This is a genomic window from Micromonospora sp. CNZ303 (genome assembly GCF_004345505.1).
The window spans coordinates 115,344-171,637 of the sequence record NZ_SLVT01000012.1 but is presented as its reverse complement, the minus strand read 5'-3'; the positions used below and the strand labels follow the sequence as shown (position 1 = coordinate 171,637).

The following is a 56,294-nucleotide window of genomic DNA, read 5'->3' as shown; positions in this document are numbered from 1 at the left end:
CCACCACACGTGCCCCGTCGCCGCAAACACCGCCAACGCCCCCAGGTTCGTGCCCACGTTCACGACCTTCGCCATCGCCGAGCCGTGCACGAAGTCCGCCCCCACCAGCGCCGTGAACGCCACCACCAGGAACGTCCCCGTACCCGGACCCACCAGCCCGTCGTACAGGGCGATACCCACCCCGGCCACCGCGACCGCCACACCCACCCGCACCCGCGTACGCCGATGCGGCTGCGCCACCACCCCCAACCGCGGACGCAACACCACGAACGCCGCCACCGACACCAACACCACCAGCACCACCGGCCGGTACGCCGACGCCGGCACCGCCCCCGCCAACGCCGCACCCACCCCGGCGCAACACATCGCCAACCCCGCCGCCGGCCCCGCCACCGCCCAGTCGATCTTCGTACGCCGCGCGTACGTCACCGCCGCCGTCGTCGTACCCGCGATCGCCGTCAACTTGTTCGTGGCCAACGCCGACGCCACCGGCATCCCCGGCGCCGCCACCATCAACACCGGCAACAACAGCAGTCCACCACCGCCCACCACGGCGTCGATCCAACCAGCCATCGCGGCAGCGGCGAGCAGGGTCGTCAACGACAGGGGATCCACATCCACGGGCCGCCATTCTGCCCACCACCACCCACCCCACGACGCCGCCTGTGTCCAGCCTCACCAGAACCCCAGATCACCGACCCCGCACCCGACGCAGCCACAGACCCACCGCCGACAACGCCACGAACAACAGCACCGAGCACAACAACACCTTCAACACCCGGCAACCCTCCCACGGCCACGTAGGGTGCAAGCGTGCGCCTGGCCACCTTCAACCTGCTGCACGGCCGCTCCCTCGCCGACGGACTCGTCGACCCCGACCGGCTCACCGCCGCCGTCACCGCCCTCGACGCCGACGTCCTCGCCCTACAGGAAGTCGACCGCGACCAGAGCCGCAGCGGCAAACTCGACCTCACCGCCATCGCCGCCCGCGCCCTCGACGCCGGCGAACACCGATTCGCCGCCGCCGTCGTCGGCACCCCCGGCGAACAGTTCCGCCCCCTCACCCACGACGACGACGGACACGGCGAACCCTGCTACGGCGTAGGCCTCGTCACCCGCCACCACGTCCACACCTGGCAGGTCACCCGACTGCGCCCCGCCCCCGTACGCTCACCCGTCTACGTCCCCGGCCCCCGCGGCGGACTCATCCTCCTGCGCGACGAACCCCGCGTCGTCCTCGCCGCCGTCCTCGACACCCCACACGGACGGCTCACCGTCGCCGCCACCCACCTGTCCTTCGTCCCCGGCTGGAACGCCCACCAACTCCGCCAGACCGTCCGCGCCCTACGCACCCTGCCCGCCCCACGCATCCTCCTCGGCGACCTCAACCTGCCCGCCGGCCCCGCCCGACTCCTCACCGGCTGGCGCCCCCTCGGCCGCCGCCCCACCTACCCCGCCGGGCAGCCCCGCGTCCAACTCGACCACATCCTCGCCGACCGCCACGGCCTCGACCAGCTGCCACCCGTCACCGCCGTACACACCCCCCTGTCCACCATCTCCGACCACCGCCCCCTCCTGGTCGACCTCGGCTGACCGCACACCCGGCGGGGGAGACCACACCCCTCACCAGCGGTCGCGTCACCGTCACCCCACCCAGCGTTGACACCAACCCGCCGCATCGGCGAAGGTCTCTGGCGTGACGGCACCCACCCCAGGCCCGACGAGCCACCACGACCCCACCACCGAACACCACCGGTACGTCATCATCGGAGCCGGACCAGCCGGCATCCAACTCAGCTACTACCTTCAACAGGCCGGCTGCGACTACGTCACCCTCGAACGCGCCCCCGCACCCGCCGAATTCTTCCGCCACTTCCCCCGCCACCGCCGGCTCATCTCCCTCAACAAGGTCCACACCACCAGCACCGACCCCGAGATCCGCCTGCGCTGGGACTGGAACTCCCTGCTGCACGAACCCGCCGACCTGCCCTTCGCCAAGTACAGCAGCGAATACTTCCCCCACGCCGACGACATGGTGCGCTACCTCACCGACTTCCAGCGCTACCACCAACTCGCCGTACGCTTCGACACCCCCGCCAACCGCATCGAACGCCTCGACGACGGATTCCTCGTCCACACCCCCGACCGCGTCCTGCACTGCCACTGCCTCATCGTCGCCACCGGCTGGGGCCGCCCCAACATCCCCGACATCCGCGGCATCGAACACGCCACCGGCTACGAGGACATGCACACCGACCCCGCCCACTACGCCGGCCACCGCGTCCTCATCCTCGGCAAGGGCAACTCCGCGTTCGAAACCGCCTCCGCGATCCTCGGCCACGCCGCCATGATCCACCTCGCCAGCCCCCGCCCACTACGCCTGGCCTGGAACACCAAACACCCCGGAGACGTCCGCGGCCACCACGGCGCCGTCCTCGACAGCTACCAGTTCAAGACCCTGCACTCCGTACTCGACTGCGTCATCGACGAGATCCGCCCCGTCGACAACCGCTACCAGGTGCACCTCACCTACACCCACGCCGACGGCGAAACCGCCGTCATGGACTACGAAACCGTCCTGCGCTGCACCGGCTTCACCATGGACACCAGCCCCTTCGACCCGACCTGCCGACCCGACATGGTCCCCAGCGGCCGCATGCCCACCACCACCGGCGACTGGCAGTCCACCAACATCGACGGCCTCTACTTCGCCGGCACCCTCGCCCAGGACCGCGACCTCAAGAAAGCCTCCTCCGCCTTCATCGACGGATTCCGCTACAACCTGCGCACCCTCACCGCCCTGCTACGCGAACGCTACGACGGCGTACCCCTGCCACACACCCTCGTCGACCCCGACCCCGACACCCTCACCACCCTCGTCCTCGACCGGGTCAACTGGAGCTCCGCCCTCTGGACCCAGTTCGAATTCCTCTGCGACGCCCTCGTCGTCGACCCCCACGGCCAGCTACGCCACTACACCGACCTGCCCGAAGACCACGTCCGCGCCCGCTTCCACGACCACCCGCACTACTACACCGTCAGCCTCCGCTGGGGCCGCGACGACTACGGCGACGTCTTCGCCATCGAACGCCACCCCCAACCCGACCGCGCCGCCGAAAGCGCCTTCATCCACCCCGTCATCCGCCGCTACCACGGCGACACCCTCGTCGACGAACTCCACCTGCTCGAAGACCTGCTCGCCGAATGGCGCCGCCCCGACCGCCACGTCACACCCCTGCGCAACTACTTCACCCGCGAACTGCACCGCAACCGCTGACCCGGAGCACACCCGCACACCCCACCACCGGGCCAACCTCGACCACCACCCACCTACGCCGGCTGCCGCGCGTCCACCGCCGTCTCCGCGACCAGGAAATCCACCACGTCCGTGAGCCGACCCCGACGAGCCGCCGCCTCCCGCTGCCGCACCGCACCACTGCCCACCGCCAGCAACCGCCCCAACCACCCCCGCACCAACTCCTCGTCCCCACCCGCCCGCAACACCGGCGCCAACCAGGCGACCACCTCACCCAACACCTCCCGCGCCGGACGCAACCGACCCGAACCCACCTCCAGCAACGAACCCTCCAACCCGTCCCGCGCCGCCCGCCAGTACGCCGCCCGCAACCACTCCCCGGGCAACTCCGGACCGTGATCACCCCGGTCCACCGCCTCCAACCCCCGCACCACCAACGCCCGCACCAACGCCGCCACCAACGCCGACTCCCGCGCCGACACCGGCACGTCCGACACCCGCACCTCCAACGTCGGATGCGTCACCGACGGCCGGATGTCCCAGAACAACGTCCCCGGATCCACCACCGCCCCCGCCGCCGACAACATCTCCACCACCCGCTCGTAGTGAGCCACCGACGTGAACCGCGGCGGCGGCCCCGCCACCGGCCACCGCGACCAGATCATCGACCGCCAACCCGCATAACCCGAATCCCGCCCCTCCCAGTACGGCGAATTCGCCGTCAACGCGATCAACAACGGCAGATACGCCCGCAGATGATTGCTCACCAGCAATGCCCGCTCCCGATCCGGCAACTCCACGTGCACGTGCAACGCACAGATCGCCAACTCGTCGTGCAACCCCCGGAACGTCGCCGTACCCCGATCCTGCCGCGGCCCCCGCGTCACCGGCGGCGACGTCGCACCCGGCAACACCGGCGTACCGGCCGCCACGATCCGCAACCCCTCGACCGCCGCGCACTCCGCCACCACCCGACGCGCCTGCACCAACTGCTCCAACAACCCCCGCACCGACGCCGTCGGATCCGTCCTGGTCTCCACATGCAACGTCGTGATCTCACCCGACACCCGCGAACCCAACCGCGCCACCGCCCGATCCACCACCGCCCCCGCACCCGGCACCACACCCCGACTCACCGGATCCACCAGCAGAAACTCCTCCTCCACCCCCAACCGCGGACCCGACACCACACCATCCCCGCCGACCAGCACCGGCACCACGGCCTCCACTCACGACACCCGGGCGAACGCCCGACACCGACAGGCCGACAGGGTAGCCCGAACCAGTGACCAACGGGACACCCACAGTCAATACGCCGACGCCACAGCCACCCACCGGGACACACCACACCCGACCCCCTGTGGCAAGCTGACCCCAGACGCGACTGGCGGCCAGAGGATGGGCACCAAACCATCGGGGAGCTCCACGCGCGGAGGTCGACCGCCTGGGCCCCGCCGGCAGAGGAGCACCATGCCCACCGCCCGACTCCTGCCCGGCACCCCCGTCGCCCACCACATCCTCACCGACGTCGCCGCCGGCGTCACCGCCCTACGCGCCGCAGGCACCACCCCCGGCCTCGCCACCATCCTCGTCGGCGACGACGACGCCAGCGCCGGCTACATCCGCATCAAGCAACGCCAGGCCAACGAACTCGGCTTCGCCTCACCCCACGTACACCTGCCCGCCACCGCCACCCAGGCCGACCTGCACCACGCCATCGCCGACTTCAACACCGCACCCGACGTGCACGGCCTGCTCATCCAGCACCCCATCCCCGCACACCTCGACTACGACCGCGCCCTGCAGACCATGGACCCCGACCTCGACGTCGACGGCATGCACCCCCTCAACATGGGACGCCTCGCCCTCGGCCTGCCCGGACCCCTGCCCTGCACACCCGCCGGCATCGAAGCCCTGCTCGCCTTCCACGACATCCCCGTCGCCGGCCGCGACGTCGTCATCCTCGGCCGCGGCGCCACCCTCGGCCGCCCCCTCGCCCTGCTGCTCACCCAGAAACGACCCACCGCCAACGCCGCCGTCACCGTCGTGCACACCGGCGTACCCGACTGGGCCACCCACACCCGCCGCGCCGACATCCTCATCGCCGCCGCCGGCGTCCCCGGCATCATCCAACCCGAACACGTCCGCCCCGGCGCCGTCGTCATCGGCGGCGGCGTCCGCTACGAAGGCCGACGACTCCTGCCCGACGTCGCCGAAACCTGCGCCGACGTCGCCGGCGCCATCACCCCCCGCGTCGGCGGAGTCGGCCCCACCACCGTCGCCATGCTCTTCCGCAACGCCCTCGACGCCGCCCGCCGCGCCACCGGCCACGCCTGAGCACCCCGGTCCGGGCGTCGACACCTCGACGCCCGGACCACCGCCGGCCACAGACCCCCGGCAGAGCAGGCTGATCATCTTGCCGGGGGTGCCGCCGGAGGCGTTGGCCGTCGCCGGCACCGGCCGGCCCGGGCTTCCCACTGGCCGCGTACCGCCGGGCCCCGCCTCACGACCGCCCGTCGCGCTCCGCCGCCACCAACCCCGCCAACGCCCGATTGGTACGGTTGGACCGCACCGCGTCGCGCTGCTGCCCGGCCGTCACCTCGATGTACGTCTGCGACGACGCCAACGACGCGTGACCCAGCAACCGCATGATCTCCGCCGCGCTCGCCCCGTCCTCCGCCAACCGGGTCGCGAAGGTGTGCCGCAACGCGTGCAACCGCGCCCCACGCGGCACCCGGTCGGTGATGCCCGCCCGCCGGTAGCAGGACTCCACCAGATACTGCAGCCCGCCCCGGCGCAGCGGCTCACCCTGACGGTCCACCAGCAGCGGCGCGTCCGGCCGGACCGTACGCGACCCGAACCGGCGCACCCGGCTGTCCAGATAGCCCACCAGCACCCCGTCCAGCTCCGGCTCGATCGGCACCACCCTCGGCCGCCCACCCTTGCCGGCCACGTCGACCCGCCGCTCGCCCGCACGGCCCGTCAACGACCCCACCCGCAGCGCCAGCAGCTCCGACAGCCGCAACCCCGCGCAGAGCGCCAACGCCAGCACCGCCAGGTCGCGCTCCGGCCACGGGTCGCGCTGCCGGCCCTCCTGCCGCGCCACCGAGGCGAGCAGCTGCTCGGGGGTGTCAGCGCCGCGCAGCGGCTTGGGCTGGGGGAGAGGCGCCCGGGGACGACCGACCGCCGGCATCGGGTTGCCGGCGACCACCCCGTCGGCGACCAGGAAGGAGAAGAAGCTGTTCCAGGTGGACCAGGCCCGGTGCACCGACGCGGCCGCGCGGGGAGCGGCGAACCGGGCGAATGCCGCGCGCATGACGCGGGCGGTGAGGGCGGCGACGGGCAGCGCGTCGAGGGGGAGGGGAGGGGTGGCCTCCTCGGCCGCCAGTTCGGCGACGGCGCGCAGGTCCCGCCGGTACGCCTCCAGCGTGTGGGGGGAGGGCTTGCGGGTCGCGCGGGCCGTCAGGAACTCCTCGATGAGGCGCTGTACCGATTCGTCCTGTTTGTCATGCATAAGGGATATTATGCAGCATTTTCGGGTTCGGCGGCAACGGCGGGAGCGGGGAGGGGATGCGGCAGTACGTACTGACAGGCGTGCGGGGGCGGGCAAGACGACACTCGCCGACGCGCTGCGCCGACGCGGGTGGGGACGGCGTCACCGAGGCGGCCACCGACGTCATCGCGGCCCAACAGGGGCGGGGCAGCGCCGAACCGTGGCGGACGGCCGCTTTGTCGACGCCGTCGCGCGGCCCGGCGGGAGCGCCGCGAGGCGCCCGGGGCGTACGGGTCGGTGCAGGTCCACGACCGGTCGCCGCTGTGCACGTTGGCCCTCGCGCGGCATCGGGGGCGCCCGCCGGGGCACGTGCTCACCGAGGAGGTGCGACGGGCGCGGGTGGCGCCGGTGCAGGCGCACCTGCGGCGCCTCGCCGACCAGCCGTCCGAGCGGGCTGAGGGAGGGCCCGATCCGCCTTACTTGACATAATGTACATTATCGAATCACCGGCCACAGTGGGCCTGCCTGTGGTTTTATGGCGTCGCGCCTTCGCCGTCGTCCCGGTGACTCGTCAGGCATGCTCTCGTCACGGCGGCGCGGAACGCCGCGCTGAACTGGTCCGGCGCCTCCAGCCAGGGATGGTGGCCCGCGTCCGGGATGAGCACGACCTCGCACCCGAGGCGTGCTCCGAGTCGTCGCAGGGCCTCGGCGGGACGGCTGTCGTCTGCCCCACCGATGATCACGGTGCCGGCGGAAAGGCGCTCGCGGAGCTCATCCACGTGCGATTCGAGCGGATCCGCCTTCTTCGCGGCGTTGAGCTGGCGGTTCATCGCGTAGTTGACGGGTCGCAGCACGCGGGCCGATGCCTGCGCCCAGTCCCATGCCCGAGCCCGGTCGGCGTGGTCGGTGAACCACGCCAGGGTGAGGTACTCGATCTCTTCGGCGTCGGTGCGCGATGCGATCGCTTCGAGTTCGTCGAGCCTGTCCTGCTGCGCGTCGGTGCGTCGTGCCCGCTGCGCCGCCCGGTCGGCGTCCCGCCAGGGGTCCAGGAAGGGCCCGGCGATCTGTATCGATCCCGCCACGCGCTCGGGATGCGCCAGCGTGAAGTAGCCGGCCATGTTGGTCCCGAACGAGTGCCCCACCAGGACGGCCCGGTCGTGTCCCCACGCGTCGAGCAACAGTGCCAGGTCCCGGACGTGGCGGGCGATCGTGTGCTCCCCCTCCCAGGCCGATCCGCCTGTGCCTCGCTGGTCGTAGCGGTGGACCAGGCACAGGTCTTCGACCAGGGCGGCGACCGGGCCGAGATAGTCCGGCAGTCCCGGTCCCCCGTGCAGGACGACCAGGGGGATGTCGGCGTGCTCCGGCGAGCCGGTGGTCCAGGTGCGCAGTTGGGCACCATCGTCCATCTCGATCATCGCGGTGGGCATGGACGCGAGCGTACGCATGAGCGGCCGGATCCTGGCCCACCGGACAGGCCTCTCCCCCGCTGCGCCGCATGCGAGGGCGTTCGCGGTCGGCGCGGTTGGGGGCCCGGTCCGGCGCAGCGCGGGAGCGCCCGCCGGACCGGTGCCCGCTGGCGGCCTCGGTCAGGTGCCGACGTAGGCCGCGAGGTGCTCGCCGGTGAGGGTGGACCGCTTGGCGACGAGGTCGGCGGGGGTGCCCTCGAAGACGATCCGGCCGCCGTCGTGCCCGGCGCCGGGGCCGAGGTCGATGATCCAGTCGGCGTGTGCCATGACCGCCTGGTGATGCTCGATGACGATGACCGACTTGCCGGATTCGACGAGCCGGTCGAGCAGGGCGAGCAGCTGTTCGACGTCAGCGAGGTGCAGGCCGGTGGTCGGCTCGTCGAGGACGTATACGCCGCCCTTCTCGGCCATGTGGGTGGCGAGCTTGAGGCGCTGCCGTTCGCCGCCGGAGAGGGTGGTGAGGGGTTGGCCGAGGCTGAGGTAGCCCAGTCCGACGTCGGCGAGGCGGTTCAGGATGGCGTGGGCGGCGGGGATGCGCGCCTCGCCGGTGCCGAAGAACTCCTCGGCCTCGGCGACGGGCATGGCGAGCACCTCGGCGATGTTCCGGCCGCCCAGCGTGTATTCCAGGACGGCCGCCTGGAACCGCTTGCCGCCGCATTCCTCGCAGGTGGTCTCGACGGTCGCCATGACGCCCAGGTCGGTGTAGATGACGCCGGCGCCGTTGCAGGTGGGGCAGGCGCCTTCGGAGTTGGCGCTGAACAGTGCGGGTTTGACGCCGTTGGCCTTCGCGAACGCCTTGCGGATGGGGTCGAGCAGGCCGGTGTAGGTCGCCGGGTTGCTGCGTCGGGAGCCGCGGATCGCGCCCTGGTCGATGACGACGACGCCGTCGCGGCCGGCGATGGAGCCGTGGATCAGTGAGCTCTTGCCGGAGCCGGCGACGCCGGTGACGGCGCAGAGGACGCCGAGTGGGATGTCGACGTCGACGTCGCGCAGGTTGTGCGCGGTCGCGCCACGGACCTCGAGGGTGGCGGTGGGCGTGCGTACCGTCTTCTTGACGGTGGCGCGGTCGTCGAGGTGGCGGCCGGTGACGGTGTCGCTGCCCCGCAGTCCTTCGACGGTGCCTTCGTAGCAGATCGTGCCGCCGTGTGTGCCGGCGCCGGGGCCGAGGTCGACGACGTGGTCGGCGATCATGATGGTCTCGGGTTTGTGTTCGACGACGAGCACGGTGTTGCCCTTGTCGCGCAGTTGCCGCAGCAGGTGGTTCATCCGCTCGATGTCGTGCGGGTGCAGGCCGATGGTGGGCTCGTCGAAGACGTAGGTGACGTCGGTGAGGGACGAGCCGAGGTGGCGGATCATCTTGGTGCGTTGTGCCTCTCCCCCGGACAGGGTGCCCGATGGGCGATCGAGTGAGAGGTAGCCCAGGCCGATCTGCGTGAACGAGTCGAGGAGGTGTTGCAGCCCCTTGAGCAGGGGGGCCACCGAGGGTCCGTCGAGGTCGCGGACCCATTCGGCCAGGTCGCTGATCTGCATGGCGCAGACGTCGGCGATGCTCCTGCCGTTGATCTTCGATGCGCGGGCTTCGGGGCTGAGTCGGGTTCCGTCGCAGCTCGGGCAGGTCTGGAAGGTCACGGCCCGCTCGACGAAGGCCCGGATGTGGGGCTGGAGGGCGTCGACGTCCTTGGCGAGGAAGGATTTCTGGATCTGCGGGATGATGCCGACGTACGTCAGGTTGATGCCGTCGATCTTGATTTTGGTGGGTTCCCGGTGGAGCAGGTCGTGCAGTTCCTTCTTGGTGAACTTGCTGATCGGCTTGTCGGGGTCGAAGTAGCCGCAGCCGCGGAAGATGCGCCCGTACCAGCCGTCCATGCTGTAGCCGGGGATGGTGAGGGCGCCCTCGTTGAGTGACTTGCCGGCGTCGTAGAGGGCGGTCAGGTCGATGTCGTTGACGGTGCCCATGCCCTCGCAGCGGGGGCACATGCCGCCGAGGCGGTGGAAGGTCGCCTTCTCGGCCTTGGTCTTGGTGCCGCGCTCGACGGTGATCGCACCGCTGGCGCGCACGGTGGGGATGTTGAAGGAGTAGGCGTTGGGCGAGCCGATGTGGGGTTGGCCGAGGCGGCTGAACAGGATGCGCAGCATGGCGTTGGCGTCGGTGGCGGTGCCGACGGTGGAGCGGGGGTTGGCGCCCATCCGTTCCTGGTCGACGATGATCGCCGTGGTCAGGCCGTCGAGCAGGTCGACGTCCGGTCGGGTGAGCGACGGCATGAAGCCCTGGAGGAAGGCGCTGTAGGTTTCGTTGATCATCCGCTGTGACTCGGCGGCGATGGTGCCGAACACCAGTGAGCTCTTGCCCGAGCCGGAGACGCCGGTGAAGACCGTGAGGCGGCGTTTCGGGATGTCGACGCTGACGTCCTTGAGGTTGTTCACGCGGGCGCCCTGCACGCGGATCAGGTCGTGGCTGTCGGCGATGTGGGTGGGTGCCTGGGTGTCCGTCCCCGTGGCGGTGCTCATCGTGTCTCCATCTGCTGCGCGGGGGCCGCCGTCGCGGTCCCCGCGTCGAGGGTTGCCTGGGTGGTCTCTGGGTGCGCCGGAGGGTTCAGTGCAGCTCGTTGATGCGGATCAGGTTGCCCGTGGGGTCGCGGAAGGCGCAGTCGCGGACGCCGTAGGGCTGGGCGGTGGGTTCCTGGACGACGTCGGCGCCGGCGGCCTGAAGCCGCTCGAAGAGGCCGTCGAGGTCGTCGGTGGCCAGGGTGATGGCGCCGTAGCTGCCCTTGGCGATGAGTTCGAGGATGGTGCGGCGTTCGTCGTCGGTGATGCCGGGTTCGGCGGCCGGCGGGTGTAGGACGATGGACGTGCCGGGCTGGTTGGCGGGGCCGACGGTGAGCCAGCGCATGCCGTCGTATCCGACGTCGTTGCGGATCTCGAAGCCGAGGGTGTCCCGGTAGAAGGTCAGGGCGGCGTCGGCGTCGGTGTGCGGGAGGAAGGCGTAGTGAATGGTGATGTCCATGCCGGTCACGCTAGTTGTGGCTGGGTGGCGCGTGCTTCTCGATTCCTGATCGGTCTGGTCACCTGTTTGGCGATGCACGCGGGCATCTCCGCCGTCGCGTGAGCCGTCCGGGCGCGGTAGGTGCTCGGCGGCACGCCGACGAGTTCGGTGAAGCGGGTGCTGAAGGTGCCCAGCGAGGAGCAGCCGACGGCGAAACAGACTTCGGTGACGCTGAGGTCGCCACGGCGCAGCAGCGCCATGGCGCGTTCGATACGTCGGGTCATGAGGTAGGCGTACGGCGACTCGCCGTACGCCTGGCGGAACTGGCGGCTGAGGTGTCCGGCTGACATGTTCGCGCCCCGGGCCAGCGCCTCGACGTCGAGCGGCTGTGCGTACTCGCGGTCGATGCGGTCGCGGACGCGGCGCAGCCGGGCGAGGTCGCGTAGGTGCTGGTCGGCGGCGTCTCTGCTGGTCACCTGCGAGATCGTGCCACGTGGCGTCGGGGTTGCCCAGCAGGGCCGGCGGCCTGTCGCCGCCAGTGTGCCGGGTCATATCGTGTCGAGTGTGCGGTGCAGGCGTCGGGCCTCGGTGACGAGGCGGCTGGATCCGCCCCGGCCGGCGACGTCGGCGAGGCCGGGAACGTCGATGCGGGCGCCGGTCGTGCCGGCCGTCCCGGCCGCGAGGCTCAGCAGGTCCGGCAGGCCGCGCGGGGGCTGTGGCGCGGCGAGTGCCGACGGCAGTGCGGCGGCGATGAGTCGCCACACGGTCAGGGGTGCTCCGGCCTGGGCGGCGTCGCGGAGTGGTTCGAGTGCCCTGGACAGTTTCACCAGGTGCCCGGCGACGAGCCGGCCGAGGTGTCCGCCCGTGGCGGTGGCGTCGAGTTGCCCGGCTGCGGCGAGGGCGAGCAGGGCGTCCAGGGCGGCGATGCGGTCGGTGCCGTGGCGGGCCGCGAGGCCGTAGGACAGGGCGAGGTCGAGGGCTGGTCCGCCGGGGCCGGTGGTTTCGGCGAGCAGCGGCAGCGTGGTCGTGCCGTCGCGTTGGTCCATGTCGGCGGTGGCGGCCACGATCGGCAGGGCGTACGCGGCGACCACTGCCCGGTGCCCGGGCAGGGTCGACGGCAGCAGGTTCGCCCAGGCGGAGTGCTCGACACCGATCGGTGCGGGGTCGACGGTCAGCAGTCCGTACGGGTCGTCGTGTCCGTCGGGTGGGCGCAGCTCGACGACGATGCGCTTGGGCGGTAGCTGGTCGTGCTCCCAGTCGTAGCCGTTGCGGCGGGGGCGTCGGGTGACGGTGACGGCGCGCGTGACGGGTTGGGGCAGTCCGCCGGCGCGCAGCCAGGTGGCGAGCCGCTCCCCCGCCGGGGTGCCCAGTGCCGCGGCCTTGCCGGCGACCGCCTCGTCGGTGTCGGCGGGTAGGCGCAGCAGGGCCTGGGTGAGGTCCCAGTGCCAGGCCGGGCGGTCGCCGAGGGCCGCGAGGCGCTCGATCAGGGCGAGCGGGTCGAGGGCGCCGTTGGCGTGGGTGGGGGTGGCGAGCAGGCCGGGATGTCCCGGCTCGGCGAGGTGCGCGCCGATCTCGGCGAGGCGGGCGCGGATCAGCCGGTGCGGTGGGGGCACCCGGGGGTCGGTGGTGAGCGGTGGTGGTGCGGGGGTGCGGCGTACGGCGGTGAGCAGTGTCTCCCAGCGGCGGTGTCGGCGGGCCTGCTGGTCGGTGGCTGCGGCGGTGGTGAGCAGGTCGACGACCAGCTTGCACAGGCAGAGGGGGTCGTGGCGGTGTTCGTTGTCCCAGGACCAGTGGCGGCGTTCGATGACGGGGGTGAGGGCGGTGTGCACCCGGGTGTCGTCGGTCGTGGTGAGCCGGATGAGTGCGTCGAGGATGCGGTCCAGCGGTGTGCCCTGCGACTGGGTGCCGAGCAGGGCGGCGACCTCTTCGGCGAGTTCGTCGACGTCGGTGATGGGGGTGGGCGCGGGTGCGGGTGGTGCGGGTGGGGGCAGGTCGTCGCCGCGTGGTCGGGTGTGTGCCGGGCCGGTGCGGTCCGCCGTGGGGTCGTGTCCGTGGCGGGTGGCCAGGGTGTGGGCGCGGTCGCGTAGCTCCACGGCGGGGTGTTCGGCGGCGACGGCGATGACCTCGGCGATCCCGGCCGCCCGGTCGCGGTGGTGGCGGGCCAGGCGGTCGAGCCAGGTGAGCTGGGCCTTGACGAGTGCCTTGTCCGGTCGTAGCAGCACGTCCCGGGAGGTGTCGAGGATGGTGTCGATCTCGAGGTCGGGCAGGTCCCGTAGGGCCTTCTGCGCGATGGTGGCGGCCGGGGCCGGCGCGTCGGCGAGCAGGCGGAGGTAGTCGGTGGCGCGGGTGGCGACCTCGGTGGTGGTGGGTTCGAGTTCGGTGAGCAGGATGGTGAAGGCGCGCAGGGCGGCCGTCCGGTCGCCGCGCAGGAGCCGGCCGATGCAGGCGTCGATCAGGAACGTCCGGTCGATGGTGCCGTCGGCGGTGAGGCGGGCCAGCGCGGTCAGCAGGATGTGCCGTCGTCGTTCGGGCCAGGTCGTGGTGACCTCGTCGAACGTCATGCGGGTGCCGAGGCCGTCGATCTCGAACAGGCGGGGCAGCATGGTGTGGAGTAACGGGTCGTCGCGTAGCCGTGCGGTCAGGGGTGCCGGTGGGCCGGCGTGTCCCCGCTGCGGCAGTTGTAACGAGTCCAGCCACAGTTCGACGAACCGGTCGTTGGCCGGTGGTGTCGTTGCCGTGGCGCGTAGCAGCGCGGTGAGGAAGCGCCAGTGTTCGATGCCGGTCTGCTGGTTGGCCTTCGTGGCCAGTCGGTGCGCGAGGTCGCCGAGCCAGGTGATGCCGCGGTCCTCGGCGACCTTGGTCATCAGGGCGGCGGCGCGTTCGCCGTGGGGGTTGACCGTGTTGCGGGCGAGGATCGTGGCGGCCTGCGCGGCGGTGGGCAGGCAGCCGACGACGGCGACGGCGAGGGCGGTGCCGGAGCCGGCGGTCCACCAGGTGGTGCGGTGCCGCTGCTTGAACCAGGTCGTCAGGTCGCCGCCGATCTCCCGGCGGCGCTGTTCCGGCAGGTCGGCCAGGGCCGCCGCGATCTGCCCGGCGGAGCTGTTCTGGATGAGGTCGAACAGGTCGCTGGTGCCGCCGGCGGCCAGTTCCCGTTGCCGCCGTACCGTGCTCGTGAGGAACGCCTGCTGTGCGTGTCTCACACCCGCTCCTCCGCCCGCTCGGCGCTCGACATGCGGGTGGCCAGCGCGTGCCGGCAGGGTCCCCGTTGGCCGCGGTGCTTGGCCCACCAGGGGCAGGTGCAGGTGAGGTCGCCGTCGGGCAGTTGGCGGACCCGGTAGACCTGGTCGCCGCTGTGGACGGTGGCGGTGGTGGCGGTGTCGTGGTGGACGGCTCCGGCGTCGCGCAGTGCCCGGGCGCCGACGAGGCGGGGGTTGTCGCGTTCGGCGCGGCCCGCGTCGTAGGGCATGGCCCGGTGGAAGTACGCGGCTTCGGCGACGTCGTAGCCGATGCGGCCGGCGGTGCCGAGTTGGGCGAGGGCGGCCCGGACGCGGGCCGGGTCGAGGGCGGTGTCGTTGGCCAGCCGGTCAACGTCGATGGTGGGGTCCCAGGAGAGTACGGCGGCGACGAGGTTGGCGTCGTCGACCACGTCGTCGCTGGCGAGGGCGGTGAGGGCGGCGCCTTCGCCGGAGAATCCGCGGTACGGCTCGGGTGAGAGGGTGAGGGAGAGGCGCAGGGCGCCGGTGTCCAGTTCCCAGGTGCTCGGTACGGGTGCCGAGCCGGTGGCGACGGTGGGACCGTACACGCGCAGGGTCTGGGCGAAGCGCAGCATGGCGCGTAGGGCGGTCAGTCGGCTCGCTCCGGCCAGGCAGACGGCGCCGGGGACGGGTCGGGAGGTCAGTCGCAGGGACCGGCCGGCCGGGACCGCCCAGAGGACCGAGCGGTCGCTGGTGGTGGGGAGTCGGCGCAGGAACGTGGCCGCCTCGGTGGCGGGGATCTCGGCGCGGGGTTCGAAGGTGGCCGAGAGGATCTGCACCTCGGCGAAGCCGCGCAGCCAGCGCGCCGGGAGGGGGACCTTCTTCTCCACGATGGGGCCGTCGATGGTGGCGACGGTCAGGTCGTCGGGGCCGACGGACAGGTGCAGCGGGTCGAGGCCGCCGACGCGGGCCAGTGCCTCGCGCAGTGGGTTGTTGACGTCGACGTTGGTGGTGCCGTGCTCGATCACGTCGCCGTCGAGGCCGGCGGGCAGGGTGTCGAGGCGGGCGTGGACGCCGCAGCAGCCGGAGAAGGATTCGAACCGCAGCCGGTCGCGGTTGCCGGTGACCACCGGGTCGAGGCTGGCGGGGCTGACGGGCCGGTGGTAGCGGGTGCGGGCGACCTCGGCGACGGCGAGGAGGCCGGCGGCTGCGGCCTGGGGGGTGGTGAGGAACCCGGTGAAGAACCGGGGGTGGGGTGCGGGTCCGCCGCTGGTCTGCAGGCCGAGGCGGTCGCTGGCGAGGGTGGAGGATCCGAGGTACCGGTACGTCTGCGTTGCGCTCACGTCGGCGGACGGTAGTGCAGGCCACCGACAGGAAGCGGGGTCAGAGGCCGCCGGCGACGCGTAGGACGGTGCCGGTGGTGTAGGTGGCGTCGGGGCCGAGCAGCCAGGCGATGGCGCCGGCGACCTCGTCGGGTTCGCCGGGGCGGCCCAGTGGGATGCGGGCGGCGGCCCGCTCGGGTCGGTCGGGTTGGCCGGAGAGGGCGTGGATGTCGGTGCGGATGATGCCGGGGGCGACGGCGTTGACGCGGATGCCGCGGGGGGCGAGTTCCTTGGCGAGGCCGGTGGTGAGGGTGTCGGTGGCGGCCTTGACGGCGGCGTAGTGGACGTACTCGCCGGGGCTGCCGAGGGTGGCGGCGACGGAGGAGACGTTGACGATGGCGGCGCCCTCGCTCATCCGGCGGGCGGCCTGTTGGGCGCAGAGGACGTAGCCGATGAGGTTGACGTCGACGACGTGGCGCAGGTCGGTGGGGTCGAGGTCGACGAACGCGCCGATGGGGCTGGTGACGCCGGCGTTGTTGACCAGGCCGGTGATCGGGCCTAGGTCGGCGGCGGCGTTGAACAGGGCGGTGACCTGCTCGGGGTCGCGGGTGTCGGCGGGCACGGCGAGGCCGCGTACGCCGGTGGCTTCGATGTCGGCGAGCACGGCGGTGGCGGCGGTGTGGTCGCGGCGGTAGCTGAAGGCGACGTGGTGCCCGGCGTGGGCGAGGCGGCGGGCGGTGGCGGCGCCGATGCCGCGGCTGCCGCCGGTGATGACGGTGACCGGTCGCATGTGCCTCTCCCCCTGTCGTGGCTGCGGGGCCGACGCTACCGGCGGGCGGCGTGGGGCGGGCCGGTGGGTGGGCGCATAGGCTCGGGCGCGTCGGTGGACGGTGACGTGGAGGTGCGCGGTGGCGGGTGTGGGTGTCGGCGACGTGGTGCGGGACTTCGAGTTGCCCGACGAGACGGGTACGCCGCGGCGGCTGTCGGAGTTCCTGGCCACCGGTCCGGTGGTGTTGTTCTTCTATCCGGCGGCGTTGACGCGGGGGTGCACGGCGGAGAGCTGCCACTTCCGGGACCTGGCGGCGGAGTTCGCGGCGGTGGGCGCGACGCGGGTGGGCATCAGCCGTGATCCGGTGGCGAAGCAGGCGGAGTTCTCCCGCCGGCATGGGTTCGACTATCCCCTGCTGTCGGACGTGGACGGCACGGTCGCCGACCTGTTCGGGGTGCGGCGGCGGCTGCCGTTGGGTGCGCTGAGCACGCGGCGGATGACGTTCGTGATCGGCACGGACCGGCGGATCGTGGAGGTGGTCCACAGTGAGCTGAACATGAACGACCACGCGGACGCGGCGTTGCGGGCGCTGGGGGGTTGATCTTCCGCTTGTCGGCGTGGGCTGGTATCAAGGCAGGCATCTGAACAGGTGTACGAGGGGAAGAGGTTGCTGATGGGTGCTGCTGGCCAGGGTTTGTCCACTGACGAGGTGCAGAGCATCCGGGAGGCGCTGGCGGCGGGCCGCAAGCCGAAGGTGGTGTTCACCGCCTCGGCGGGTCAGATCGCCGGGCAGGTGGGTCAGGTGGTGGAGCTGACCGACCCGGCCGTGTCGGACGAGTTCGTGGTGGTCCGGTTCGGTCGTGACGAGTTGCCCTTCTCCCCCGCCGACGTGGCGGTGGCCCCGCGCGGCGCCGGGCGCAAGGCGGCCGAGCCGCAGCCGGAGACGCCGGAGCCCGAGCCGGCGGCGCCGGCGGAGCCGGAGTTTGTGTTGGACCGGGTGCCGCAGCAGCGGCGGGAGGAGCCGAAGGTGGAGACGACGGAGGCGAAGCCCGCCCCGGCGCGCAAGGCGGTGAAGGCCGTGAAGCCGAAGGGGCCGGCGGGGCTGACGGTGACGCTGGCGTACGCCGACGGCGAGTGGACGGTCGCGGCGCAGCAGGGCAGCAAGTCGCTGGCGAAGCCGTACGTGGTGAAGCCGGCGGAGGCGCTGCGGATGGTGGCGCTGGTCGACGTGCCGGGGGTGCACGAGGCGGTGGAGCAGATCATGGCGGCCGAGCGGGCCGAGGCGGAGCAGCAGGCGGAGAAGCTGCGCGCGGAGCTGGCGGAGATCGAGGCGCGCCTGGCGGAGCTGCGCGAGGCGCACTGACGCGGGCGGCCGGCGGGGTGGGTGGCGGTGCCGCTCGCCCCGCCGGCGCTGGCGGGTGTGGTGGTCGACGAGCCTGCCGACGCGCCCGGTGGTGGTGAGGTCGGGCTGGCTGACGGGCGCCTTGGGGTGGTCAGGCGCGCGGGCCCAGGAACAGTCCGCCACTGGCGTCGATGACCTGCCCGGTGACCCAGCGTGCGGCGTCGGAGGCGAGGAACGCGACCACGTCGGCGACGTCGCCGGGCTCGCCGAGCCGGTCGAGTGCCGTCATCGCGGTGATCAGTTCGGCCAGGCCCGGTGTCTCGAAGACCGGCCCGTTGGTCGCGGTCCGGGTGGCGCCGGGCGCGACCGCGTTCACGGTGATGCCTCTGGCGCCGAGCTGGTTGGCCAACGTCAGGGTCATCGTCTCGACCGCGCCCTTGGTCATGGCGAACGACGTCTGGGTGGCGTTGGCCATGCGGGCCGCCACGGACGAGATCGTGATGATCCGGCCGCCGTCGCGCAGCAGGGGCAACGCTCGCTCGATGATGAAGTACGGCGCCCGTACGTTGACCGCGAACAGATGGTCGAAGGCTGCTCGTGTCGTGGCGCCGAGCGGGCCTGCGGGTGGCGCTGCCGCGTTGTTGACGAGGATGTCGAGTGGTCGCCCGGCCAGGCTGGCCTCGACATCCGCGAACAGCGTCTCGACATCCGCGTCCACGCCCAGTTCCGCGCCGACGGCGTACGCCGTTCCACCATCGCGCACGATCTGGTCGACAGTCGCCGTCGCGCCGTCGGAGTCCGTGCCGAAGTGCGCGATGACGACCGCTCCCCGCGCTGCGAGCCGGATCGCGATCGCCTGGCCTATGCCGCGTGACGCGCCGGTCACCAGGGCTGTCCTGTCGATCAGATCACCCATGATGTTAGCTACTCCCGACTTGGTAGTGACTATCAGTGCGATAGTGTCTACCACATGAGGGAGCGGCACTCGACACTGCGGGAGCAACGACGGGCCGAGACGCAGCGCGTGATCCAGGCGCACGCGGTGCGGTTGTTCGTCGAGCGCGGGTACGACGGCACGACCGTGAACGACGTCGCAGCGGCCGCAGGCGTGTCTGCGATGACGGTGTACCGGCACTTCCCGACGAAGGAGGACCTCGTGCTGGTCGATCAGAACGGCCCGCTGGTCGCCGAACGGATCGCCGCGACGCCGGCCGGGCAGCCCCTGGTGCGCCGCATCGGCAGCGCGCTCGTCGACTCGGCGCGGACGCTGACCGCCGGCGACGACCGGCTCCTGCTGGCCCGCCTGCGGCTGATGATCTCGACGCCCGCCCTGCGCGCCCGACACCTGGACAACCACTACGTGCTTCAACAAGCCATCGTGGACGGCCTCGGGGACGAGGCCGCCGATCCGGACACGGCCTTCCACGCCGCGGCGGCGGCCAGCGCCTGTCTGGCCGCCATGCACACCGCGCTGGTGCGGTGGGCGAAGGACGACGGGCGTACCGATCTGCCCGACCTGATCGCGAAGGCGCTCGCGGCTGTCTTCGGCGACATCACGCCCCGGTCGGCGTCGCGCTGATCTCGGCTACCGCCAGATCCACACACGCGAGCGGGCTGGGCGCGTTGTCACGCGAATGCGCGATCCACCTGCGCGTCGAGCAGCGCCAGCGCCTCATCGGCGGTGTAGTGGCCGATCAGCACCGGCCCGAGCAGTCCTTGGGTGAGCCAGAACAGCACTGTCGCCTCATCCTGTCGGCCGGCCGGCAACCGGGCCGCCACCAGGGCCAGAACGCGGCGGTAGCTTTCGCGTAGCGCCTGTGCGTACGCCGGAGTCACGACAGCACGGTTGAAGAAGGCGATCGAGACGGCCGCCTCCTGCCGGGACGCCTTCGTCGACGGCAGCACCTCGGCAAGCATCGCCCGAACCACCTCCTTGGGCGTGGGGTCCGGTAGTGCCGCGAGCCGATCCTCCAGGCGACGGCTGACCCGCTCGCCCAGGTGCTCGAGGGCGAACATGAGCATCTCGTCCTTCGTGCGGAAATAGTGCTGCACCATCCCCATCGAGACACCGGCCTCGGCGGCGACGTCGCGCAGGCTCACCGCTTCGCTACCGCTTGTCTCGACCACACGGAACACGGCCTCCGCGAACGCCCGCCGCCGCTCATCGACATCCACCCTCTTCGGCAAGCCGCGCCCTCTCCCTGTCAACCGTTGCAATGCGGGTGCATTGCAACGGCGCCTCACGCTGTTAGCATGTCAAGTGTATTGCAAAACGAAGGGCGGGCGAATGATCAGGACAGCACGCAGCGGAGACGTCAGCATCGCGTACGAGGAGTTCGGGCGGCCCGACGGCGAGCCACTGCTGCTGATCATCGGCCTGTCGTTCCAGATGGTGTGGTGGCCGGAAGACTTCTGCGAGCAGCTCGCCGAGCGGGGCTTCCACGTGGTCCGGTTCGACAACCGCGACAGCGGTCTGTCCTCACGATGCGCCGGGACCAGGTACACCGCGCAGGACATGGCCTCCGATGCCCTGACTGTCATGGACGCCCTGGGCTGGGAGTCGGCCCACGTCGCCGGCGCTTCGCTCGGCTCGGCCATCGCTCAGGTCGTCGCGATCACGGCGCCGCGGCGGGTCAGGAGCCTGACCTGCATCATGAGCGGTGGCCTCGGCGGAGCCTGGAACACCCTGCGCGTCCTGCGCTTCGGCACCTTGGCCAAGCTGATGACCAGGCGCCACTCGCCCGACCGTGAGGGCCAGATCCAGGCGCAGATGGATGTCATCCGGGCGATGTCGTCACCGCACCATCCCTTCGAGGCGGAGTGGACGCGGCGTGCTGCGGCTACCGCCGCTGACCGCGGCGGCCTGGACAACGCCGCGATGCAGCGCCAGTTCGCCGCGGGGCGCACGACCGGCAACCTGAGAACCCCACTGCGCGGGCTGGACATGCCCGTGCTCGTGGTGCACGGCGAGGACGACCCGCTCATCCGCCCGCGAGCGAGCCGGGACATCGCCTCAGCGATCCGCGGTGCCCGCCTGGTCGTGTACCCGGCGATGGGGCACGAGATTCCCCGCCACCTGTACGGCCCGCTGGCGGACAGGATCCACGCGATCGCCAGGGCGCGTCAGCCGTAGCCCGGTGCCGCGGTGAGCGGAGGCCCTCGCGGTGGCCGGCGTCCTCGGCTCCGGGCCCCGGTGACGCGACGCGGCCGCGGGGTCGACGCGGGAGGAGGGCCGCGTCGACCCCGCGGCCGGTGCGGGTGGCGGCGGGGCCTCGCCGCCACCCGCCGTGGGCGGGTCAGTGCCGCGGGATGTGGGTCACCCCGATGCGCTTGCGGAACACCCAGTACGTCCAGCCCTGGTAGGCCAGCACGATGGGGGTGAACACCACCGCCACCCAGGTCATGATCTTCAGGGTGTAGGGGGTGGAGGCGGCGTTGGTGGCGGTCAGCGTCCCGGCCGCGTCGAGCGTGGAGGGCAGCACGTTCGGGAAGAGCGCCGCGAAGAGCGTCGCCACGGCCAGCGCGATGGCCACGGCGGTGCCGGTGAACGCCCAGCCCTCCCGGCGTACCCGGGCGGCGGCGAGACCACCGAGCAGGGCGAGGGCCGCGCCGACGGCGAACACGACGGCGGCGGCGCTGGAGCGGATGGTCAGCGTCCAGGTCAGGAACGCCACCGCGAGCACGGCGGCGGCCACGCCCACGCGTACCGCGAGGGCGGCGGCGCGCTCGCGGACCTCGCCGACGGTCTTGAGGGCGATGAACACGGCGCCGTGAGTGAGGAACAGTGCCGCGGTGGTCGCGCCGCCGAGCAGGGCGTACGGGTTGAGCAGGTCGAGCAGGCCGCCGACGTACTCGTGGTCGGCGTCGAGCGGCACGCCGCGCAGGATGTTGGCGAACGCCACGCCCCACAGGATCGCCGGCACCACCGAGCCGACGAAGATGGCGGTGTCCCAGCGGCGTTTCCAGGAGGCCTCGGGGCGCTTGTGGCGGTATTCGAAGGCGACGCCGCGGATGATCAGGGCGAGCAGGATCAGCAGCAGCGGCAGGTAGAAGCCGGAGAACAGGGTGGCGTACCACTCGGGGAACGCGGCGAACATGGCGCCGCCGGCGGTGATGAGCCAGACCTCGTTGCCGTCCCAGACGGGGCCGATGGTGTTGATCAGGACGCGGCGTTCCCGGTCGTCGCGGCCGAGTACGGGCAGCAGCATGCCGACGCCGAAGTCGAAGCCCTCGAGGATGAAGTAGCCGGTGAACAGGACCGCGACGAGCAGGAACCAGATGGTGGTGAGTTCCACGGTTGTCTCCGGTGCTCAGTAGGCGAACGCGAGCGGGCGCTCGGCGTCGTCGTGGGTGTCGTCGATGTCGGGGTCGGGGGTGAGGTCGGGTACGCCGGCCTTGGCGTAGCGCAGCAGCAGTTTGACCTCGACGACGGCGAGGGTGGCGTAGATGAGGGTGAAGGCGGTGAAGGAGGTGAGCACCTCGGTGAGCGAGACGCTGCGGGAGACGCCGTCGCGGGTGAGCATCTCGCCGAAGACGATCCAGGGCTGGCGGCCCATCTCGGTGAAGATCCAGCCGAAGGAGTTCGCGGCGAGGGGCAGCAGGGGCATGACCAGGCCGGCGCGCAGCAGCCACTTGCTGGTGGGGGTGCGGCCCTTGCGTTGGCTCCAGAGCACCAGCAGGGCGATGGCGGCGGCGGCCATCCCGAAGCCGATCATGAAGCGGAAGCTCCAGTAGGTGACCGGGATGATCGGGGTGTAGCTGCCGGCGCCGTACTGGGCGGCGTACTGGGCCTGCAGGTCGTTGATGCCGTGCACGGTGCCGTTGGGGTCGCCGGTGCCGAGCCAGGACAGCAGGTGCGGGATCTTGAGGGCGAACAGTTCGCGGCTGCCGTCGAGGCTGCCGACGGTGAGTACGGAGAACGAGGCGGGGCTCTCGGTGGTGTAGAGGCCCTCGGCGGCGGCCATCTTCATCGGCTGCACCTGGGTCATGATCTTGCCCTGGATGTCGCCGGTGATGGCGACGGCGGCGGCGGAGACCAGGGTGACCCAGGAGCCGAACTTCGCGGCGAAGCGGTAGGCGGGGGTGTCGGCGGAGTCGCGGTTGCGTACGAGGTGCCACATGGCGACGGCGACCAGCAGCGAGCCGGCCACCAGGAACGCGCCGGCGATGGTGTGCGGGAAGGTGATCATGGCGACCTTGTTGGTCAGCACGGCCACGAAGTCGGTGAGTTCGGCGCGGCCGGTGTCGGGGTTGATCCGGTAGCCGACCGGGTTCTGCATGAACGAGTTCGCCGCGAGGATGAAGTACGCGCTGAGGTTGCTGCCGATCGCGGCGGCCCAGATGCTGGCCAGGTGCAGCCGTTTGGGCAGCCGGTCCCAGCCGAAGATCCACAGGCCGATGAAGGTGGACTCCAGGAAGAAGGCGACCAGTGCCTCGATCGCCAGGGGGGCGCCGAAGATGTCGCCGACGAAGCGGGAGTAGTCGCTCCAGTTCATGCCGAACTGGAACTCCTGCACGATGCCGGTCACCACGCCCATGGCGAAGTTGATGAGGAAGAGCTTGCCGTAGAACTTGGTGAGCTTCAGGTACTTCTCGTCGCCGGTGCGGTGCCACATCGTCTGGAGGATCGCCACCAGCACGGACAGGCCGATGGTCAGCGGCACGAAGAGAAAGTGGTAGACGGTGGTGACACCGAACTGCCAGCGGGCGACGTCCAACGCGTCCACCAGTAACCCCCAGGCTGTGCATACTACGAGACGTAGTAAATACTACTGCGCGTCGTAGAAGAATCGGCAGGGGCGGGGGTCCCGAAGCGACCCGGGACCAATGACCCTGATCACCTCTGCCGGACGGCCCCGGCGCTCCGCGGGGTGGCCCGCGCGTGCGACCATGCGCGCTGATGGACACCACCCGCCCACCGACCTGGCAGCCGCCCCTGTTCTGGCGTGCCGCACAGCTGTTCGCCCGCGTCGTCGTCGCGCTCCTGGCCCGCCTCGAGGTCAGCGGCGACGTGCCCGAGGCGCTGCGCCGGGGCCCGCTGATCCTGGCCGCCAACCACATCAGCCCGTGCGACCCCGTGGTGCTCGCCGCCGCCTGCCGCGCCCGGGGCGTCGCCCCCCGGATCATGGCCACCGGCGGGCTGTTCCGCACCCCCGTCATCGGCGCCCTGATGCGCCACGCCGGGCACCTGCGCGTCGACCGGGGCACCGCCGCCGTCGGCCGGGCCCTCGACGAGGCCGCCACGGCGGTCGCCGCCGGCTCGGTCATCCTGGTCTACCCCGAGGGCCGCATCGGCCTGGACCCCGGTATGTGGCCCGAACGCGGCAAGACCGGCACCGCCCGCCTCGCCCTGGCCTGCGGCGCCCCGGTCGTCCCGGTCGCCCAGTGGGGCTCCCACGAGGTGGTGCCCTACCGCGCCCCGAAGGGGCTGCTGCGCGGGATCGCCCGTTCCCTGCTGCGCCGTCCGGTCGTGCGGGTGCACTTCGGCGACCCGGTGGACCTCGCCGACCTGACGCCGGAAACCCCGGGCGCCGCCCTACGCGCCACCGACCGGATCATCGGCGCCATCACCGATTCGCTGGTGCCGTTGCGGCCCGACGAGCCCGACAGGCCCCGCCACGTCGACCCGGGTCGCCCGATCGACACCAGCCGCTCCCAGCGCTCCGGAAGGACCTGATCCCCGCGGGGGCACAATGGCGAGGTGCTCCGCCCGCGCCTGCCGCTGCTCGTCCTCGCCCTGCTCGTCCTCGTCTGCGCAGGCGGGTACGCCGTCCTGCGCTCGGCGTACCACGACGCGAAGGACCGCCGGGATCTCAGCGACCTGACCCGCTCCTCCCCCTGGCCTCCCGACGACCTGCTGGTCCCCGACGACCTGCCCCGCTCCGGCACCCTCGGCTGGCTGGACCGGCTCGGTCTCGACATCGCCTACGGCCTGCGCACCCGCGACGGCCGTACGGTGCCCGTGGTGTGGCAGCAGCACCACCCGGCCCCCGACGGGTCCCTCGCCGACGGGGTCGACTGCGACGTCCGGACGATCCACGTCTGCACCGACGCCGGCGACGGCCTCACCCTCGTCGTGACCCGGGACACCGACAACAGCGACCCCGCCACCGCGCTGTACCTCTTCGGCGCTGAGAAGGTGCTCAGCGTCAGCGTGCAGGGTCCGGATCCGGTGACCGTCGACGACCTGCGTGCTCCGCTCACCCGCACCCACCACCCCTCCGACGACGAGCTGCTCGCCCTGCTGCGCCGGCCCGGCCACCAGACGGACTGGAGCTGACCCGGTCCGGCCGCCGGCCGGCCACCTCGCCCCGGCATACTCCCCGCGTGACCCACGCCTACCTCGACGGCCCCGCACCGCTGGCCTTCGCCCACCGGGGCGGCGCCGCCGAGGGCGACGAGAACACCGCCGCCGCGTTCGCCCGGGCGGTCGGGCTCGGCTACCGGTACGTCGAGACCGACGTGCACGGCACCGCCGACGGCGTCGCGGTGGTCTTCCACGACGCCACGCTCACCCGCGTCACGGGCGAGCCGGGGCGCATCGCCGACCTGCGCTGGGCCGACCTGGCCTCGGTACGCGTCGGCGGCGCCGCCGTGGTCCCCCGCCTCGACGAGATCCTCGACGCCTGGCCGCAGGTGCGGTTCAACATCGACGTCAAGGCCGACGGCGGCGTCGAGCCGACCGTGGCCACCGTCGCGCGCGTCGGGGCCGGCGACCGGGTGCTGCTGGCTTCGTTCAGCGACGCCCGGCTGGCCCGGCTGCGCGCCCTGACGCAGGGGCGCGTCGCCAGCAGCCTCGGCATGCGCGGGGTGGCCCGGCTGCGGATGGCGTCGCTGACCGGCCGACCGCTGCGACTGCCCCCGTCGGTGGTCGCCGCACAGGTGCCGGTGCGCTACGGGCGGGTGCCCGTGGTGGACCGCCGGTTCCTGCGACACGCCCACCGACTCGGACTGCACGTGCATGTCTGGACGATCGACGAACCTGCCGAGATGCACGAGTTACTCGACCTCGGAGTGGATGGCATCATGACCGATCACGTCGGCGTGCTGCGCGACGTCTACCGCAGCCGCGGCCACTGGGCCGCCTGAACCGTTCGAAGGACCCCGATGGCCGAGACCGTCACCCCCGCCGTGGACGACACCCCCGCCCCGGCGAGCACCCGCCGCGAACGCAGCGGCTGGTACTTCTACGACTGGGCGATGTCCGCCTTCTCCACCACCGTCATCACCGTCTTCCTCGGCCCGTTCCTGACCACCGTCACCGAACTCGCCGCCGGCTGCGAACTCGGCGCCGACACCTGCGGCGGCTACGTGTACCCGCTGGGCATCAAGGTCGCCGCCGGCTCGTACTTCCCGTACCTGGTGTCGTTGTCGGTGTTCCTCACGGTGTTCGCGCTGCCGGTCGTCGGCGCGATCGCCGACCGCTCGGCGCACAAGAAGCGGCTGCTCGCCGCCGCCGCCTTCATCGGCGCCGGCGCGACCGTCGGCATGCTCTTCGTCACCGGCGACCGGTACCTGCTCGGCGGGGCGCTGTTCATGGTCGCCAACATCGCCTTCGGCGCCGGTGTCGTGGTCTACAACTCGTTCCTGCCGCAGCTCGGCGGCCCCGACGACCGCGACGGCATCTCCAGCCGCGGCTGGGCGCTCGGCTACCTCGGTGGCGGCCTGCTGCTGGCGCTCAACCTCGTCGCGGTCAGCATGCTCGGCGAGGAGGGCAACCACCAGCGCACCCTCGACCTGGCCCGCTGGTCGATCGTGTCCGCCGGCGTGTGGTGGGCGGTGTTCACCCTGATCCCGCTGCGCTGGCTGCGCGAGCACCCCACGGCCGCCGCGCGGGCCGGCGGCAACCCGGTCACCGACGGGTTCCGTCAGCTCGGCCGCACCCTGCGCGAGATCAAGGCGTACCCGCTGACGCTGTTCTTCCTGCTGGCGTTCCTGGTCTACAACGACGGCATCCAGACCGTCATCGCCCTGGCCAGCCAGTACGGCACCGAGGAGCTGAAGCTCGGGCAGAGCACCCTGATCGTCACCATCCTGCTGGTGCAGTTCCTCGCCTTCGGCGGCGCGCTGCTGCTCGGCGCCCTCGCCAAGCGCATCGGCGCCTGGAAGACCGTGCTGATCAGCCTGGTGCTGTGGACCGGGGTGATCCTCGGCGCGTTCCGGCTGCCCGCCGAGGCGCCGGTGCCGTTCATGATCCTCGGCGCCGCCATCGGCCTGGTGCTCGGCGGCAGCCAGGCCCTGAGCCGGTCGCTGTTCAGCCAGCTCATCCCCGCCGGCAAGGAGGGCGAGTACTACGGCTTCTACGAGATCAGCGACAAGGGCACCAGCTGGCTCGGCCCGCTGGCCTTCGGCATCGTGTTCCAGCTCACCAACTCCTACCGGGTGGGCCTGGTGTCCCTGCTGATCTTCTTCGTCGTCGGGTTCCTGCTGCTGCTGGCCGTGCCGATCCGCCGGGCGATCGTCGCCGCCGGCAACACCCCGCCCCGGGTGCTCTGAGCAACGCGGGCCCGTCCGCACGGGCCGGATCAGCGGGTGTCGATCGGCTAGGCTGCCCGACCGTGACCGTCCACGCCACCGCCCCGACCTGCCTGGCGCGCCCGCCGCTGGGCCCCGACGACTCCCCCGCCGGGTGCGCCGCGGCGCGAGGCGTGGACGGGCGTCCGCTGCACGCGGCGGCGTTGAAGTTCTTCTGGGGGCCGATGGACTGCGGCAAGTCCACGATGGCGTTGCAGATGAACTACAACCACTCCCGGCAGGGCCGCCGCGGCCTCGTCACCACCCGCATCGACCGCTCGCTCGGCCCGCAGGTCACCACGCGCATCGGCCTGGCGCACGAGGCCGTCGAGGTCACCGACGATCTGGACCTGCGCACCCTGGTGCGCGACACCTGGGCCGAGGGCGTACGCGTCGACTACCTGATCTGCGACGAGGCGTCGTTCTACAACCTGGAGCACGTCGAGCAGATGGCGGAGCTGGTCGACAGCTACGACGTCGACGTGTACGCGTTCGGGCTGGCCACCGACTTCCGCTCGTGCCTGTTCCCGGCCGCGCAGCGGCTGTTCGAACTGGCCGACGAGGTGGCCCGTATCCAGGTCGAGGTGCTCTGCTGGTGCGGCCGGGAAGGGCTGCTCAACGCCCGGGTCGTCGACGGCCGGGTGGTCCGCGAGGGCCTGCAGGTGGTCATCGGGGACACCGTGGACAGCGCCGAGGTGCGCTACCAGGTGCTCTGCCGCCGGCACTACCGCGCGGGCGAGCTCGGCCCCCGCCGCTGAGGAGTCAGTACGGGTCGCCGCACACCCGCCAGTCGCCGTCCTCGCGCACCACTGACAGCTTCCGCTCCTCGGTGAGGCCGCTGTCGCGGGTCAGCCGCACCGCTACCGTGCCGCGCGGGCTGCCGCCCCGGGTCGCCACCGACACGTCGACGATCTCGTAGCCGTTGACCAGCGGCGGGGTGCGCAGCCAGCTCGTGAACCCGATCGGGCTCCACCGGCTGCGCGCGTCGGCGCAGAGCCGGTCGTACGCGCCGTCGGTGTCGCCCGCCGCCACCGACCGCAGGAACCCGTCGGCGGTCTCCCGCACCGGGCCGCTGGCCTGCGTGACCACCTGCACGTTCCAGGCGCCCAGCCCGGCGACCCCGATGCAGCACAGCAGCACGGTCACGCCCGCGAACACCAACCCGGTACGCACCGGACGGCTCCGACGGGCCGGCCGGCTCCACGGCTGCTCAGCGCCCACCTGTCGACCGTAGAGAACCGGTGGGCCCGCCCGCAGGAAAGTCGGCCCTGTCGTCCCGTACCGGCCGGTCGGGTCGCGGTCGCCGCCGGCGCCGAGCGCCGCCCGGCCCGCCGAGCGCGGTCACGGCTCGATGAGCCCGGCCCGGATGGCGTAGCGGGTCAGTTCCAGCCGGTCCCGGAGGCCGAGCTTCTGCAGCAGGTTGGCCCGGTGCCGCTCGACGGTCTTGACGCTGATGAACAGCAGGCGGGCGATCTCCTTGGAGGAGTGGCCCTCGGCGACGAGCTTGAGGATCTCCTCCTCGCGTTCGGTGATGGCCCTTGCCGGCACGCTCTCGCCCCGCGCGCTGCGTTCCAGGTAGGTGCGGATGAGGGCGTTGATGGCACCCGGATAGAGGAACGGTTCGTCGCGGACGGCGGCGCGGCACGCCTCCACCAGGTCGCGGTCGGCGACGGACTTGAGCACGTAGCCGTTGGCGCCGACCTTGAGAGCCTCGAAGAAGTACTGCTCGTTGTCGTACATGGTCAGGATGAGGATGCGCAGGCCCGGCTGCTGGCGGGACAACTCCCGGGCCGCCTGGAGGCCGGTCAGCCGTGGCATGGCGATGTCGAGAATGGCCAGGTCGGGACGCTCGGTCTGGGCCAGGGCGATAGCCTCCGCGCCGTCGCCGGCCTCCGCCACGACGGTCAGGTCCGGTTCGCTGTCGAGGATGAGGCGCACGCCACGGCGGACGAGGGCGTGGTCGTCGGCGAGCAGGATGCGGGTGGTCACGGCCGGCCCTCCCGGTCGCCGACCGGCACCCGCAGCCGCACCTCGGTGCCGCCGCCCGGGCCGGGCCCCACGCTGAGCTGGGCGCCGATGAGCAAGGCCCGCTCCCGCATGCCGCGTACGCCGGCGCCCTCGGCGGCGTCGCCGATGCCCCGGCCGTCGTCGCGGATCCGCAGCTGCACGTGGCCCGGTCCACGGGTCAGCGACAGCTCGGCGGTGGCGGCCCGCGCGTGCCGGACGGTGTTGGTGAGGGCCTCCTGCGCCACCCGGTAGATCACCAGTTCGGCCTCGCCGTCGAGGGTGGGCAGGTCGGCGTCGAGGTGCTGGCGCACGGACAGGTCCGTGTGGCCGGTGACCTCCGTGACGAGCGCCTTGAGGGCGCTGGTCAGGCCGAGCTCCTCCAGTACGCCGGGACGCAGCCGGCGCGCGATGCGGCGGATCTCGTCCAGGCTGTCGCGGGTGGTCTCCTGCACCTGGGCGAGTTGGGCGCGGACCGGTTCGGGCGCGTGCCGGGCGACCTGCTTGAGTTCGAGCAGGACCGCGGTCAGGGTCTGGCCGACCTCGTCGTGCAGTTCCTGGGCGACGCGCCGGCGCTCGGCCTCCTGGGCGGACAGGGCACTGGCCGCGCTGGTGGCCCGCTCCGCCTCCAGCCGGTCGATCATGGCGTTGAAGGCGCGGATCAGGTCTGCGATGCCGGCCTGCCCGGCCGGGACCGGGCGGGGCTCGGGCTGCAGCAGGTCGATGGTGGTCATGGCCCGGGTCAGCCGGTGCAGCGGCGCGAGGCCGACACGCAGCAGCGCGGCGTTGGCGACCAGCATCGCGGCGAGGCCCACGGTCAGCACGAGGGCCTCGGTGAGCAGCACGGGGGTGGACACCGTGACCGGGCCGAGCAGCAGCAGCGTGGCGGCGACGAGCACGGCGGCGTTGAGCAGGAAGATCCGCCAGAACAGCGACACGACGGCACCTCTCCTCCCGCTCCGGTTCCGAGGCCCTGCGACTCCGGCGCTCGTCCGCGCTCCGGCACGCGGCGGGCCGGCCCGCGCCGCGGCGGTGATCACCCTCGTCCTGGCCAGCCTGTCGGCCGGGGCGCCTGCTGTAAATGCGTGCCGGCACCCATTATCGCCGCAGGTCCGCCGGGCCGCCGGCAGGCCGGGCACCTACCCGGGCCGGCGGCAAATGGGTGTCAGCCCCGATGTCGACCCGCAGTGGACCGATGACCATGAACGCGAGCCCGGGGCCGGGAGCCGTTCCGGGCTCCGATCCCCCGTGCGCGGCTCCCTCTGTCGCCGCCCGTGCGGGCGTTCCCCGCCGCGCCGCGCCGAACCGGGAGGACCCTGTGAACCGTCATCCGATGGTGACCGAACCCGCGCCACCGGAAGCGGAGACGGTCACCTGTGCGAAGCGGCGCGCCGGGGTGGAGCACGGTCCGCCGGGCGGGTGCCCGTGAGCGCGTGGCCCGCCCTCGCCGCGATCGTCATCTTCGCGGTCGCGTTCGTCTTCATCGCCACCGAGAAGATCAACCGGGTCGCGGTGGTGCTGGGCGCCGCCGGCCTGATGGCCGCGCTCGGGCTGGTACCCGGCTCGGACGTGTTCTACGGCCACCACGCCGGCATCGACTGGGACGTCATCTTCCTGCTCCTCGGCATGATGATCATCGTCGGGGTGATCAAGCAGACCGGCGTGTTCGAGTTCATGGCGATCTGGGCCGCCCAGCGCTCGCAGGGGCGGCCGTACCGGCTGATGGTGCTGCTCGTCGCGATCACCGGTATCGCCTCGCCGGTCCTGGACAACGTCACCACGGTCATGCTGGTCGCCCCGATCACCATCTCCGTGTGCCGCCGGCTGGGCATGCCCGCCGCGCCGTTCCTGATCGCCGAGGTGCTCGCCGCCAACATCGGCGGCGCGGCCACCCTGATCGGCGACCCACCCAACATCATCATCGGCAGCCGCGCCGGGCTGAGCTTCAACGACTTCCTCTGGCACATGGCCCCGGTCACGGTCCTGATGTTCCTGGCGTTCCTGGTGCTGGCACGGGTCATGTTCCGCCGGGCGTTCGTACACCGCCCCGAGCGGTTCGAGGCGGTACGCGACATGGACGCCCGCGCCGCCATCACCGACCCGCGGTTGCTGATCCGCTGCCTGGTCGTGCTCGGCCTGGTGATCGTCGCCTTCACGCTCCACACGGTGATCCACATCGACGTGGCCGTCGTCGCGCTGCTCGGCGCCGGGCTGATGGTCCTGGTGTCCAGGACGGACAAGTCGGCCTATCTGGGCGAGGCCGAATGGCCGACGCTGGTGTTCTTCACCGGCCTGTTCGTGATGGTCGCCGGTCTGACCGAGACCGGGGTGATCAGCTGGATCGGCGAACGGGCCAGCGACGCCGTGGGCGACAACTACTTCGCGGCGGCGACGGGCCTGGTCTTCGGCTCGGCGGTGCTCGGCGCGTTCTTCGACAACATCCCCTACGCGGCATGGCGCCGATCGTGGAGGGCCTCGTCGCGGGGGCCCCGGATCCGGGTACCGGCCAGGCGCTGTGGTGGTCCTTCGCCCTGGGCGCCGACCTGAGCGGCAACGGCACGGCCGTGGCGGCCAGCGCCAACATCGTCGTGCTGGGCATCGCCGCCCGCGCCAAGGAGCCGATCAGCTTCTGGCAGTTCACCCGCTACGGCATCGTCACCACGATCATGACCACGGTGATCGCCTGGGTGTACGTGTGGCTGCGCTACTTCGTGGCGTAGGCCGCTCCGCTGTGCAACACGACAGGAGGCAATGATGCAGATAGAACGCATGCCGCTGCCCGGCATCGGGGTCGGCTACACCCTGCACACCGGGGAAGGACAGGTGATCGGGGTCGTCTGCCATCGCGGCGGGCGGCGGGACGTCGTCGTCTACGCCCCCGGCGACCCGGACACCGTGGAACGGTCCGTGACCCTCAGCCCGACGGAGGCGCAGGAGGTGGCCGAGCTGCTGCACCCCATCGCCACCATCGACCACGTCACGCACCTGGAACGCCACCGGGAGGCGATCAGCGTCGTCGAGCTGCCGGTGACGGCCGCGTCGCCCTACGACGGCCGGACCCTGGCCGAGGCCGTCGCGCGCGTCAACGGGGTGAGCGTCGTCGCCGTCGTCCGCGACGGGCGGACGGTCACCGCACCGGGGCTGGGGCACGTCCTCGCCCACGGCGACGTCCTGATCGTCGCCGGAGGCCAGCAGAGCATCGAGGCGCTGAGCCGGGCGCTGATCCACACGGACCCGTAGGCCGGTGCACGCGCTTCGTTGGTGTAAGGAAGGGGCCCTTCCTTACACACCGGAGCACCGGCGGGGGCGGAGATCTCCGCGCCGTGCACCTCAGCCGCGGCGGCGGGCCCGGGCCGCCCAGATGGCGTACGCCGGATCGCGGTCGAGGTTGTGCCGGTCCCGGTCGTAGCGGCGGGTGGTGCGCGGATCGGCGTGACCCATCGCGTCCTGCACGTCCTCCAGGGGCACGCCCTCGGCGCGGGCGGTGGTGGCGAACGCGTGCCGCAACGAGTGCGGCGACAGCCTCGCCCAGGCCGGGATACCGGCCGTGCGGGCCAGCCGGCGCACTAGCCGGAACATGGCGTGCCGGTCCAGCCTGGCCCCGCTGGCGGTGACCAGCAGCGGGCCGGTCAGCTCGTGCACCGCCACACCCTGGGCGGCGGCCCGCTGGGCCAGGTACGCGTCGAGGGCGTACGCGGTGCCGGGGGTCAGGGCGCGGCGGCGGGGCCTGCCGCCCTTGCCGACGAACCGCACGCTGCGGTGGCCCCGTTCGGCGCCGAGGTCGGCCAGGTCGAGCGAGACCAGCTCCCCCACGCGCAGGCCGAGGTCGGCCAGCAACGCGATCGCGGCCCGGTTGCGGGCGGCGGTCGGCCCGGTGTCGGCCTCGGCGGCGGCGAGCAGCGCGTCGACCTCCTCAGGGGCCAGCCCGACGGTTGCTGAGTGGTCCCGGTCGATGCGGGGGCGGTCGGCGCCGGCCACCGGGTTGGCCTCGACCGCGCGCAGCTTGACCAGGAAGTCGTACCAGCTGGACAGGGCGGAGAGCCGGCGGGCGACGGTGGCGGGGGTCAGCGGCTTGCCGGTGCGCGCGCCGAGGGTGGCCTCCAGCGCCCGGCCGTACTCGTTGACGTGCAGGAAGTTCGCCTGCAACGGGTCCAGTTCGCGGGCCGCGCACCACGCGAGCCAGCCGGCGACGTCCCGCCGGTACGCGTCGCGGGTGTGCTCGGACAGCCGCCGGTTACGCAGCCACGCCTCGGTGAAGTCGACGGGCCCCCCGGGCAGGGCCAGCGGGGTGGGCCGGCTTGGCCGCGCCGGAGCATTCGGGGAGAGCATGTGAAAAAGGTTCTCAGCTTCGGGTCGAGAACGGGAGGAGGCGCGCCCTACGCGTGCCCGCTCGGATCGGTCAACGGCGCACCCGGTAGCGCAGGTGCAGCACCCGGTTGCCCTGAATCGTCACGTCGGGATCCTCCAACAGGTGCTGCGCGTGGACCGACCCGAAGTAGCGCTTGCCGGACCCGAACACGACGGGTACGACGTCCATGCGCACCTCGTCGACCAGGCCCGCGGCAAACACCTGGCCGCCGACGTCGCCAGCGGCGACCTCCACCATGCGGTCACCCGCAAGCGCCTGCGCCTTGGCCACGGCTGCCTCGACGCCGTCGACGAAGTGGAACGGCGCCTCGGGGTCCCAGCCCTCGGGCTCCGGCCGGTGCGTCACGACGACCACGTGGTCGACCCCGCCCGGAGGCTTCCCGTCCCAGCCGTCCGTCATGTCGAAGACGTGGCGGCCGACGATTGTTGCCCCGATCTGGTCCCAGTACGCCCGGGTGTAGTCGTAGGACGTCTGCGACACCTTCAGCTGACCGCTGGAGTCCAACGGCACGTCACCGCTGGACAACCAGTCGAACAGCGGTCCGGGCTGGTCGTTCTCGTCCGCGACGAAGCCGTCCACCGACACCGAGCTGTACATGACCACCTTGCCCATGGGGCGCTCCTCTGCTGTGGGATGCCCCCATGTTGACGTGTCGTGAGCTGTCGCTCTTGTAAGAAATCAATCGGCCGGCAGCGGCCAGCTGTCCAGCACGTGGCCGGGATGCTCACGCAGGAACTGCCGACGGACTTCGACGTACCGGGTCGGCGTGAGCCCGGTGAACGCCCGGAACTCGTGGCCGAAGTGGGCCTGGTCGAAGTAGCCGGCGCGACCGGCGAGGTCGCCCCAGTCGATCGGTTCGGCGGGGTTGATCGAGAACACGGTGGCGGCGAAGCGGTAGGTGCGGGCCAGCCGCTTCGGCGTGACGCCGATGAGCTCCTTGAACCGCTGTGCCAGATGAGTGCTGCTGACGCCGGCTGCCACCCTCAGGTCGCCGATCGCCACCGCCCCGCTGGCCGCCGCGATGACGCTGCTCGTATGGCGGACCAGTCCCAGGCCGGCCATCTCGCACAGCCGTCGCGTCAGCTCCTCCTCGAGCAGCGTCAGCATCTCGTGCGGTCCGTCCGCCGTGGCCAGCCGGTCCCGGAGCTCAGCAATGGCGGGCCGGCCCCACACCTGCTCCACCGTCACCGGCCGGTCGCACAGCTCGGCTGCGGGCATCGGCAGGAACGGCGCCAGCCCCCACGGCTTGAAGTGCACGCCGACGGACCGGGTCCGGAGTGGGTAGCCGAACTCGAAGGCGCGGGTGGGCATGGTGACCACGCAGCCGTCGGCGTACCCGGCCGGCTCGATGTCGGTGCCGGCGCGGATGCGGAACGGCGCGCCGAGGTTGACGATGAGCAACGCCGCCGGCATCGGCGGCAGCGTCAGCCGGGCGTACGGCGACGCGCCCTCCAGGTAGTAAAGGTCGTCGATCAGCCCGTCCAGCGGCGGTCGCGGCACTCTGGACACGTACTCCACGCCCACAGCATCGCCGACGCCCTGCCGGTATCGCGCGCCGACACGAGGCTCACCGACATCCCGGGAAAGAGCGAGGGGCGGGGCGGCCGCACCGGCCGTCCCGCCCCTACCCGCCGGTATCAGGCGTTGATCTCCTTGCGGCCGTTGCCGTTGGCGGTGGCCGTGACGGTGACCCGGCGGGGCTTGGCCCGCTCCGCGACGGGGATCCGCAGGGTCAGCACGCCGTTGTCGTAGCCGGCCTCGAGCTTGTCGGTGTCGAGGGTGTCGCCGAGGAAGAGCCGCCGGGTGAAGGTGCCCATCGGGCGTTCGGCGGCGACGAGCTCGACGTTCTCGCCGGCGGGCCGGCGGCGCTCGGCGCGTACGGTCAGCACGTTGCGCTCGACGGTGCAGTCGATGCTGTCCGGGTCGACGCCCGGCAGGTCGAACGCCGCGTAGAACCAGTCGCCGTCGCGGTAGGCGTCCAGGGGCATGACCGCGGGGCGCGCGGCGGTGCCGAAGAACTGCTCGGTGATCCGGTCGATCTCACGGAACGGGTCGGTGCGCATCAACATGGCCTGCCTCCTCGGTTCTCCTGGCCGAAGGTCCTTGAGTTGAGCCGATGGGACTCAACTTCCTGTTTCTTTATTTAGCGCGTTCCGGCCGCGACGTCAACTCAGGACCTTCTCGAACCAGTGCTGGGCGTAGGCGCCGTCGTTGTACGCCGGGATCGCCCGGTAGCCGTGCCGAGCGTGCGTCGCGGTACGCGAGCAGGGGAACGCCCGCGGTCAGTCGCCGACGCGCCAGTAGACGCCCTGCTCCCGGGCCAGCAACTGCTCGTCGACCAGGTACCGGCGCAGCGCCACGTGGTCGGAGCCGCCGTCCTCGCACCAGCGCCGCAACACCTCGTCGACCGCCCGCTCCGGATAGCGCACCCCCGGCTCGAAGGACTTCGCCACGTGCGCCAGCACCACCCGCCGCCGGCCGTGCTGCGCCGGCAGGCCGGTCAGCCTGTCGTCGCGCACGAAGGTGCGCAGCACGCGGTCCGTGGAGTCGCCGGCCGGCCGGGGCGCCGCCGGCGTACGGGCCGCCTCCCGCAGCCGCTCGGCGTCCACCCGCAGGTCACCGTCGCCGCCGGACACCAGGCCCGCGTCGACGAGCCGGCGGATCGCGGTGAGCACCTGCCGCGCCGACAGGCCCGTCCGGTCGGCCACCGCCGGGGCGTCGGTGCCGCCCAGCACGATCGCCGCGAAGACCTGCCGCCGTACGTCGTCGGCGAGTGCCCCCGCCAGAGCCTGCGCTGTCATGCCGGCCACCCTGCCAGCCGGCGTACGCGCACCGCACGTCGATTTCGCCGCCACACGCTCCGGCAGGCGTACCGCCGCGGGCCCCGGCCGGTCAGCCGCCCGTGTCCTCGGCGCGCAGCACCACCCGGCGCAGCAGGTCGGACAACTGCCGCCGCTCGTGCGGGGCGAGCGCGGCCAGCAGCCGGTGCTCCTCGGCGCCCCGGACGTCCATGGCCCCGTGCCAGGCCGCCTGCCCCGCCTCCGTCCACTCCACGTCGACGCGCCGCCGGTCGGTGGTGGACGGGATCCGGCGCACGAAGCCGCGCCGGAGCAGCGCGTCGACGCGGGCGGTGACGGAGGCGGGGGCCATCGCCAGGTCACGGGCCAGGTCCGAGGGGGCCGCCCGGCCACCCCGCCCGGCCAGGGCCTGCAACGTGTCGTACTCGTGGCCGTGCAGGTCGAGGCCGACCAGGGCCCGCTCCTTGACCTCGCGCAGGTGGCGGGTGAGGAACTGGATCCGGGTCACCGCTCCTTCGATCTCGGGGTCGAGCGTCGGCAGGATCGGCAGCCAACGCTCGACGTGCCGGTCGACGTGGTCGCGGTCGCTCATGCGGCTCAGCCTATGCGCCGTCGAATTATTCGCTGTCGAAAAGTTCGACGTCTAAATACATTGCCCGGGTGACCCATCCCCTGTGCGTACGCGAGTTCCGGCTGCTCTTCCTCGGCCGCACCGTCTCCACCGTCGGCGACGCGGTCGTGCCCGCCGCCCTCGCCCTGGCCGTACTGCGGGCCACCGGCTCCACGGGCGCGCTCGCCCTCGTGCTGGCCTGCGCGTTGGTGCCCCGCCTGCTCCTGCTGCCCCTCGGCGGCGTGCTCGCCGACCGACTCGACGCCCGCCGCGTCGCGATCCTCGCCGACCTCGTACGCTGCCTCGCGCAGCTCGCCGTCGGCGTCGAACTCCTCGGCGCTGCGTCGCTCGACGTGATCGCGGTGGCCGCCACCGTCGGCGGCGCCGCCGGCGCGTTCGCCCTGCCCACCGCCTCGCCCCTGGTCGCCGGCACGGTCGAGCCGGCCCAGCGGCAGCAGGCCAACGCCCTGATGGGCGTCACCGCCAACACCAGCCGCCTCGCCGGCCCCGCCCTCGCCGGCGCGCTGATCTGGGCCGCCGGGCCGGGCTGGGCGTTCGTCCTCGACGCCGCGACGTTCGCGCTCAGCGCGCTGCTGCTCACGGTCGTCCGGGTCCGTCACGTCCCGATGCCGAGGCGCAGCGTCCTCGCCGACCTCGCACACGGCTGGCGGGAGGTGCGCAGCCGCGACTGGTTCTGGACAAGCCTGCTCGGCCACGGCGTGTGGAACGGCGCCGCCGCCGTCCTCATGACCCTCGGCCCGGCGGTCGCCGTGCGTCGCCTCGGCGGCGAGGGCGTCTGGGTACTGATGCTCCAGGCCGGCGCGGTCGGCATGCTCGCCGGCTCGCTGCTCGCCGCCCGGATCCGCCCCCGCAGACCGGTGCTGATGGCCAACCTCGCGCTGGCCAGCTACGCCGCGCCGCTGGCCCTGCTCGCCGTCGCCGCGCCCGCCGGGCTGGTCATCACCGCCTACGGGGTCGCGCTGAGCGCCATCGGTTACCTCAACCCGGTGTGGGAGACCGTCGTGCAGGGGCAGTTCCCGCCGCACGTCCTCGCCCGGGTCACCTCGTACGACTGGCTGGTCTCCCTCGGCGCGATGCCGCTGGGCTACGCCCTCGCGCCGATGGCCGCCCGGACCTGGGGCGAGCCCGCGCCGCTGCTCACGGCGGGCGCTCTGGTCCTCGTCGCCTGCGCCGGCACCGCCGCCGTGCCCGGCGTACGGCGGCTCACCTCGTCACCGCCACCACCCGGCGACGGCGCGAGCCGCCGCACGCTGAGCGCACCGTGCGCGTGAGCGACCTCCGGCTCTGCGCGGCGCCGCCCGGTGCGGCAGAGTGACAGCATTGGCGCGGGGCGAGGAAGGGCGGTGCGCGTGGAGGGTCCGACCGGGGTCGTGTTTCCACAGACCGACGCGGGACGCAGTACGTCCGCGCTCGGGCGGGCGGTCGTCGCCGACGCCCTGCGCGCCGTCGATCCGGTCGGCGCACGCTCGGCGGAACACGAGACCAACTGGCGCCACGGTTACCTCGGGCACTTCCGGCGGCTCGTCGAGGCCGGACTGCTCTCCCGCGAGGCCGCGGTGACGATCGCCCGCGACGGGCTCGCCTCGCTGCACCGCCGGATGGCCGTGGTGCACGCCCACGGCACCGAGACCGGCCTCGGCGAGGTGTTCGACGCGCCCACCGAGGCCGCGCCGCTGCGCACGGCGACGGTCGCCGGCACCGGCGAGGTCGACCGCGAGTTCTCCCTGCCGTACCGGGGCCGGCGGCTGCGCGGCGACGAGCTGCGCCGCCGGCTCGACGCGTGGGTGAGCGCCGGCGTCGTCGAGCCCACCTGCGCCGAGGCGGTACGCGACGTCATGGCCAACCCGGACTGGCTCGACCTGCGCGACCAGCGCATCGTGGTGCTCGGCGCGGGCGCGGAGATGGGACCGCTGCCGTCCGTGCTGCGCTGGGGCGGCGACGTCGTCGCGGTCGACCTGCCACGCCCGGAGATCTGGCGCCGCCTGCTGGACACGACGCGCCGCAGCGGCGGCCGGCTGCACCTGCCCGTCCCCACCGGCACCGACCCCGACGACGGCGCGTTGGCCGCCCGGGCCGGCGCCGACCTGCTGCACAACCTTCCGCAGGTTACCGACTGGCTGCTCGGCGTCGACGGCCGGCTCGTACTAGGCAACTACGTCTACGCCGACGGCGCGACCAACGTCCGGGTCGCCACCGCGGTCGACGCGCTCACCCTCCGGTTGCAGGACCGCCGCGACGACGTGGCGCTCGCGTTCCTGGCCACCCCCACCGACGTCTTCGCCGTCCCCGGCGACGCGGTGCGCCACGCCGAACGCGGCTACGCGGCGCGCGGCGTCGTCCGCCGGTCGTTGCGGGTCGCCTCCGGCGGCAGGCTCCTGCACCGCAACTACCCGCCGGGCGTAGACCCGGGCGTCAACGACAGCCTCGTCCCCCAGCAGGGCCCCAACTACGCGCTGGCGAAGCGCCTGCAACGGTGGCGGGCCACGGTGGCCCGCGACGCCGGGGCCACCGTGTCGTTCACCGTCGCCCCGCCCACCCGCACCCGCTCGGTGCTGCGCAACCGGGCGCTGGCCGCCGCGTACGCCGGTGCGCACCGCTTCGGCATCGAGGTGTTCGACACGGCGACCAGCAACACGCTGATGGCCGCGCTCCTGGTGCACCACCTGCGTACGGGCGCTCCGGCGCTGTCGCACCCGTGGCAGGACGAGGCGTACGGCGCCGCGCACGGCGGACTGTGGCGGGTGCCGTACGCCCCGCGCAGCGCCCTGGGCCTCGCCGTCCTGCTCGGACTCGGCGGCGCGCGAACCTGACCGCCCCCGGCGGCCGCTCAGCTCAGCTGGAGACGGTCGGCCAGGTCGGCCCGGCCGAACGCGGCGACCACGTCGTCGCGCCCCTCGGTGAAGTGGGCCCAGCTGTCCACGTGCACCGGCACGACCCGCCGCGCACCCAGGATGCGGGCGGCCTCGGCGGCCTGGGCACTGTCGAGGGTGAGCAGCGCGCCGTCGAACATGGGGGTACGCACGGCCCCGGCGAACAGCACGGCGGTGTCGACCGGCCCGAAGCGCTCGGCGATCTGCCGCACCAGGTCCAGCGAGGCGTTGTCGCCGCTGACGTAGACCGTGGGCAGGTCGGCGGCGGTCAGGACGAACCCGACGACCTCGCCGGTGAGCGGCTCGCAGCCCTCCGGACCGTGCCGGGCGGGCACGCCCGTCACGGTCACGGTGCCACCGCCGGGGCGCTCCATCTCGACGGACTCCCACGGCGCCAGGCCCCGGGCGGTGCCGCCGAGGCGACCCGCGCCACTGGGAGTCGTCACGGTCAGGGCGACGTCGGCCAGCAGGGCCCGACCGGCGTGGTCGAGGTTGTCGGGGTGCTGGTCGTGGGAGAGCAGCACCGCGTCGACGGGACCGAGGTCGGCCGCGCCAGCGGCGGCGGGGGCCGTCTTGGTCAGGACCATGCCGGGACCCAGCGGATAGTCGCCGGGGGCGTCGAAGGTCGGGTCGGTCAGGAACCTGAGGCCGCCGTACTCGATGAGGGCGGTCGGGCCGCCGAAAACGCGGACGGGGACGGTCGTCGTGCTGGTGTCGGTCACCACGGTTCCTCACGGTCGGGGGATGGCTCTGCCGTGAGGAACCGTAATCGACTGTTCGTCGCAGCCGGGCCCCGGCGCGAAATGGAAGGCGGCGCGCCGCGATGTCGCCTAGCCTCGCGGGGACACCCACCCGACACGAAGCGGAGATCGGTCATGAGGACGCCCGGCGGTTTCCCCGGTTCCCTGTCCGTCTCCGCCGCCGGAAAGGCACTTCGTGTTCGGTCCGTTCGAAAACCCTGTTGATCCCTTCCCGACCGGCGACGACCGCACCCCGACCGCCGGCGCCCGGCGGTTCCTCCTGGAGGAGCTGCGACCGCTACGACCGGTCGTGACGGCGGCCGTCGCCACCACCGTCCTGGCCGCCGCGATCGAGGTGTGGCTCATCGGGTACGCCGGACGCCTCGTCGACACGCTCGCCGCCGCGAGCCCGGACCGGCTCTGGGCCGACCACGGCACCGGGTTGCTCACCGTCGCCGTGTTCGTGCTGTTGGTCAGGCCGCTGATCCACCTCATCGGCGAGGCGCTGGACGACATCGCGTTCCGCGCCAACGCCCGCCCGCTCGCCCGCTGGCGGGCACACCGGCACGTGTCCCGGCAGTCCGTCGGCTGGTTCCGCGCCGACCTCGCCGGACGCATCGCCACCCTGGTACGCGACGGTGGCGATGCCGCCAGCACCGCCGCGTACTCGGTCGTGCACACGCTGGTGTTCGTGATCGCCTACATCGCCGGCTCGGTGTGGCTGATGTCCACGATCGACGTGCGCCTGCTGTTCCCGCTGGGGGCCTGGATCCTGGCGTACGCGCTGCTCATGCGGTGGATCGTGCCGCGCTACCGGCGCGCGTCGGAGCGCCTGCAGGACGCGGAGTCCGCGCTGACCGGCCTGCTCGTCGACTCGTACGGCAACGTCGACACGCTCGCGTTGCTCGGCGGCCAGGAGACCCGCACCGCGCACGACCGCCGGGTGTTCGCGCTGTCCAGGCGCGCACACCTGGACCTGCAGCGGATCGAGGTGACGATCAACGGCACCATGATGGCGCTCAGCAGCGCGCTGCTCGTCGGACTGGTCGGATACGGGATCGTGCTCTGGCGTACCGATGCCGCGCCCCTGGGTCTCGTCGCGGCCGCGCTGGCGCTCAGCTTCCGGATCACCGCGATGGCGGAGTGGCTCCTGGACGCCGTGTCGTCGCTGTTCGGGTCCGTCGGCGCGCTCCGGCGGGCCCTGCGGACCGTCGCGCAACCGCTCGCGGTCGCGGACAAACCCCAGGCGACCCAGCTGCGGGTACGGGGTGGGGCCATCACCTTCACGCAGGTCAGCCACCACTACGGCCGCGGCGGGGGCGGGCTCGACCGGCTCAGCCTCGACGTCGCCGCCGGTGAGCGCGTCGGCATCGTCGGCAGGTCGGGCGCGGGCAAGTCCACGCTGGTCGGACTGCTGCTGCGGTTCCACGACGCGGAGTCCGGCACGATCATGATCGACGGCACCGACATCACGGACGTGACGCAGGAGAGCCTGCGCGGCCAGATCGCCATGGTCGCCCAGGAGGCCACGCTGCTGCACCGCTCGGTCCGGGAGAACATCGCCGGCCCCGACGCCGACGACGCCCGGGTCGAAGCAGCGCTACGCCGGGCGTGCGCCGACCGGTTCGTCGCCACGCTGACGGACGCGGACGGTCGCACCGGCCTGGACGCGCATGTCGGCGAACGGGGCGTACGCCTGTCCGGTGGCCAGCGGCAGCGGATCGCGCTGGCCCGCGCGTTCTACCGCAACGCGCCGATCCTGGTCCTGGACGAGGCCACATCCGCGCTCGACTCCGAGGCGGAGGCCGCCATCCACGACACGCTCAGCGAGGTGATGACCGGCCGTACGGTGATCGCGATCGCCCACCGGCTCTCCACCATCGCCCGGATGGACCGGATCGTGGTCCTCGACGCCGGCCGCATCGCCGAGCAGGGCACCCACGCCGAGCTGCTGGCACGCGGCGGGCTCTACGCGGAGCTGTGGTCGCGGCAGTCCGGCGGCTTCCTCGGCACGGCCGCGGTCAGTGCCGCAGCGCTCCCGTGACCGCGATCGGCTCCACGTGCCCGGTGAGCGGCGCACGACGGTGCAGCTCGAGCCCGACGTCGATGACGACGGACCGCTCCAGGGCGCCCACCCGCGTCAGCGGAATCCACCGCGCCAGGTCGGTCGAACCGTCCGTCTCGGCACGAAGCTCACCGCCGGTGACGCGTACGCGGTAGAAGACGCCGACGCTGTGCAACTCGGCGCCGTCGGGGCCGCCCCACTCGACGTACCGCGCCCGCGAGTCCACCCCGAGCAACTGCTCGACCTGAACCTCGTAGCCCGTCTCTTCGGCCACCTCGCGGACGACCGCGTCGAACGGATCCTCGGCGTGCTCGACCTTCCCACCGGGCAGCGTCCAGTGTCGCTGGGACCCGTCGGGCGACACGTACCGGGCGAGGAGGAGATGTTCGTCGCGCAGGCACACGCCGTACGCGGCGACCCGCAGCCGTTGCGCGACCACTCAGCTCCCCTTCCAGAACGACGACGCCCATCCTCGACTCACGACCAGAGCATCGTCAGGGCAACCTCGATCATCCACGCGCCAGATCACGCTTCTGTCGCAGGTCTCGATTGCGGCACGAGCGGTGCGTCCTCCCGTGCCAGGAGGTAGCGGGCGGCCGCCATCAGCGCCTCGGGCGAGTCCTGGAACGCGCCGAGGCCGATATTGCACTCACTGCAGAGCAGACCGCGTACTTGCCGGGAGTTGTGGCAGTGGTCCACGACGAGGCGGAACGGCTCGGAGTTCGGTGTCCCGTCAAGCCGTGGCCGGCCCCCGGACCTGACCTTCAGTTCGCTCTCATGGCGACCGCAGATGGCGCACCGGTAGTCCTGAGCCACACGCCGCGCGTCGTACTCCTGCGGCCTGATCCGGTAGAAGGACCAGAGGTTGTCGGCTCGGATCTTGTCCGGATTGGCTCTGCGGCTCTTGTGGTTGTTGGCGCGGGCGTACTCGCGGCACGAGGCGCACGAGACCAACTCGCGGCCGGCCTTCATGAAGCTCTCGAGCGGTCGGGTCTTCTCGCACCGGTTACACACCTTGGACACGCCACAACAATACTCCAAATTGTTGTTACCCAAGAACAGTGATTATGATGTGCGACCGATTTGCCCTCTTCGTGCCGTCTAGTTGCAGGTTTATCGTTACCGGTAATCCGATAAACAGTCGGGAGAGGCCCGTCGCGTCGCGGTGGGCTGAGGCAGTCTTCGCGCGGTCGTCGGGAGAGCCGAACGGGCGAGCGGCAGAGCTTCGTCCATACTGGTCCGCCATGGACCTGGACGAGTACCAGCGCGGAGCCCTGCGTACGGCCGCCCCGCGTGACAAGAAGAACGAACTGCTCCACCTGGTGCTCGGGCTGGTCGGCGAGTCCGGTGAGGTCGCCGAGAAGTTCAAGAAGTGGGTACGGGACCTCGACAGCGACGAGTCGCGCATCGACCGGGCCGACATCGCCAAGGAACTCGGTGATGTCCTCTGGTACGTGGCGGTGCTCGCCGACTACCTCGATCTGTCGTTGGACGACATCGCGACCGCCAACCTGGCCAAGCTGGCCAGCCGCCAGGGCCGTGGCGTGCTGGGCGGCAGCGGCGACAACCGCTGAGCCGGGGGTTGACGTACCGCCTGGCTACCATGCTCCCCATGATCGAGGAACTGGTCCGGGCGGCCGGAGCCGGCGACGACGCCGCGCTCGAGGAACTGGTCGAGATCGCCGCCGCCGAGCCGACACGCCTCGTCGGCCACCTGAGCCTGCTGCTCGACGCGGGCGTGCTGTGGCCACCGACCCTGTATCGCGCGGCGACCGGAGACGTGGTCCGCCGGATCGTCGACGACGTCGACGCCGGCCAGTCCCCCCTGCGGCTCAACCATCTGTTGCGGATCCTCGCGCACACCTCCGACCCGCACGCCGAACAGGCCCTGCGGCGATGGCAGGAGCAGCCGCCGGCCGGCGCGGACAAACTGCACGTAGGACCGCTGGCCTATGCCCGCGACGCTGGATGGACGGTCGCCCCCGACGGCAGCCGCCGGGAGCTGTGCGCACCTTCGGCGTACCGGTTGGTCATGAACGAGGTGTCGCGGCCCGCCGGCGACCTGACCTGCCCGTGGTGCGTCTCCCCGCTGTGGACCATCGCCGACCTCGACACCGGCACCGCCGAGGTGGGTGAGGTCCTGGCCCACACCGGCTGGACCGGCCGGCTGAGGATCGCGACCTGCCACCTCTGCGCCTGCTACACCACGCTGTACTGCCAGGTCACGCCCGACGGCGACGCCGTCTGGTGGGAGGGCAACAGCCGCCCGGACTACGCGCCGGTCACCACGCAGCCGGAGGACCCGCCGGCCGTGCTTCCGGCCGTCGGCCCCCGCCGGGCCACGCCGTTCGAAGCCAGCGCGTGGAACGAGGGCGGCTCCACCCTGGGCGGCCATCCCGACTGGATCCAGGACGCCGAACACGTCGACTGCCCCGCCTGCCGGCAGCCGATGGACTATCTCGGCCTGGTCGGCGGAGCCGACGTGGACTTCGGTGAGGGCGCCTACTACCTGCACCTGCACGCGCCCTGCGGTGTCGCGGCGGTGAACTACCAGCAGAGCTGACCGCAGCGCGCTCGCGATCAAGCCCGGCTGACCCCTTCGCCCGTCAGCGGTGGTCGTTCTCCTTCAGCTCGATGACCCACGCGCGGCGCTCGGCGATCCTGCCGTCACGCATGACGAACACCTCCGCCATCGACATGCGCATCTCCTCGCCGGTGTCGCGCCGCACCGAGCCGACCAGCTCCGCCATCACGGTGTCGCCCTGCTCCACCATGCGGACGACCTCCAGCCGGGGCGGCGGCACGAAGCCCGGCCCCTCGATCGCGGCGTCGTACGCCTCCTTGCCCGTCAGGTGGAAGGCGCCGTAGACCGTCCACTCGATGTCGTCGGTGAGGCAGGACAGGATCTGCGCGTGGTCGTTCTTGCGGAAGCCGTCCAGGTAGGTCTCGACGGTCTGCGTGTTACGCGACATCGCGCGGTGTCCCCTCGGCTCGGCGAGCCTGCCCGACGGCAGCCCTGCCGAAACTAACCCCGGGGTGTGACGGCCGGTGCGTGGGACGCGCCGGCCGCCACGAATCTCAGGACGGGCCCCGCCGGGACCGGTGGTTGGCGTGCTTGCGGGCCGCGAAGTCGTACGCCTCAGCCAGCAGCTGCCGCACCGTGTCCACGCTCGCCTCGCCGGGGTTTACGACACACACCCAGTGCTGCGGGGCGTAGACCGGATGCGGCAGCACGGTGTCCGGCACCGTGTGGTCGACGTCCGACCCGTGCCCCTGCGCAAACAGCGCCCCGTACGCCGAGCGGGTCAGCCCGACGTTGAGCCGCCACGCGCCCGGCCTGCCCAGGTCGGAGGCGTCGTCGTAGTGGTCGCCGGTCACGATCGTCGCGAACGGCAGCTGCCGCTCGGCGGGCAGGTCCCGCCCGGGATCGTAGATGTAGAAGGTGTCCCCGTTCGCCTCCAGGGCGTTCACCCCGTCGAAGGTCTCGCGGATGTACCGCTTCATGTCCCCAACGTCCATGCCTCAATTTTTTCATTGAAATGCTTGTTGAGGCTTACTCCGCCTTTTGGTCCGCTGGTAGGCGGTGAACCCTCAAATCCGCGCACAATCCCGGTCGTACGCACGGCAACCCACGACGAGCGGAGCGGACTCCGTCCCGCGACCGGGGCCGTCGCGGGACGGAGTCGCCTGCCGTCAGCCGGTGCCGTCGAGGACGGGAATGAGCTGCTCCTCCTCGTACGTCAGATGGGCCTCCAGCTCGGTGCTGAGACGCTCGACCTCCCGGCGGGCCTCGTCGGGGTCGGCGTCGGGGTCGCCGACGACCTGCTGGAGGCGTGCGACGAGGGCCGCGATGCGACCGTGCTCCTCGCGCAGCCGGGCCAGCGCCGGGGCGAGGTCCGGCCGTTGCCCCTCCAGGCCGGCGAACATGCCGTCGTCCTCGTTGCGGTGATGGTGGTGCAGGCCGTGGCAGAAGGTCAGGCAGTTCACCCGCAGCTGCGCGCCCAGTCCCGGGCCCGAACGGGTGACCTCGTCGCGGATCAGCGCCAGCTCCCGGCGGAACGCGTCGTGGACGAGTTTGAGCGCCGCACCCCAGGACGCCGCCTCCGGCGGCCCACCCGCCACCTGGTGCAACGCCACCACGGGAATGACCCGCGCCGTCTTCGCCTGGTACGCGGCCCAACCGGGGTCGGCCTCTACGGCCCGGGCGAAGATCTCGTCGCGTTCGGCGCCCGCCAGCACCACCGCGCGGGCCTGGTAGGTGAAGACCCCGTCCTCGACGGTGGCGAGCGGTTCGGCGACAAGGTTGTGGTACCAGTCCGGGTGTCTCGGGCCGCCCCCGGCCGAGGCGATGACGAGGATGCGTTCGCCGTCGGGCAGGTAGCCGACAGGAGTGGTGTGCGGGGCGCCGGAACGGGCCCCGGTGGTGGTGAGCAGGATCAGCCGGGCCCCCTCGAAGGGACCCCCGACCCGGCCGTGGTTGGCGCGGAACTCGTCGATGATCTGCTGGTTGAAGTCGTTGGGCAATGCTCTGCTCTCTGCTCGGGCAGGGATGTGCGGCCACGATGGATCGCCCGCCCGGCGACCGGTGGCGGCGAGGATGCGGATACGCCGGCGGACGACCGGCGTGGACGGTGGGAAGCGCGCTGCGGTGGACGTGGCGTCGACACCGGCAATCGCGGGGACGGCGGGCCACGGGCCCGCCCCCGGCTCACCTGACGGCCGGGTGCCCTGTCCGCTCGTGGCCCATGGCCGACCCGGCAGTCACGGATCCGACCGTAGTGCGGGTGACGACGGCTGGCAAGCGTCATCCGGTTGCGGCGGCGGGGGCACGGTGGCACGGTCGGGAGATGCCCGAGCTGAGCGGCGTCGACGTGGACCGCGCCGTGACCGAGATGACGACCGTGCTCGGCCCGCACACCGGGCGGGACTGGACGGTGCCGGCCGGCGGGCTGGAGTGGAGCTGCTGGACCACCGCCGCGCACGTGGCACACGACCTGCTGGCGTACGCCGGCCAGGTCAGCGGGCAACCCGACGACGGCTACCTGCCGTTCGACCTGACCGTCTCCCCCGCCGCCGTCCCGGCCGAGGTGCTACGGGTCGTCGTCGCCTGCGGCGGCCTGCTGCGGGCGGCGGTCGACGCCGCCGCGCCGCAGACGCGGGCGTGGCACTACGGGTCCTGCGACCCGGCGGGCTTCGCGGCGATGGGGGTGGCGGAGACGCTGCTGCACACCGACGACATCGCCCGGGGCCTCGGCGTGTCCTGGCAGCTGCCGCAACCACTGAGCGCCGCCGTGGTGCGGCGGCTCTTTCCGGACGCGCCGGACGGGCCCGCGCCGCAGGTGCTGCGGTGGCTGACGGGTCGTGGTGAACTGCCCGGCCGCCCCCGGCGCACGTCCTGGTCGTGGCGGGCTGCGGTGGACTGAGCGGAAGCTACGCCACCCGGCGGCGCCAGGGTGGTCGCCAGCCCCGCCGGCGCGGCGCGGCCGCCGGGGGCGGGACCGGGACCGCGGCGGCGGGGGTCTTCCGCTCGGCCCGCCAGCGGCGGACCACCTCGTCGGCGTTGACCGGGCGCACCGCGACCCGGGGCCCGGTGGGCGTACGCAGCCAGGCGAGGATCTGGGCGTTGAGGTCGGCGACGAACGCGCGCACGGACTCCTCGGTCGGCAGGTCCCGCACCTCGCCGGGCACCTGTTCGATGCGGCGGCGCAGTTGCAGCGGCGTCGGCAGCAGCAGGTCGGTGGGGAGCTTCTCCCGCTCCAGGAAGCTCTTGATCCACCACGACTCGTCGTAGGGCTGCCCGCGACCGGGGATCGGCTTGCCCATGCCCGGCAGGTTGTCGAACTCCCCCTGCTCCTGCGCCGCGCGGATGCGCGCCTCGACCGTCGCTTCCCAGCTGTCCACCTGCCGACACCTCCCCCGGACCCCACGGTAACGCGGCCGCCGCATCGGGGCCGACGGAAGACGTCAGCGCCCCGACCGGACCGGGCATTCCCGGTCCGACCGGGCCCAGCGGGCGTGCCGGTGGCCGTCGCGGGGGAACGGCGGGCGGGCCGGCAGCACCTCCTGGAAGACGTAGCCGGCCTTCTCCGCGACGCGGCAGGACGCGGGGTTGTCGATCTGGTGCAGCAGGTCCAACCGCCGCAGGCCGGCGAACCGGGCGAACGCCCAGTCGGTGACCGCGCTCAGGGCGTGCGGGGCGACGCCCCTGCCCCGCGCGGGCGCGGCGGTCCAGTAGCCGACCTCGGCGTCCTCGCCGCCTTCGGTGACGTTCTTGAGGACCACCTGCGCCACCAGGGTCTCGCCGACCGGGCGCGGCTCCAGCACGGCGAAGCAGAACCGGTGGCCGTCGTCCCAGTCCCGGTGCGCCGCGGCCAGGAACCGGCGCGCCTCGGCGGTCGTGGTCACCGGCGCCCGGGTCCAGCGCAGCAGCACCGGGTCGCGGTAGGCGGCGATCAGGGCGTCGGCGTCGTCGTCGCGCCAGGGACGTAGCAGGAGCTCCGGCAGGGTCGCAGTGGCGGGGGCGTGCAGCATCGGCCCAGTGTGCCGGTCGCCGTGTCGACCGTGGGGGCGCGCGGCACGCCGGCACGGGTCGGCGGCGCGGCGGCGTACGGCGTAGGGTCGGCGCGAGCATCGGCAACGGGGGGAACCAATGGTCGGTACGGGTGCACTGGTGGGCATCGCGCTGGTGGCGCTGGGGATGGTGTTGACCCCCGGGCCGAACATGGTCTACCTGGTGTCCCGGTCGGTGACGCAGGGCCGGCGGGCGGGGCTGGTGTCGCTGCTCGGCGTCGCCGCCGGGTTCGGCGTCTACCTGGCCGCGGCGGTCGCCGGCATCGCCACGGTCTTCGTGCTGGTGCCCGCCCTGTACACGGTGGTCAAGCTGGCCGGCGCGGCGTACCTGCTGTGGCTGGCCTGGCAGGCGCTGCGACCGGGCGGGCAGTCGCCGTTCGCCCCGGCGCCGCTGCCGCCGGACCCGGCCCGGCGGCTGTTCACCATGGGCCTGGTCACCAACCTGCTGAACCCCAAGATCGCGATCCTCTACGTGTCGCTGCTGCCGCAGTTCATCGACCCGGCCCGTGGCCACGTGGCGGCGCAGAGCCTGCTGCTGGGGCTGACCCAGATCGTGGTGGCGCTGACGGTGAACGCGCTGATCGTGCTCAGCGCCGGCGCGCTCGCCGGGTTCTTCGCCCGCCGGCCGCTGTGGCTGCGGGTGCAGCGACTCGTGATGGGCACGGTGCTGGCGGGGCTGGCGGTGCGGATCGCCGCCGACCGGTCCCGCGCCGCCGTCGCCATGCCCTGACCGCCAGCCCCATCCCTGACCAGCGGGCCCACCCCGACAGCGCTACCCCGGGCCGCCGGCGCTGCCGGTCTCCCGGAGCACGGCCGCGCCCCCGGCGGACAGGTGCACCTCCGTGGCGATCGACACGCCGGTGAGCAGGTCGACCCCGGCCGCCGGGACCCGCTGCGGCCGGTCGGTGTGATTCAGCAGGAACAGCCAGCTCGTCCCGGCGGCGCGTCGGCGGACCGCCTCGACCCCGGCCGGCGCCGCCGGGCAGACGGGTGTCGCGCCGGCCGCCCGCGCCACCCGCGTCACCAGTCGACGGTAGGTGGCGTCGTCGGGTCGGGTGGACAGGTACCAGGCCGTGCCGGCGCCGCTGCGGTGGCGGGTGACCGCCGGCAGCCCCGCGAGCGGGCCACCCGCGTACGAGGCCACCGGCTCCGCCCCGGCGAGGCGTACCGTCTCGGCCCAGAGGCGACCGGTCCCGGCGTCGGACAGGGGCACCGTCTCGCCGTCGGCGAGGGGGTGGAACTCCTCGACCCGTACGCCCAGCACGTCGCGGAACGCCCCGGGGTGACCGCCGAGCCGGACGCGGGCGTGCTCGTCGGCGACCCCGCTGAGCCACGTCACCAGCAGGTGGCCGCCGCCGTCGACGTACCCGCCCACCCAGTCGGCGGTGGCGTCGGAGGTCAGGTAGAGGGCGGGCAGCACCAGCAACCGGTACCCGTCGAGCCGGTCCCCGGGCAGCACGATGTCGGTGCCGAAGCCGGCGCGCCACAGCGCCCGGTGCGCCGCCGACACCTCGTCGCGGTGATTGAGTAGCGGCGACGGCATCCCCGGGTGGCCCAGGGCCCAGCCGCTGGCGGCGTCCCAGGCGATGGCGACGGCGGCGTCGACGGTGCCGTCGTCGACCTCCGAGATCCGCTCGAGCGTCGCGCCGAGGTTGACGGCCTCCCGGAACACGCGGGTGTCGGGGCCGGCGTGCGGCACCAGCGCGGAGTGGAAGCGTTCCGCCCCGCCGGCCGGGGCCCGCCACTGGAAGAACATCACCCCCCGCGAGCCGCGTGCGACGTGGGAGAGGCTGTGCCGGGCCATCCGGCCGGGCTCCTTGGCGTGCATCCGCCCGCCGCTGTGGATCTGGTTGGGGGCGCTCTCCATCAGCAGCCACCGCGCCGGACGGCCGGCGTCGTCGGTGCGCCGACCGGCGCCGTGCCGCGCCCAGCCCCGGGCCAGGTCGGCGGCGAGGGCGGTCTGCTCCTCGGCGCCGCCGTCGGTGGCGTCCGGGTAGTGGTCGATCGCCACCAGGTCCACCTCGGCGGCCCAGCGGGCGTGGTCGACCGGCACCCAGTCGCCGAGGACGTGGTTGGTGGTGACCGGGACCGCCGGGTTGGCCGCGCGCAGCAGGTCGCGCTGCTCGGCGTACGCGGCGAGCAGGGTGTCCGACCAGAAGCGGCGGAAGTCCAGCAGGTGCCCCGGGTTGGCCAGGTACTGCGTGGCGCGGGGCGTGTCGACCTGCGCCCAGTCGGTGTAGTGCTGGCTCCAGAAGCTGGTGGCCCAGGCGGCGTTGAGCGCGTCGAGGTCGCCGTGCCGGTCGGCCAGCCAGCGCCGGAACGCCCGGGCGGTGTGCGCGCAGTGGCAGGTGGTGCCGTACTCGTTGTGCACGTGCCACAGCGCGAGGGCCGGGTGGTGGGCGTAGCGGTCGGCGAGCGCGGCGGCGATGCGCTGGGCGGCGGACCGGTAGGCGGGCGCGGCGGCGCAGTAGGTGTCCCGGCTGCCGTGGTGCAGGCGTACGCCGTCGGCGGTCACCGGCAGGGCGTCGGGGTGGGCCAGCGAGAACCAGGGCGGGGGCGACGCCGTCGGGGTGGCCAGGGCGACGGAGATGCCGTTGTCGTGCAGCAGGTCCAGCACCCGGTCCAGCCAGTCGAAGGTGTACCGGCTGGGCTCCGGTTCCAGCCGCGACCAGGCGAACACGCCGACGGTGACCAGGTCGACCCGGGCGCGGCGCATGAGGGCGACGTCCTCGCGCCACACCTCGGCCGGCCACTGCTCGGGGTTGTAGTCGCCGCCGTAGCGCAGCCCCGCACCGTCGCCCCACATCATCCACCGCCAATTTGTTGGGGAAGCGTCCAAAATATTGACGGGGTTTGCGCCTGTCAACGCCGATTCTTCGCCGATCCGGCGCAGGTTGACGTTGACAGTTAGTTGAGGAGCCAAAGAAACTGGCGGGACCGCCGGAACCATCCTGGAGGAGACGCCGATGCCCTACCGACCGCCGTTGGTCCCGTACGAGACCTTCGTGGCCGACCCACCCGACCTGCCGGTGCGCGGCCCCGGCGAGGACGCGGCCGCCGTCGTCGGTCGGGCCGAGGTCGTCGCGACCGACGCGCACGGGGTGACGTTCAAGGCCGCCCTCTCCGACGGCGCGAGCATGGTGGTGCGCGTCGACGCCGCCGGTGAGGGGGTGATTCGGGTACGCCTGTCGGACGACCCGCAGGCCCGCAGCCGCTCCGCGCGGGCGCTGTCCCTGGTGCACCCCGGCACCCACCCGACCACCGTCACCGTCGACGACACCCGCGTCCGGATCGACGCAGGCGCCGTGGTCGCCGAGATCCGGCTGGACCCGTGGCACCTGCGCTTCCTCGGCCCGGACGGCCGGCTGCTGCTGGAACAGGACCCGGGCACCCGGGACATCAGCGGCCGGCGGCGTACCCTGCCGTTCGGCCGCTCCACCGTCGACGGCGCGCCCGTCGCCTGGCACGAGAGCTTCGTGGCACCCGGCGACGAACGCTTCGTCGGCTTCGGCGAGAAGTTCACCCCCTTGGACAAGCGCGGGCAGCGGCCGCTGATGTGGAACTTCGACGCCTTCGGCGGCGAGTCGGACCGCTCCCACAAGAACGTGCCGTTCTACCTCTCCGACCGGGGCTACGGGGTGCTGGTCGACAGCGGGCTGCCCGTGCAGTTCGACGTCTGCCAGTCCACCCACAGCAGCGTGCAGCTCCTGGTCCCCGACGACCTGCTCGACTACTACGTGCTGGCCGGCCCGACCCCGACCGAGGTGCTCGACCGCTTCGACCGGCTCACCGGCCGTCCGTACCTGCCGCCGAAGTGGGCGTTCGGCGCCTGGGTCTCCTCCGGCTTCTTCCCCGACTCGCAGGAGCGGGTGCTCGAGCGCGCCCGCCTGCTGCGCGAGCGCGGCATCCCCTGCGACGTGCTGCACCTGGACTGCTACTGGCAGGTCGCCGGCCGCTGGTCGGACCTGCAGTGGGACGCCGAGGCGTTCCCCGACCCGACGGCGATGCTGCGGACTCTCTCGGAGCAGGGCTTCCGGGTCTGCCTCTGGATGAACCCGTACCTGATGACCGACAGCCCGCTCTACGCCGCGGCGGCCGAGGCCGGCTACTTCCTGCGCCGCGCCGACGGCACGCCGTACGTCGCCGACGTCTGGCACGGCAGCCACCCGGCGAGCGCCATTGTGGACCTCACCAACCCGGCGGCCGTCGAGTGGTTCACCGGGCTGCTGCGGCCCTTGCTGAAGCAGGGGGTGGCGGTGTTCAAGACCGACTTCGCCGAGGGCGTGCCCGCCGACGCCGTCGCCCACAACGGGATGACGGGCGTCGAACTGCACAACGTGTACGCGCTGCTGTTCAACGACGTCGTCGCCGAGGTGACGCAGGAGGTGACCGGGCACCGCACGGTGTGGGCCCGCTCGTCGTACCTGGGCGGGCAGCGGCACAGCGCCCAGTGGAGCGGCGACGTCAACGCCACCTGGCCGGGGCTGGCCAGCACCCTGCGCGGCGGGCTGTCGCACGGGCTCTCCGGCGTGCCGTTCTGGAGCCACGACACCGGCGGCTTCCACGGCACCCCGACGCCCGAACTCTACGTCCGGTGGACCCAGTTCGGCGCGCTGTCGCCGCTGGTCCGCCTGCACGGCACCACCAGCCGACTGCCGTGGGACTTCCCGGCCGAGACCGAACGCGACGCGGTGGCAGCGCTGCGGCTGCGCTACCGGCTGATGCCCTACCTGTGGTCGGCGGCGGTACGGTCGGCCGCCGAGGGGACGCCGATGATGCGCGCGCTGCTGGTGGACACCCCAGACGACCCGACCGCGTGGACCACGGACCTGCAGTACCGCCTCGGCACCGACCTGCTGGTCGCCCCCGTCACGGACCCGTCCGGGCGGCGCGACGTCTATCTGCCCGTCGGCGACGACTGGGTCGACGCCGCCACCGGCGAGCGGCACCCCGGCGGGCGGCACCTGCGGGTTGACGTGCCGCCGCACCGGCTACCGCTCTACGTCCGCCACGGCGCGCTCGTGCCGGTGGTCGCGCCGGGCGACACGGTGGGCGACGGGCCGTTCCGCGACGTGACCCTGGTGAGCTGGGGCGGGGTCGACGCCCGTACGGTACTGCACGACGTCGACGGCGACACGGTCGTGACGGCCGTACGCGACGGCGACACCCTGCGCGTGGACACCGACGGGCCGCTGCGGGTGGCGCACATCAGCGTCGCCGGCGCGGACCTGCCGGCCCGGCTGCTGCTCAACGGCGAGCCGGTCACCCCGGCACCCTTCGACGGATGGTTCCCCGACCCGGCGTGACGGCGAGCGGCGCCCGACCCGTCAGGGGTCGGGCGCCGCGCGGGCCCGGTCAGCCCTTCACCGCGCCGGTGATCACACCCTTGGTGAAGTGCCGCTGCACGAACGGGTAGACGATCACCGCGGGGATCACGGTCACCACCACCACCGCCATCTTCACCGCCAGCGTCGGCGGATACGCGGTGACGCCGGGCAGGCTGACCGCGGCCCCGGACACGTTCGGCGACTGGCCGGCGAGGATGTAGCTCTGCAACACCCGCTGGATCGGGAACTTGTCGTTGTCGTCGATGTAGAGCACCGCGTTGAAGTAGGCGTTCCAGTAGCCGACGGCGTAGAAGAGACCGACGACGGCGATCACCGCCCTGGACAGCGGCAGCACGATGCGCCACAGGATGTGGAACTCCCCCGCACCGTCTATGCGGGCGCTGTCGAGCAGCTCACCGGGGACGTTCATGAAGAACGCCCGGATCACCACGAGGTTGAACACGCTGATCGCGCTGGGCAGGATCAGCGACCAGATGCTGTCCTTGAGCCCTAGGCCGGTGACCACGAGGTAGCTGGGCACCAGACCGGGGAAGATCAGGAAGGTCAGCAGGAAGAAGAAGAGCAGCCCCCGGTGCCCCACCGACCCGGGCCGCGACAGCCCGTACGCGGCGAGGACGGTGAGCACCAGGCTCACGGTGGTGCCGAGGACGGTGACCAGCGTGCTGATCCACACGGCCTGGGTGATCTGCCCGCCGCTGAAGATGGTGACGTACGCCGACGGGTCGATCTCGCGGGGCACCATCACCATCCCACCGGCCTCGTCGATGGTGGTCCGCGAGGCGAGGCTGGTCACCAGCACCGCCCACAGGGGCACGAGCACGGCCGCGACGAGCGCGGTGAGCACCGCTCCCTTGGCCAGCGTGCCCAGCGGCGTGGGCGGTTCCTCCCAGGCGGGTCGCTGGGACCGCCGCCGCCGGGGCGGCGGATCGGGCGTCGGGCGCGCCGGCACGGGGCCGACGCCACTGAGCTGCGCGGTCATGATTTCGCGTAGACCCCCTGCTCGCCGAAGCGGTGCGCCACCTTGTTGGCGGTAAGGATGAGGACCAGTCCGACCACGGCCTTGAACAGGCCGGCGGCGGCGCCGAACCCCCACTGCTGGGTGCTGATGGCCTGGTAGTAGACGAACGTGTCCAGCACCTCGGCGGCCTCCCGACCGACCGCCTCGCGTTGCAGGATGAACTGCTCGAAGCCGACCGACAGCGCGTCGCCGAGCCGCATGATGAGCAGCAGCACGATCACCGGGCGCAGGCCCGGCAGGGTGATGTGCCACAGCCGCCGCCACCGGCCGGCCCCGTCGGCGGCAGCCGCCTCGTACAGGTTGGGGTCGATCGCGGACAACGCGGCCAGGAACACGATCGCGCCCCAGCCGACGTCCTTCCACACCGACTCGGCGGTGACCAGGACGATGAACGTGTCCGGGTTGGTCATGACGTTCCACGGTTGCAGCCCGGCCTCGCGCATCTCCTGGGCCAGCAGCCCGGCGCCGCCGAGCATCTGCACGAAGAACGTGACCACCAGCACCCAGCTGAAGAAGTGCGGCAGGTAGACGACGCTCTGCACG

57 protein-coding genes (2 of these 57 cut by a window edge) are annotated in these 56,294 nt (G+C 72.4%); 23 read left to right on the top strand and 34 right to left on the bottom strand.

The genetic code is table 11. The features are described 5' to 3' along the window. Positions 1-615: the 5' portion of a sulfite exporter TauE/SafE family protein gene (locus tag EV374_RS20270; protein ID WP_486485869.1), read on the bottom strand. 159 nt of this gene lie to the left of the window's left edge; only the first 615 of its 774 coding nucleotides appear in the window; it begins with the start codon at positions 613-615; its stop codon lies beyond the left edge, outside the window. 198 nt (positions 616-813) lie between these two features. Between EV374_RS20270 and EV374_RS20265 the strand changes: the two genes are divergently transcribed. After that, entirely contained in the window at positions 814-1,593 is a 780-nt protein-coding gene (locus EV374_RS20265; RefSeq protein WP_132237672.1) for an endonuclease/exonuclease/phosphatase family protein, read from the top strand. 103 nt (positions 1,594-1,696) lie between these two features. Next, positions 1,697-3,277: an NAD(P)-binding domain-containing protein gene (locus EV374_RS20260; protein WP_132237670.1), complete on the top strand. Its 1,581-nt coding sequence runs from the start codon at positions 1,697-1,699 to the stop codon at positions 3,275-3,277. Positions 3,278-3,330: 53 nt separating this feature from the next. Here EV374_RS20260 and EV374_RS20255 read toward each other — a convergent pair whose 3' ends face one another. Further along, positions 3,331-4,485 carry a carboxylate-amine ligase gene (locus tag EV374_RS20255; protein ID WP_486485864.1) on the bottom strand — a complete coding sequence of 385 codons (1,155 nt, stop codon included), beginning with the start codon at positions 4,483-4,485 and terminating at the stop codon, positions 3,331-3,333. A gap of 241 nt (positions 4,486-4,726) precedes the next feature. Between EV374_RS20255 and EV374_RS20250 the strand changes: the two genes are divergently transcribed. Beyond that, positions 4,727-5,593, top strand: coding sequence for a bifunctional 5,10-methylenetetrahydrofolate dehydrogenase/5,10-methenyltetrahydrofolate cyclohydrolase (locus EV374_RS20250; RefSeq protein WP_132237668.1), 867 nt, complete (start codon positions 4,727-4,729; stop codon positions 5,591-5,593). Between the two features lie 166 nt (positions 5,594-5,759). Here EV374_RS20250 and EV374_RS20245 read toward each other — a convergent pair whose 3' ends face one another. The 8 genes from EV374_RS20245 to EV374_RS20210 all read right to left on the bottom strand — a co-directional run bounded on the left by EV374_RS20245 (position 5,760) and on the right by EV374_RS20210 (position 16,504). Then, positions 5,760-6,770, bottom strand: a complete 1,011-nt coding sequence (locus EV374_RS20245; protein ID WP_132237666.1) for a tyrosine-type recombinase/integrase — start codon at positions 6,768-6,770, stop codon at positions 5,760-5,762. Between the two features lie 512 nt (positions 6,771-7,282). Beyond that, complete coding sequence (locus EV374_RS20240; RefSeq protein ID WP_132237664.1) at positions 7,283-8,176, bottom strand: alpha/beta fold hydrolase; 894 nt, start codon at positions 8,174-8,176, stop codon at positions 7,283-7,285. Between the two features lie 159 nt (positions 8,177-8,335). Continuing rightward, positions 8,336-10,723 carry an excinuclease ABC subunit UvrA gene (locus tag EV374_RS20235; RefSeq protein WP_132237662.1) on the bottom strand — a complete coding sequence of 796 codons (2,388 nt, stop codon included), beginning with the start codon at positions 10,721-10,723 and terminating at the stop codon, positions 8,336-8,338. A gap of 85 nt (positions 10,724-10,808) precedes the next feature. Next, positions 10,809-11,219: a VOC family protein gene (locus tag EV374_RS20230; protein ID WP_132237660.1), complete on the bottom strand. Its 411-nt coding sequence runs from the start codon at positions 11,217-11,219 to the stop codon at positions 10,809-10,811. A 5-nt stretch (positions 11,220-11,224) separates the two neighbouring features. After that, entirely contained in the window at positions 11,225-11,674 is a 450-nt protein-coding gene (locus EV374_RS20225; protein ID WP_132237658.1) for a helix-turn-helix transcriptional regulator, read from the bottom strand. A 72-nt stretch (positions 11,675-11,746) separates the two neighbouring features. After that, positions 11,747-14,398, bottom strand: coding sequence for a DUF6493 family protein (locus EV374_RS20220; protein WP_486485863.1), 2,652 nt, complete (start codon positions 14,396-14,398; stop codon positions 11,747-11,749). Further along, complete coding sequence (locus EV374_RS20215; RefSeq protein ID WP_132237656.1) at positions 14,395-15,735, bottom strand: SWIM zinc finger family protein; 1,341 nt, start codon at positions 15,733-15,735, stop codon at positions 14,395-14,397. Before EV374_RS20215 ends, EV374_RS20220 begins: the two co-directional genes overlap by 4 nt. 40 nt (positions 15,736-15,775) lie before the next feature. Then, positions 15,776-16,504 carry an SDR family oxidoreductase gene (locus EV374_RS20210; protein ID WP_132237654.1) on the bottom strand — a complete coding sequence of 243 codons (729 nt, stop codon included), beginning with the start codon at positions 16,502-16,504 and terminating at the stop codon, positions 15,776-15,778. Positions 16,505-16,622: 118 nt separating this feature from the next. On the opposite strand from EV374_RS20210, the gene EV374_RS20205 reads away from it, so the two are divergent. Next, entirely contained in the window at positions 16,623-17,084 is a 462-nt protein-coding gene (locus EV374_RS20205) for a peroxiredoxin (RefSeq protein WP_132237652.1), read from the top strand. A gap of 72 nt (positions 17,085-17,156) precedes the next feature. Continuing rightward, complete coding sequence (locus EV374_RS20200) at positions 17,157-17,846, top strand: hypothetical protein (RefSeq protein ID WP_132237650.1); 690 nt, start codon at positions 17,157-17,159, stop codon at positions 17,844-17,846. 130 nt (positions 17,847-17,976) lie between these two features. Here EV374_RS20200 and EV374_RS20195 read toward each other — a convergent pair whose 3' ends face one another. Next, a complete protein-coding gene (locus EV374_RS20195; protein WP_486485862.1) occupies positions 17,977-18,810 on the bottom strand; it encodes an SDR family NAD(P)-dependent oxidoreductase in 834 nt (277 codons plus the stop codon). Here EV374_RS20195 and EV374_RS20190 point away from each other — a divergent pair. Further along, positions 18,796-19,404 (top strand): TetR/AcrR family transcriptional regulator, encoded by a 609-nt coding sequence (locus tag EV374_RS20190; protein ID WP_132237648.1) that lies wholly within the window; start codon positions 18,796-18,798, stop codon positions 19,402-19,404. The two genes, EV374_RS20195 and EV374_RS20190, sit on opposite strands and share 15 nt — an antisense overlap. A gap of 47 nt (positions 19,405-19,451) precedes the next feature. On the opposite strand, the gene EV374_RS20185 is transcribed toward EV374_RS20190, so the two are convergent. After that, positions 19,452-20,000, bottom strand: a complete 549-nt coding sequence (locus tag EV374_RS20185; protein ID WP_484514092.1) for a TetR/AcrR family transcriptional regulator — start codon at positions 19,998-20,000, stop codon at positions 19,452-19,454. Between the two features lie 112 nt (positions 20,001-20,112). Between EV374_RS20185 and EV374_RS20180 the strand changes: the two genes are divergently transcribed. Next, entirely contained in the window at positions 20,113-20,958 is an 846-nt protein-coding gene (locus EV374_RS20180) for an alpha/beta fold hydrolase (protein ID WP_132237644.1), read from the top strand. Between the two features lie 163 nt (positions 20,959-21,121). On the opposite strand, the gene cydB is transcribed toward EV374_RS20180, so the two are convergent. Continuing rightward, a complete protein-coding gene (gene cydB / locus EV374_RS20175; protein WP_132237642.1) occupies positions 21,122-22,120 on the bottom strand; it encodes a cytochrome d ubiquinol oxidase subunit II in 999 nt (332 codons plus the stop codon). A gap of 15 nt (positions 22,121-22,135) precedes the next feature. Further along, on the bottom strand, positions 22,136-23,551 hold the full coding sequence (locus EV374_RS20170) for a cytochrome ubiquinol oxidase subunit I (RefSeq protein ID WP_132237640.1): 1,416 nt from the start codon (positions 23,549-23,551) through the stop codon (positions 22,136-22,138). Positions 23,552-23,724: 173 nt separating this feature from the next. On the opposite strand from EV374_RS20170, the gene EV374_RS20165 reads away from it, so the two are divergent. From EV374_RS20165 to EV374_RS20145, 5 genes are all read left to right on the top strand, one after another. After that, positions 23,725-24,501, top strand: a complete 777-nt coding sequence (locus EV374_RS20165) for a lysophospholipid acyltransferase family protein (protein ID WP_132237638.1) — start codon at positions 23,725-23,727, stop codon at positions 24,499-24,501. A gap of 24 nt (positions 24,502-24,525) precedes the next feature. Then, positions 24,526-25,104, top strand: a complete 579-nt coding sequence (locus EV374_RS20160) for a hypothetical protein (protein ID WP_132237636.1) — start codon at positions 24,526-24,528, stop codon at positions 25,102-25,104. 47 nt (positions 25,105-25,151) lie between these two features. Then, entirely contained in the window at positions 25,152-25,913 is a 762-nt protein-coding gene (locus EV374_RS20155; protein WP_132237634.1) for a glycerophosphodiester phosphodiesterase family protein, read from the top strand. Between the two features lie 18 nt (positions 25,914-25,931). Beyond that, a complete protein-coding gene (locus EV374_RS20150; RefSeq protein WP_132237632.1) occupies positions 25,932-27,320 on the top strand; it encodes an MFS transporter in 1,389 nt (462 codons plus the stop codon). Between the two features lie 62 nt (positions 27,321-27,382). After that, a complete protein-coding gene (locus tag EV374_RS20145; protein WP_132237630.1) occupies positions 27,383-28,096 on the top strand; it encodes a thymidine kinase in 714 nt (237 codons plus the stop codon). A 4-nt stretch (positions 28,097-28,100) separates the two neighbouring features. Here EV374_RS20145 and EV374_RS20140 read toward each other — a convergent pair whose 3' ends face one another. The 3 genes from EV374_RS20140 to EV374_RS20130 form a co-directional block, all read right to left on the bottom strand. Beyond that, the gene (locus EV374_RS20140) at positions 28,101-28,559 is read right to left on the bottom strand and encodes an Rv0361 family membrane protein (protein ID WP_132237628.1); all 459 of its coding nucleotides are present in this window, start codon (positions 28,557-28,559) and stop codon (positions 28,101-28,103) included. Between the two features lie 120 nt (positions 28,560-28,679). After that, entirely contained in the window at positions 28,680-29,327 is a 648-nt protein-coding gene (locus EV374_RS20135; RefSeq protein ID WP_132237626.1) for a response regulator, read from the bottom strand. Next, complete coding sequence (locus EV374_RS20130) at positions 29,324-30,280, bottom strand: HAMP domain-containing sensor histidine kinase (protein WP_132237624.1); 957 nt, start codon at positions 30,278-30,280, stop codon at positions 29,324-29,326. The genes EV374_RS20135 and EV374_RS20130 overlap by 4 nt, the downstream gene beginning before the upstream one ends. Before the next feature lie 487 nt (positions 30,281-30,767). On the opposite strand from EV374_RS20130, the gene EV374_RS20125 reads away from it, so the two are divergent. From EV374_RS20125 to EV374_RS20120, 3 genes are read left to right on the top strand one after another with little or no spacing between them, the layout of a single operon-like run. After that, positions 30,768-31,889 (top strand): ArsB/NhaD family transporter, encoded by a 1,122-nt coding sequence (locus EV374_RS20125; protein ID WP_486485861.1) that lies wholly within the window; start codon positions 30,768-30,770, stop codon positions 31,887-31,889. Beyond that, a complete protein-coding gene (locus EV374_RS33540; RefSeq protein ID WP_486485860.1) occupies positions 31,796-32,062 on the top strand; it encodes a hypothetical protein in 267 nt (88 codons plus the stop codon). The genes EV374_RS20125 and EV374_RS33540 overlap by 94 nt, the downstream gene beginning before the upstream one ends. 34 nt (positions 32,063-32,096) lie before the next feature. Next, a complete protein-coding gene (locus tag EV374_RS20120; RefSeq protein WP_165947845.1) occupies positions 32,097-32,582 on the top strand; it encodes a TrkA C-terminal domain-containing protein in 486 nt (161 codons plus the stop codon). A gap of 90 nt (positions 32,583-32,672) precedes the next feature. Here EV374_RS20120 and EV374_RS20115 read toward each other — a convergent pair whose 3' ends face one another. From EV374_RS20115 to EV374_RS20085, 6 genes are all read right to left on the bottom strand, one after another. Continuing rightward, positions 32,673-33,671: a tyrosine-type recombinase/integrase gene (locus EV374_RS20115; RefSeq protein ID WP_132237620.1), complete on the bottom strand. Its 999-nt coding sequence runs from the start codon at positions 33,669-33,671 to the stop codon at positions 32,673-32,675. Between the two features lie 70 nt (positions 33,672-33,741). Then, entirely contained in the window at positions 33,742-34,323 is a 582-nt protein-coding gene (locus EV374_RS20110; RefSeq protein WP_132237618.1) for a dihydrofolate reductase family protein, read from the bottom strand. Positions 34,324-34,389: 66 nt separating this feature from the next. Continuing rightward, positions 34,390-35,229: a helix-turn-helix domain-containing protein gene (locus EV374_RS20105; protein ID WP_486485859.1), complete on the bottom strand. Its 840-nt coding sequence runs from the start codon at positions 35,227-35,229 to the stop codon at positions 34,390-34,392. Positions 35,230-35,348: 119 nt separating this feature from the next. Next, complete coding sequence (locus tag EV374_RS20100) at positions 35,349-35,780, bottom strand: Hsp20/alpha crystallin family protein (RefSeq protein ID WP_089000369.1); 432 nt, start codon at positions 35,778-35,780, stop codon at positions 35,349-35,351. 213 nt (positions 35,781-35,993) lie between these two features. Further along, positions 35,994-36,512 carry a DUF2087 domain-containing protein gene (locus EV374_RS20090; RefSeq protein ID WP_132237614.1) on the bottom strand — a complete coding sequence of 173 codons (519 nt, stop codon included), beginning with the start codon at positions 36,510-36,512 and terminating at the stop codon, positions 35,994-35,996. A gap of 91 nt (positions 36,513-36,603) precedes the next feature. Then, positions 36,604-37,101 (bottom strand): MarR family transcriptional regulator, encoded by a 498-nt coding sequence (locus EV374_RS20085; RefSeq protein WP_132237612.1) that lies wholly within the window; start codon positions 37,099-37,101, stop codon positions 36,604-36,606. 68 nt (positions 37,102-37,169) lie between these two features. On the opposite strand from EV374_RS20085, the gene EV374_RS20080 reads away from it, so the two are divergent. Together EV374_RS20080 and EV374_RS20075 are read left to right on the top strand one after the other, a co-directional pair. Continuing rightward, positions 37,170-38,411: an MFS transporter gene (locus EV374_RS20080; protein ID WP_132237610.1), complete on the top strand. Its 1,242-nt coding sequence runs from the start codon at positions 37,170-37,172 to the stop codon at positions 38,409-38,411. A 72-nt stretch (positions 38,412-38,483) separates the two neighbouring features. Continuing rightward, complete coding sequence (locus tag EV374_RS20075; RefSeq protein ID WP_486485858.1) at positions 38,484-39,950, top strand: hypothetical protein; 1,467 nt, start codon at positions 38,484-38,486, stop codon at positions 39,948-39,950. Positions 39,951-39,967: 17 nt separating this feature from the next. Here EV374_RS20075 and EV374_RS20070 read toward each other — a convergent pair whose 3' ends face one another. Further along, entirely contained in the window at positions 39,968-40,735 is a 768-nt protein-coding gene (locus EV374_RS20070) for an MBL fold metallo-hydrolase (protein WP_207914389.1), read from the bottom strand. A 211-nt stretch (positions 40,736-40,946) separates the two neighbouring features. Between EV374_RS20070 and EV374_RS20065 the strand changes: the two genes are divergently transcribed. After that, complete coding sequence (locus EV374_RS20065; RefSeq protein WP_132237606.1) at positions 40,947-42,794, top strand: ABC transporter ATP-binding protein; 1,848 nt, start codon at positions 40,947-40,949, stop codon at positions 42,792-42,794. Here EV374_RS20065 and EV374_RS20060 read toward each other — a convergent pair. Together EV374_RS20060 and EV374_RS20055 are read right to left on the bottom strand one after the other, a co-directional pair. After that, positions 42,772-43,254: an NUDIX hydrolase gene (locus EV374_RS20060; RefSeq protein ID WP_207914387.1), complete on the bottom strand. Its 483-nt coding sequence runs from the start codon at positions 43,252-43,254 to the stop codon at positions 42,772-42,774. The genes EV374_RS20065 and EV374_RS20060 overlap by 23 nt on opposite strands. An 86-nt stretch (positions 43,255-43,340) precedes the next feature. After that, the gene (locus EV374_RS20055) at positions 43,341-43,838 is read right to left on the bottom strand and encodes an endonuclease domain-containing protein (RefSeq protein ID WP_132237604.1); all 498 of its coding nucleotides are present in this window, start codon (positions 43,836-43,838) and stop codon (positions 43,341-43,343) included. A gap of 221 nt (positions 43,839-44,059) precedes the next feature. On the opposite strand from EV374_RS20055, the gene EV374_RS20050 reads away from it, so the two are divergent. Then, a complete protein-coding gene (locus tag EV374_RS20050) occupies positions 44,060-44,389 on the top strand; it encodes a nucleoside triphosphate pyrophosphohydrolase family protein (protein ID WP_132237602.1) in 330 nt (109 codons plus the stop codon). A 38-nt stretch (positions 44,390-44,427) separates the two neighbouring features. After that, positions 44,428-45,378 carry a hypothetical protein gene (locus EV374_RS20045; RefSeq protein WP_132237600.1) on the top strand — a complete coding sequence of 317 codons (951 nt, stop codon included), beginning with the start codon at positions 44,428-44,430 and terminating at the stop codon, positions 45,376-45,378. Between the two features lie 43 nt (positions 45,379-45,421). On the opposite strand, the gene EV374_RS20040 is transcribed toward EV374_RS20045, so the two are convergent. From EV374_RS20040 to EV374_RS20030, 3 genes are all read right to left on the bottom strand, one after another. Continuing rightward, positions 45,422-45,787: a nuclear transport factor 2 family protein gene (locus EV374_RS20040; RefSeq protein ID WP_132237598.1), complete on the bottom strand. Its 366-nt coding sequence runs from the start codon at positions 45,785-45,787 to the stop codon at positions 45,422-45,424. A gap of 106 nt (positions 45,788-45,893) precedes the next feature. Beyond that, positions 45,894-46,334 (bottom strand): DUF6194 family protein, encoded by a 441-nt coding sequence (locus EV374_RS20035; RefSeq protein WP_132237596.1) that lies wholly within the window; start codon positions 46,332-46,334, stop codon positions 45,894-45,896. Positions 46,335-46,508: 174 nt separating this feature from the next. After that, positions 46,509-47,339 (bottom strand): nitroreductase/quinone reductase family protein, encoded by an 831-nt coding sequence (locus EV374_RS20030; RefSeq protein ID WP_132237594.1) that lies wholly within the window; start codon positions 47,337-47,339, stop codon positions 46,509-46,511. Between the two features lie 332 nt (positions 47,340-47,671). Here EV374_RS20030 and EV374_RS20025 point away from each other — a divergent pair, with 332 nt between their 5' ends. Beyond that, positions 47,672-48,238, top strand: coding sequence for a DinB family protein (locus EV374_RS20025; RefSeq protein WP_132237769.1), 567 nt, complete (start codon positions 47,672-47,674; stop codon positions 48,236-48,238). Between the two features lie 7 nt (positions 48,239-48,245). Here EV374_RS20025 and EV374_RS20020 read toward each other — a convergent pair whose 3' ends face one another. Together EV374_RS20020 and EV374_RS20015 are read right to left on the bottom strand one after the other, a co-directional pair. Next, entirely contained in the window at positions 48,246-48,716 is a 471-nt protein-coding gene (locus tag EV374_RS20020; protein ID WP_486485857.1) for a DnaJ family domain-containing protein, read from the bottom strand. A gap of 63 nt (positions 48,717-48,779) precedes the next feature. Further along, entirely contained in the window at positions 48,780-49,346 is a 567-nt protein-coding gene (locus EV374_RS20015) for a GNAT family N-acetyltransferase (RefSeq protein ID WP_132237590.1), read from the bottom strand. Between the two features lie 118 nt (positions 49,347-49,464). Between EV374_RS20015 and EV374_RS20010 the strand changes: the two genes are divergently transcribed. Continuing rightward, a complete protein-coding gene (locus EV374_RS20010) occupies positions 49,465-50,115 on the top strand; it encodes a LysE family translocator (protein ID WP_132237588.1) in 651 nt (216 codons plus the stop codon). A 42-nt stretch (positions 50,116-50,157) separates the two neighbouring features. Here EV374_RS20010 and EV374_RS20005 read toward each other — a convergent pair whose 3' ends face one another. After that, positions 50,158-52,194: a beta-galactosidase gene (locus EV374_RS20005; protein WP_132237586.1), complete on the bottom strand. Its 2,037-nt coding sequence runs from the start codon at positions 52,192-52,194 to the stop codon at positions 50,158-50,160. Positions 52,195-52,351: 157 nt separating this feature from the next. Between EV374_RS20005 and EV374_RS20000 the strand changes: the two genes are divergently transcribed. Further along, positions 52,352-54,691, top strand: a complete 2,340-nt coding sequence (locus tag EV374_RS20000; protein ID WP_132237584.1) for a TIM-barrel domain-containing protein — start codon at positions 52,352-52,354, stop codon at positions 54,689-54,691. A 49-nt stretch (positions 54,692-54,740) separates the two neighbouring features. Here EV374_RS20000 and EV374_RS19995 read toward each other — a convergent pair whose 3' ends face one another. Both EV374_RS19995 and EV374_RS19990 read right to left on the bottom strand, forming a co-directional pair. Next, positions 54,741-55,712 (bottom strand): carbohydrate ABC transporter permease, encoded by a 972-nt coding sequence (locus EV374_RS19995; RefSeq protein WP_132237582.1) that lies wholly within the window; start codon positions 55,710-55,712, stop codon positions 54,741-54,743. Then, positions 55,709-56,294, bottom strand: the 3' portion of a protein-coding gene (locus tag EV374_RS19990) for an ABC transporter permease subunit (RefSeq protein ID WP_132237580.1). It continues 452 nt past the right edge of the window; only the last 586 of its 1,038 coding nucleotides appear in the window; the start codon falls outside the window, past its right edge; the stop codon is at positions 55,709-55,711. Before EV374_RS19990 ends, EV374_RS19995 begins: the two co-directional genes overlap by 4 nt.

Excerpts from the sequence above, each read along its gene's own strand:
- EV374_RS20240 (WP_132237664.1), bottom strand. The coding sequence starts at position 8,176 with ATGCCCACCGCGATGATCGAGATGGACGATGGTGCCCAACTGCGCACC.
- EV374_RS20085 (WP_132237612.1), bottom strand. The coding sequence starts at position 37,101 with ATGAGCGACCGCGACCACGTCGACCGGCACGTCGAGCGTTGGCTGCCG.
- EV374_RS20120 (WP_165947845.1), top strand. The coding sequence starts at position 32,097 with ATGCAGATAGAACGCATGCCGCTGCCCGGCATCGGGGTCGGCTACACC.
- EV374_RS20040 (WP_132237598.1), bottom strand. The coding sequence starts at position 45,787 with ATGTCGCGTAACACGCAGACCGTCGAGACCTACCTGGACGGCTTCCGC.
- EV374_RS20200 (WP_132237650.1), top strand. The coding sequence starts at position 17,157 with ATGGGTGCTGCTGGCCAGGGTTTGTCCACTGACGAGGTGCAGAGCATC.
- EV374_RS20100 (WP_089000369.1), bottom strand. The coding sequence starts at position 35,780 with ATGTTGATGCGCACCGACCCGTTCCGTGAGATCGACCGGATCACCGAG.
- EV374_RS20190 (WP_132237648.1), top strand. The coding sequence starts at position 18,796 with ATGAGGGAGCGGCACTCGACACTGCGGGAGCAACGACGGGCCGAGACG.
- EV374_RS20210 (WP_132237654.1), bottom strand. The coding sequence starts at position 16,504 with ATGCGACCGGTCACCGTCATCACCGGCGGCAGCCGCGGCATCGGCGCC.
- EV374_RS20165 (WP_132237638.1), top strand. The coding sequence starts at position 23,725 with ATGGACACCACCCGCCCACCGACCTGGCAGCCGCCCCTGTTCTGGCGT.
- EV374_RS20180 (WP_132237644.1), top strand. The coding sequence starts at position 20,113 with ATGATCAGGACAGCACGCAGCGGAGACGTCAGCATCGCGTACGAGGAG.
- EV374_RS33540 (WP_486485860.1), top strand. The coding sequence starts at position 31,796 with ATGGCGCCGATCGTGGAGGGCCTCGTCGCGGGGGCCCCGGATCCGGGT.
- EV374_RS20245 (WP_132237666.1), bottom strand. The coding sequence starts at position 6,770 with ATGCATGACAAACAGGACGAATCGGTACAGCGCCTCATCGAGGAGTTC.
- EV374_RS20010 (WP_132237588.1), top strand. The coding sequence starts at position 49,465 with ATGGTCGGTACGGGTGCACTGGTGGGCATCGCGCTGGTGGCGCTGGGG.
- EV374_RS20005 (WP_132237586.1), bottom strand. The coding sequence starts at position 52,194 with ATGATGTGGGGCGACGGTGCGGGGCTGCGCTACGGCGGCGACTACAAC.
- EV374_RS20035 (WP_132237596.1), bottom strand. The coding sequence starts at position 46,334 with ATGGACGTTGGGGACATGAAGCGGTACATCCGCGAGACCTTCGACGGG.
- EV374_RS20250 (WP_132237668.1), top strand. The coding sequence starts at position 4,727 with ATGCCCACCGCCCGACTCCTGCCCGGCACCCCCGTCGCCCACCACATC.
- EV374_RS20050 (WP_132237602.1), top strand. The coding sequence starts at position 44,060 with ATGGACCTGGACGAGTACCAGCGCGGAGCCCTGCGTACGGCCGCCCCG.
- EV374_RS20090 (WP_132237614.1), bottom strand. The coding sequence starts at position 36,512 with ATGACAGCGCAGGCTCTGGCGGGGGCACTCGCCGACGACGTACGGCGG.
- EV374_RS20045 (WP_132237600.1), top strand. The coding sequence starts at position 44,428 with ATGATCGAGGAACTGGTCCGGGCGGCCGGAGCCGGCGACGACGCCGCG.
- EV374_RS20110 (WP_132237618.1), bottom strand. The coding sequence starts at position 34,323 with ATGGGCAAGGTGGTCATGTACAGCTCGGTGTCGGTGGACGGCTTCGTC.
- EV374_RS20015 (WP_132237590.1), bottom strand. The coding sequence starts at position 49,346 with ATGCTGCACGCCCCCGCCACTGCGACCCTGCCGGAGCTCCTGCTACGT.
- EV374_RS20235 (WP_132237662.1), bottom strand. The coding sequence starts at position 10,723 with ATGAGCACCGCCACGGGGACGGACACCCAGGCACCCACCCACATCGCC.
- EV374_RS20230 (WP_132237660.1), bottom strand. The coding sequence starts at position 11,219 with ATGGACATCACCATTCACTACGCCTTCCTCCCGCACACCGACGCCGAC.
- EV374_RS20115 (WP_132237620.1), bottom strand. The coding sequence starts at position 33,671 with ATGCTCTCCCCGAATGCTCCGGCGCGGCCAAGCCGGCCCACCCCGCTG.
- EV374_RS19995 (WP_132237582.1), bottom strand. The coding sequence starts at position 55,712 with ATGACCGCGCAGCTCAGTGGCGTCGGCCCCGTGCCGGCGCGCCCGACG.
- EV374_RS20000 (WP_132237584.1), top strand. The coding sequence starts at position 52,352 with ATGCCCTACCGACCGCCGTTGGTCCCGTACGAGACCTTCGTGGCCGAC.
- EV374_RS20150 (WP_132237632.1), top strand. The coding sequence starts at position 25,932 with ATGGCCGAGACCGTCACCCCCGCCGTGGACGACACCCCCGCCCCGGCG.